Annotated in this window: 40 protein-coding genes (1 of these 40 running past the window's edge); 16 read left to right on the top strand and 24 right to left on the bottom strand. The window is 47.0% G+C overall.

The genetic code is table 11. The features are described from left to right. Nucleotides 1–591: 591 nt before the first annotated feature. Nucleotides 592–1,146, bottom strand: coding sequence for a sugar O-acetyltransferase (locus tag HMPREF0663_RS02830; protein ID WP_004368630.1), 555 nt, complete (start codon nt 1,144–1,146; stop codon nt 592–594). Nucleotides 1,147–1,357: 211 nt separating this feature from the next. Here HMPREF0663_RS02830 and HMPREF0663_RS02835 point away from each other — a divergent pair, with 211 nt between their 5' ends. Continuing rightward, nucleotides 1,358–2,530 (top strand): site-2 protease family protein, encoded by a 1,173-nt coding sequence (locus HMPREF0663_RS02835; RefSeq protein WP_004368631.1) that lies wholly within the window; start codon nt 1,358–1,360, stop codon nt 2,528–2,530. 39 nt (nt 2,531–2,569) lie between these two features. Here the strand turns inward: HMPREF0663_RS02835 and HMPREF0663_RS02840 are convergent, their stop codons facing one another. The 6 genes from HMPREF0663_RS02840 to HMPREF0663_RS02865 all read right to left on the bottom strand — a co-directional run bounded on the left by HMPREF0663_RS02840 (nt 2,570) and on the right by HMPREF0663_RS02865 (nt 10,134). After that, complete coding sequence (locus HMPREF0663_RS02840) at nt 2,570–3,337, bottom strand: TlpA family protein disulfide reductase (protein WP_004368632.1); 768 nt, start codon at nt 3,335–3,337, stop codon at nt 2,570–2,572. A gap of 89 nt (nt 3,338–3,426) precedes the next feature. Beyond that, nucleotides 3,427–4,476 carry a tetratricopeptide repeat protein gene (locus tag HMPREF0663_RS02845; RefSeq protein WP_004368633.1) on the bottom strand — a complete coding sequence of 350 codons (1,050 nt, stop codon included), beginning with the start codon at nt 4,474–4,476 and terminating at the stop codon, nt 3,427–3,429. 18 nt (nt 4,477–4,494) lie between these two features. Further along, nucleotides 4,495–6,078 (bottom strand): M56 family metallopeptidase, encoded by a 1,584-nt coding sequence (locus HMPREF0663_RS02850; protein WP_004368634.1) that lies wholly within the window; start codon nt 6,076–6,078, stop codon nt 4,495–4,497. A gap of 20 nt (nt 6,079–6,098) precedes the next feature. After that, nucleotides 6,099–6,464: a BlaI/MecI/CopY family transcriptional regulator gene (locus HMPREF0663_RS02855; protein WP_016665333.1), complete on the bottom strand. Its 366-nt coding sequence runs from the start codon at nt 6,462–6,464 to the stop codon at nt 6,099–6,101. Between the two features lie 683 nt (nt 6,465–7,147). Further along, the gene (locus HMPREF0663_RS02860) at nt 7,148–9,202 is read right to left on the bottom strand and encodes a TonB-dependent receptor (RefSeq protein WP_231375161.1); all 2,055 of its coding nucleotides are present in this window, start codon (nt 9,200–9,202) and stop codon (nt 7,148–7,150) included. Between the two features lie 197 nt (nt 9,203–9,399). Continuing rightward, nucleotides 9,400–10,134, bottom strand: a complete 735-nt coding sequence (locus HMPREF0663_RS02865; RefSeq protein ID WP_004368638.1) for a helix-turn-helix domain-containing protein — start codon at nt 10,132–10,134, stop codon at nt 9,400–9,402. Between the two features lie 157 nt (nt 10,135–10,291). Here HMPREF0663_RS02865 and HMPREF0663_RS02870 point away from each other — a divergent pair, with 157 nt between their 5' ends. Then, entirely contained in the window at nt 10,292–11,188 is an 897-nt protein-coding gene (locus HMPREF0663_RS02870; protein ID WP_004368640.1) for a serine O-acetyltransferase, read from the top strand. A gap of 175 nt (nt 11,189–11,363) precedes the next feature. Here the strand turns inward: HMPREF0663_RS02870 and HMPREF0663_RS02875 are convergent, their stop codons facing one another. Then, nucleotides 11,364–12,200, bottom strand: a complete 837-nt coding sequence (locus tag HMPREF0663_RS02875; protein WP_016665334.1) for an OmpA family protein — start codon at nt 12,198–12,200, stop codon at nt 11,364–11,366. 423 nt (nt 12,201–12,623) lie between these two features. Between HMPREF0663_RS02875 and HMPREF0663_RS02880 the strand changes: the two genes are divergently transcribed. From HMPREF0663_RS02880 to HMPREF0663_RS02900, 5 genes are all read left to right on the top strand, one after another. After that, nucleotides 12,624–13,712 (top strand): 4Fe-4S binding protein, encoded by a 1,089-nt coding sequence (locus HMPREF0663_RS02880; RefSeq protein ID WP_004368645.1) that lies wholly within the window; start codon nt 12,624–12,626, stop codon nt 13,710–13,712. A 115-nt stretch (nt 13,713–13,827) separates the two neighbouring features. Then, nucleotides 13,828–17,577, top strand: coding sequence for a phosphoribosylformylglycinamidine synthase (gene purL / locus HMPREF0663_RS02885; protein WP_004368647.1), 3,750 nt, complete (start codon nt 13,828–13,830; stop codon nt 17,575–17,577). 32 nt (nt 17,578–17,609) lie between these two features. Further along, nucleotides 17,610–18,158: a chromate transporter gene (locus HMPREF0663_RS02890; RefSeq protein ID WP_004368649.1), complete on the top strand. Its 549-nt coding sequence runs from the start codon at nt 17,610–17,612 to the stop codon at nt 18,156–18,158. Next, nucleotides 18,155–18,730 carry a chromate transporter gene (locus HMPREF0663_RS02895; protein WP_004368652.1) on the top strand — a complete coding sequence of 192 codons (576 nt, stop codon included), beginning with the start codon at nt 18,155–18,157 and terminating at the stop codon, nt 18,728–18,730. Before HMPREF0663_RS02890 ends, HMPREF0663_RS02895 begins: the two co-directional genes overlap by 4 nt. Nucleotides 18,731–18,807: 77 nt before the next feature. Next, on the top strand, nt 18,808–19,683 hold the full coding sequence (locus tag HMPREF0663_RS02900) for a DMT family transporter (protein WP_004368654.1): 876 nt from the start codon (nt 18,808–18,810) through the stop codon (nt 19,681–19,683). Nucleotides 19,684–20,060: 377 nt separating this feature from the next. Here HMPREF0663_RS02900 and HMPREF0663_RS02910 read toward each other — a convergent pair whose 3' ends face one another. The 10 genes from HMPREF0663_RS02910 to HMPREF0663_RS02955 all read right to left on the bottom strand — a co-directional run bounded on the left by HMPREF0663_RS02910 (nt 20,061) and on the right by HMPREF0663_RS02955 (nt 35,555). Further along, nucleotides 20,061–20,444, bottom strand: coding sequence for a hypothetical protein (locus HMPREF0663_RS02910; RefSeq protein WP_004368658.1), 384 nt, complete (start codon nt 20,442–20,444; stop codon nt 20,061–20,063). A 604-nt stretch (nt 20,445–21,048) separates the two neighbouring features. Continuing rightward, nucleotides 21,049–22,350, bottom strand: coding sequence for a zf-HC2 domain-containing protein (locus HMPREF0663_RS02915; RefSeq protein ID WP_004368663.1), 1,302 nt, complete (start codon nt 22,348–22,350; stop codon nt 21,049–21,051). Next, a complete protein-coding gene (locus tag HMPREF0663_RS02920; protein ID WP_004368665.1) occupies nt 22,347–22,886 on the bottom strand; it encodes an RNA polymerase sigma factor in 540 nt (179 codons plus the stop codon). The genes HMPREF0663_RS02915 and HMPREF0663_RS02920 overlap by 4 nt, the downstream gene beginning before the upstream one ends. Before the next feature lie 174 nt (nt 22,887–23,060). After that, nucleotides 23,061–24,986 carry a glycoside hydrolase family 13 protein gene (locus tag HMPREF0663_RS02925; RefSeq protein WP_004368667.1) on the bottom strand — a complete coding sequence of 642 codons (1,926 nt, stop codon included), beginning with the start codon at nt 24,984–24,986 and terminating at the stop codon, nt 23,061–23,063. A 22-nt stretch (nt 24,987–25,008) separates the two neighbouring features. Further along, on the bottom strand, nt 25,009–26,997 hold the full coding sequence (gene pulA / locus HMPREF0663_RS02930; protein WP_004368668.1) for a type I pullulanase: 1,989 nt from the start codon (nt 26,995–26,997) through the stop codon (nt 25,009–25,011). A 53-nt stretch (nt 26,998–27,050) separates the two neighbouring features. After that, on the bottom strand, nt 27,051–29,183 hold the full coding sequence (locus tag HMPREF0663_RS02935; RefSeq protein WP_016665338.1) for a glycoside hydrolase family 97 protein: 2,133 nt from the start codon (nt 29,181–29,183) through the stop codon (nt 27,051–27,053). Nucleotides 29,184–29,249: 66 nt separating this feature from the next. After that, on the bottom strand, nt 29,250–31,952 hold the full coding sequence (locus HMPREF0663_RS02940; protein ID WP_004368670.1) for a 4-alpha-glucanotransferase: 2,703 nt from the start codon (nt 31,950–31,952) through the stop codon (nt 29,250–29,252). Between the two features lie 391 nt (nt 31,953–32,343). Beyond that, nucleotides 32,344–32,907, bottom strand: coding sequence for a phosphatase PAP2 family protein (locus HMPREF0663_RS02945; protein WP_004368671.1), 564 nt, complete (start codon nt 32,905–32,907; stop codon nt 32,344–32,346). A 125-nt stretch (nt 32,908–33,032) separates the two neighbouring features. After that, the gene (locus tag HMPREF0663_RS02950) at nt 33,033–34,346 is read right to left on the bottom strand and encodes an MFS transporter (protein ID WP_004368672.1); all 1,314 of its coding nucleotides are present in this window, start codon (nt 34,344–34,346) and stop codon (nt 33,033–33,035) included. 183 nt (nt 34,347–34,529) lie between these two features. Continuing rightward, entirely contained in the window at nt 34,530–35,555 is a 1,026-nt protein-coding gene (locus HMPREF0663_RS02955; RefSeq protein WP_004368673.1) for a LacI family DNA-binding transcriptional regulator, read from the bottom strand. A gap of 404 nt (nt 35,556–35,959) precedes the next feature. Here HMPREF0663_RS02955 and HMPREF0663_RS02960 point away from each other — a divergent pair, with 404 nt between their 5' ends. The 7 genes from HMPREF0663_RS02960 to HMPREF0663_RS02990 all read left to right on the top strand — a co-directional run bounded on the left by HMPREF0663_RS02960 (nt 35,960) and on the right by HMPREF0663_RS02990 (nt 48,806). Next, the gene (locus tag HMPREF0663_RS02960) at nt 35,960–39,004 is read left to right on the top strand and encodes a SusC/RagA family TonB-linked outer membrane protein (RefSeq protein ID WP_040560358.1); all 3,045 of its coding nucleotides are present in this window, start codon (nt 35,960–35,962) and stop codon (nt 39,002–39,004) included. Nucleotides 39,005–39,020: 16 nt separating this feature from the next. Next, entirely contained in the window at nt 39,021–40,712 is a 1,692-nt protein-coding gene (susD, locus tag HMPREF0663_RS02965) for a starch-binding outer membrane lipoprotein SusD (RefSeq protein ID WP_004368676.1), read from the top strand. A gap of 29 nt (nt 40,713–40,741) precedes the next feature. Continuing rightward, nucleotides 40,742–41,956: a SusF/SusE family carbohydrate-binding protein gene (locus HMPREF0663_RS02970; protein WP_016665340.1), complete on the top strand. Its 1,215-nt coding sequence runs from the start codon at nt 40,742–40,744 to the stop codon at nt 41,954–41,956. A 20-nt stretch (nt 41,957–41,976) separates the two neighbouring features. After that, nucleotides 41,977–43,425, top strand: a complete 1,449-nt coding sequence (locus HMPREF0663_RS02975) for an Outer membrane protein SusF domain-containing protein (RefSeq protein ID WP_004368678.1) — start codon at nt 41,977–41,979, stop codon at nt 43,423–43,425. 104 nt (nt 43,426–43,529) lie between these two features. Beyond that, nucleotides 43,530–44,909, top strand: coding sequence for a glycoside hydrolase family 53 protein (locus HMPREF0663_RS02980; protein ID WP_004368679.1), 1,380 nt, complete (start codon nt 43,530–43,532; stop codon nt 44,907–44,909). A gap of 102 nt (nt 44,910–45,011) precedes the next feature. Beyond that, nucleotides 45,012–47,009: an alpha-amylase family glycosyl hydrolase gene (locus tag HMPREF0663_RS02985; protein ID WP_004368680.1), complete on the top strand. Its 1,998-nt coding sequence runs from the start codon at nt 45,012–45,014 to the stop codon at nt 47,007–47,009. Nucleotides 47,010–47,546: 537 nt separating this feature from the next. After that, nucleotides 47,547–48,806 (top strand): glycosyl hydrolase 53 family protein, encoded by a 1,260-nt coding sequence (locus HMPREF0663_RS02990; protein WP_004368681.1) that lies wholly within the window; start codon nt 47,547–47,549, stop codon nt 48,804–48,806. Nucleotides 48,807–49,055: 249 nt separating this feature from the next. On the opposite strand, the gene HMPREF0663_RS02995 is transcribed toward HMPREF0663_RS02990, so the two are convergent. From HMPREF0663_RS02995 to HMPREF0663_RS03020, 6 genes are all read right to left on the bottom strand, one after another. Next, a complete protein-coding gene (locus tag HMPREF0663_RS02995; RefSeq protein WP_036875591.1) occupies nt 49,056–50,174 on the bottom strand; it encodes an efflux RND transporter periplasmic adaptor subunit in 1,119 nt (372 codons plus the stop codon). 173 nt (nt 50,175–50,347) lie between these two features. Continuing rightward, complete coding sequence (locus HMPREF0663_RS03000; protein WP_004368683.1) at nt 50,348–51,598, bottom strand: ABC transporter permease; 1,251 nt, start codon at nt 51,596–51,598, stop codon at nt 50,348–50,350. A 60-nt stretch (nt 51,599–51,658) separates the two neighbouring features. Continuing rightward, complete coding sequence (locus tag HMPREF0663_RS03005; RefSeq protein WP_004368684.1) at nt 51,659–52,918, bottom strand: ABC transporter permease; 1,260 nt, start codon at nt 52,916–52,918, stop codon at nt 51,659–51,661. A gap of 20 nt (nt 52,919–52,938) precedes the next feature. Further along, nucleotides 52,939–53,658, bottom strand: a complete 720-nt coding sequence (locus tag HMPREF0663_RS03010; RefSeq protein ID WP_004368685.1) for an ABC transporter ATP-binding protein — start codon at nt 53,656–53,658, stop codon at nt 52,939–52,941. A gap of 138 nt (nt 53,659–53,796) precedes the next feature. After that, nucleotides 53,797–55,470 (bottom strand): ABC transporter ATP-binding protein, encoded by a 1,674-nt coding sequence (locus tag HMPREF0663_RS03015; RefSeq protein ID WP_004368686.1) that lies wholly within the window; start codon nt 55,468–55,470, stop codon nt 53,797–53,799. Between the two features lies 1 nt (nt 55,471). Further along, nucleotides 55,472–56,359, bottom strand: a complete 888-nt coding sequence (locus HMPREF0663_RS03020) for an NAD kinase (RefSeq protein WP_004368687.1) — start codon at nt 56,357–56,359, stop codon at nt 55,472–55,474. A gap of 102 nt (nt 56,360–56,461) precedes the next feature. On the opposite strand from HMPREF0663_RS03020, the gene HMPREF0663_RS03025 reads away from it, so the two are divergent. Further along, nucleotides 56,462–57,031 carry a DJ-1 family glyoxalase III gene (locus HMPREF0663_RS03025; protein ID WP_004368688.1) on the top strand — a complete coding sequence of 190 codons (570 nt, stop codon included), beginning with the start codon at nt 56,462–56,464 and terminating at the stop codon, nt 57,029–57,031. Between the two features lie 112 nt (nt 57,032–57,143). After that, a protein-coding gene (locus tag HMPREF0663_RS03030; RefSeq protein WP_004368689.1) for a 2-C-methyl-D-erythritol 4-phosphate cytidylyltransferase crosses the window boundary here: on the top strand, nt 57,144–57,671 show its 5' portion. The gene runs 138 nt beyond the window's last position; 528 of the gene's 666 nt are visible here — the first part of the coding sequence; the start codon lies at nt 57,144–57,146; its stop codon lies off the right edge, out of view.

Raw genomic sequence — 57,671 nt, forward strand, 5'->3', positions numbered from 1 at the left:
CATGATGCCCCGCGACTTGCATGTGTTAAGCCTGTAGCTAGCGTTCATCCTGAGCCAGGATCAAACTCTACATTGTAAAATATTAATTAAGGTATAAATGGATAAACAAAAAAAGGAAAAAGGAACAGCATAAACTGCAAAACCTAAATACCTAAAAGAATATCACCAAATACCTAAAATGTCTGTATTAAAACGCTCATAAGTTAGCTCAAATTGGATCACAAACGATATGCAAATGACAAAATATAACCCGAATCAAGGATATAAATGACAAAGTCGAATGATTTTCCTACCCTATCCATAAAACACATCAAAATAATAAATAAAAAGACATGATAACGGATAGCTTTTTCGTACTACTTCTTCTGTCTCCTATGTAAATTAGTCAAAGAACTCTTTCTAATATGCACAACCCCTAGCAGGGGAAAGCGAACGCAAAAGTAAACAGATTAAACCGAACCGCCAAATAAAACAACAAAAAAGATACAATAAAAAAGATATTTTTAAAGAATATTGATGTAAATCAAAATAAATAAAACTAAATACATTATTATATATAAGCACTATAATTTATATAAGTACTATATTTCGTCAATACAAATGCTTTTTAACCACGGCAGGATTACCGGCTGCCATACAATCATCGGGTATATCGCGCACCACTACGGCACCTGCAGCAATGATACAGCGGGCTCCTATCGTCACTCCCGGGCATACCGTCACCCCTCCACCGATCCATGTATCGTCGCCAATTGTTATGGGTAAGCAAGTTTCCATTGGCTTTCGTCGCTCTTGAAAGTCCATCGGATGCTGCGCAGTGAAGAACCTACAGTCGGGACCTACCTTTACAAAGTTACCGAAAGATACCTTTCCGCCATCGAGAACGGTGCAATTATAATTCAAAAACACATGCTCCCCCATCGTTATTCCCGTGCCATGATCGCAATGGAAAGGCGGATTAACGCTCGAAGAAGTCGGTATACCCGGGATAAGCGCCTCGACTACAGCCCGATAATCGGGCGAATGGAGCGTCATAGTCTGTAACCTACAGCACAATTCATTAGCACGCTTCACACTTGCAAGTACTTCCTCATCGGCAAAGCAATACAGTTCTCCCGAGATCATTTTTTCGTATTCCGTCTTCATTCGCAGTAGCTTTTGATGACAAAATTACGAAATTTTTCGTACATTTGCCCTATCGAACAGCCGAAGATACAAGAAAAGACAACAGCACATGGCGTAAGAAGAACAGCTTACCAATAGCATTTCCGGCGCTACAGTTAAGGTCTATCGCTGATAGATAGACTCTCTATCGCAGATACACCATACGCCTATCGCCAATAAGAGCCCGAAGAAAATGAAACAGATACTACTTCTACTCCTCGTATTGCTCCGCAGTATGCCGGCCGAAGCGCAAACCTACGGCTACAACACGGGCTTCACACTCTCGCCGCATGCCTTTTGCGACACCATTCCCATCGAGATTATCGACGATCGGATATATCTCAATGCCACGATAAACGGCCGTCTGCAACGCTTATGTATAGACACCGGCAGCAGTCAGGGCACGGTTTATGAGGGAGAAAGCACCCGCTCGTATCGCGAATTGGGCAACATCGTGTCGCTCGATGCCAACGAACGTGCCGACACCGTGCGGGTGGTATCGCTGCCGCCCGTTACGTTCGGGCACATCACTCTTACCGATTATGTGGCCTCGGTGATGCCCCGACCGGCAATGAAAACCAAATGTGATGCCGTTATCGGTTTCGATCTCATCAACAAAGGCGTGTGCATGAAGCTCGATCTTCGCCGTAGAATGATGATACTCAGCACGGATAAGGATGCTTTCCGCGGCGAACAGGGCTATGAATTGAAGTATCGACTGAAGTGGTTCGTACCGTATGTTTACGTCAGTCCTTTCATGCGTCATACCGACGAGGTACTTTTCGACCTCGGATACAGGCAACTTTACACCATGAACAAGCAGAACTTCGACAAACATGTCTACAAAAGCAAGCAGGTAAACGCACAGGTCGAGGGCTTCGCCTACGGCAATCTCTCCATCGGGAGCTATGGTCCGGAGCACGAAGACGAGGTGGCTTTCCTCAATCTCGACCGTTTGAAATGGGGCAATTTCGCCTTTACAGACGTGAAAGCCATTACCACTCAAGGCGCTTCACGTATCGGAGCGCAGATATTGAAGTACGGTACGATAACCATCGATCCGTTTCGCAAGCGTATCATCTTCAGTCCCTATAACGGCAACGACACCGTTACGGTGGCCAATAAGCAGGTAAATATCGCCTATGTACCGCAGGACGACATGCCCACAGTGGGCCTTGTACGCAAAGAAAGTGCAGAGTATAAGGCCGGCTTACGGCAAGGCGACAGGATTATACGTATAAACAACGAACCCGTAACATCCTTCGAACAATTCGTAGCCTACCCGTTCGTTTCGGGCAGGCACTATAAATTGCACATCATCACCCGCAACGGAATGCAGCGAGAGGTATATATCAGCATCGATTAACAGTCGGTCTGCACGCGTTCATTCCCTCGTCTGCCACCGCTACACCGCCGGTTCGGCCGCTATTTCCCTTAATTTCGTAAGCAGCATATCGCGTTTTTGCCGGTTCGTGCCGTACATAATCATGCGGATAATGCCCTTTTTATCGATCAGAACCGTGGTGGGAAACGATTTTACCTTGAATATCTCGTTCAGCTGCCTGTCGGCTGCAACCTGCTTGAATTTGAACCCTTGGCGCGTTACAATATCCATTATTTCGTCTTTCTTATTATAGGTAACGGCAAGATACCGTGCGTCCGGCACCGCTGCGAGCCACTTGCTGATCTCCGGCATCTCCCGTATACAAGGCCCGCAGCCCGTGTACCAGAAGTTCAGAACCAACGGTTTGCCCGCCGTGTTGCCCTCTGTATAGCTGTTACCTTCTATATCTTTCACTTCGAAACGGGGCACTTTATCGCCCACTTTGGGACACTTGGGATCGATAGGCACCATAGTTCTCACAGGAAATCCCTCTTTCCCGTCTTGCAACATCTTCCGTATGCCGTCGATATTTTGTACTCGTTCGGGCGGTACGGCATACTTCATATCGTCGGAAGTCAACGGTCTGTCGGCATTAATCACGAAGACTGCCAAGCCTTGTTCGCGGTTCGAATAGAGACGCATCGGCAAATATTCCACGCTGAAAGGGGCGAACTCGAAGTAAAAACCGTTCACCAAATAACGGCATTTTACTAAAGAGTCTGCCTTCTGTGCACGCCCTGTCGCCGACAGAACGCACAACAATAATGTAATGATATATATTCTTTTCATATTCAACCGGTAAAATGTGCAAGCAATCGGTGTTTCCCAAACACGTAATTCAAAATACCTATGCACCTTTTTTAAAATACCTACGTAGGCTATTTCTTCAATGCAGCCTTGGCATTGGTTATCATTCGCTGCAATACAGCTGAAGGCTGTGGCTCTTCTTTGGCCTTTTGTAGGAATTTCTCATAACTTGTGTTCTGCCTGTCCGTATCGCCCAACGCCCCGTAAACCTGTCCCAGATTGTAATAAATGGTCATGTTGTCGGGATTATACTTCACGGCTTCTTCCCATTGTTCGGCTGCCGATTTATAATTTCCGCGCTTGGCGTCTGTCTCGCCCAGTGCCCTATGCACGCCGAAAAGCATGCTCTTTTCCTGCGAAAGCATAGAAAGAGTTTCGTTAAGCGCCCCTGCCCCTTCGTCTGTAAAGCCTATTTCGATGCACAAAAGACCGTATCTGTAAAGCACACCCGCATTCTTACGGGCGCTCAGTTCTACCGCCTTCTTGTAATTTTCATAGGCTTCGGCCTGCTTTTTCAATTGCGACAAGCACATCGCAAGCGAATAATAATCCTCGAAAGTGCCGTCTCCGTTCCCGATCAGTTTCGCATATTCCTCTCTTGCACCCTCCCAATTCCGGCACATGAAGTGAGAGTTGGCAAGCTCTCTCTTTACAAACACGTTCGACGAGTCTCTCATATTGTACTGCAAGGTGAGCATTAAAGCCTTCTCAAAAAGCCCTTTAGCGTTGTAAGCCTTGGCCAGTTCCGCCGCTATTTCTCCGTCATAAGGATAACGTTTCACCAATGCAACGCCGCAAACTATTTGCTCTTCGCCCAAAGCAAGGTGCTTATAGCAATAGAACTTCTCGCGAAAAGCCTTGTGCGAGAGCGTATCTTCCGCCATTGCACCCAGCATTTCGAGGCATCGGCGATAGTCTCCGCGCAGGTAATAGCAGTCGGCTATCTTCATCCGCAGACCGTCGGAATCATGCTCCATACGTGCTCTTTCGTAGCAATTCAGTGCTCCGAGCACGTCGAACTGTTCCATACAACTGTCGCCGAGATACTCCATATCGTGATTGTCTGCACCCGCTCGGGCACAGACAACACACATCATCAATAGGAAAACTGCCTTCCTCATGACCTTAATTAAGAGAGATTATTCCTTTTTCAGCGTAATATAGATGGTGTTATTCTTCTTGTTGACGGTCATAGATTCTATGCGATCCGGAGATAGCTCTTTCAACTGTTCCATCGTAACGGGCTTTCCGTCGACGATATATTTCGCTTTATCGAACCCGAGCGCAGCTTCTACCGTCTTTCCATCGGTCGTCTTGCTGTCCGTAACATTACTTCTATCGGTCGTATTCGGCCCTCCGGCCTTCTCTGTTCCGCCCATTTTAAACGTTATCGGCACTACATATTTCACGTTAACAGGCTTTCCGTTCTGCTTACCCGGTGTCCATTTCGGCATACTTTGTACAACCCGTAGCGCTTCGGCATCGAGAGAAGGCGCCACAGATCGACTTATTTCGGCATTAGACACACTGCCATCCTTCCGTACAACGAAACTTACCGCAACTCTTCCTTGCAAATGAGCCTCATAGGCCTCCTTGGGATATTTGGTATTTGTACCGAGATATTGCATCAGAGCACTCATCCCGCCCACGAATTGAGGCATTTCTTCCACGACTTCATATACCTCCGTTTCACCGTTTCGGACTGCCTTCTGTGCATCATCCGCAGGTGCAACGCCGATATCTCTATCATCAACCGCCGACGTATTGCCCTTTGCAACGCGCGGATGCCCCTTCTTCTTTGCTTTCGTCTTCGGCTTACCGATCACGGTCTCCATCTCTTCGAGGCTGTTACTTACACTCCGTGCCACCGTTTCTATATTACTAACCACAAGAAGAGCTGCTGCCAATGGCGCAAAAAGCAAATATTTAGCCCTTCCGATTTCATGTGTACGATGTTTGTTCATCATTTTTATTCGTCTTTTAATGGGTAAAACATTGAAATTATTCGATATTGTAGCTACGTTCTTTTGATAGGTCAGCCCCAACAGATGGTACTGATACGCCTTCCGGTCGTTGCCCCGAGCAATGACGCTGCTATCGGCAAGAAACTCCAGATTTATTCTTATTTCGCGTTTGAGCAGCCATACAAAGGGATTAAACCAGCACACTACGGCGAACAGTTCGGCAAACAGCACGTCTAAAGAGTGCATCTGTCGGACATGGGTGGTCTCATGAACAATGATTTCTTGCCGTTGAGCGGCGCTCTGTGCATCGGGATTGAGGAATATCCAGCCGAAGAACGAGAACGGACTACCCTTTCCATCGATCACATGCACGCGCACTCCGTCTATCGTCTGCACCCTGCAACGGTGCGCCAGCATGCAAATACTCGCGATCTGCCATATAAACCGGCCGGCAAGAAGCATCGTTATCGCGAGATAGATGGCCTGCATAAGCGCCGTCCATGAGAATGCAGGAGCCTCGGCCCGTACCGTTACCGTAGGCAGAACTACTTCGGCATAAGCATAGGCCATACTTACGGCAGATTCGTTCGACCGGATTAGCGCTTCTATATTGAGCAACGGTATGCACAGGGCCACTGCATAGATGCCGATGAGCATGGCCCTGCGCCAGCCGAAAAATGTGTCTTGCCCGAACAGGGTGCGGTAGAAGCCGTACAATATAATCAGGCAGACGTTGATTTTAAGCAGATAAATGGCCATCGTTCGTAATGTTTAGGTGTTCAATTGCGTATTCCTGTTTCTATTTCATCGATAATGTCCTGCAATTCTTCGGGGGATATTTTGTCCTCATGTGCAAAGAACGATACCATATCTTTGAACGAATTACGGAAGTAATTGCGTACAAATCCTGCCATAAAGTGGCGTTTATAATCGGCCTCTTTCACAGCCGGAGCATACACATAGGTATTGCCTTTGCGCTCTTGAAGCACGTATTTCTTGCGCTTCAGGTTGTTCACAACCGAGGCAAGCGTAGTATACGGCGGTTGCGGATGGGGCATCAAAGCGAGTATTTCTTTTATGGTACAGCTGCCAAGTTGCCAGATATACTGCATCGCTTCTTCTTCTTGTATCGTCAATTTCTCCATTGTTCCGTGTTTTAATAGGGCTCCTAAAGCGGTTAAACATTCTGCATAAAAAGAATATATCATATCCTTTCGATTGCAAATCTACGAAAATTTCGTAGGTACGCAATAGCTTTAAGATTAAAAGTTGTTAACAGCGTAAATATTTTTCTATGAATATAAAATCATTACGAAGTTGTCGTAAGTAAGATAAAAAGATAAACTATCAACAAAAAGAGGTAGCAATCCACTCTCAATCTCCCATTTATAAGGGGAGATGACTGCAGGTATAGCACCAACAGAATGCCTGTTTATCGGCGACAGGCAGTACACCTAACGGCGACAAATGCACCGTTTAAGTCCGACAGACAATAGGTGTATCAGTAGCAGGTATTATTTTTCGCTATCGTTTATTGTGCTCTTCTTTTCACTTATCCAATACTTTCTTTCCCCTATCCCCTTGAACTAATATAAGCGCAACGCACAATAAACCTACTCACTTTCACGATAAGCACCATACGGCAGGTTCGTTTGTCGATAATACGCAACTAAATTAGCAGATGTACCTGTTATCAATCCCCGCTCAATCTGCCCTTTCCAAGGGGAGACGCTTTTATTGACAACACATTAAAAAGATATACATTGATGGCTTTCCAAACAATACTCCTCCGCTTGCAAAGAGGAAGGAAGAAGGGAATGAATGCTCCTTACTTCTTCAACAACCCCGACTCGGTATCGCTGTTCTTCATGGTTCGGTTGATTTCTCTGTACTTCCGACCGTGCGAGAAACGCCATGTGAGCGTAAAAGACACCATATTTCCGATGTCTTGTTGATGTATCGAAGTGGTCTTGTTGACATACCTGTTGAGCAATTCCGTACGCATCGTGAGCGGATTGTGCTGCATGCAGTGCTGCCAATGCAGCGACAAATCGACGTTGCCCCATTTATACGTACCCGACACATAGTAGGCCGGGGCCTGATAGCCTTTGTTTTCGCCCTCCAACCAACGCCATCCGTTATCGATACTTGCCGCAAGTACGAACTTTCCGAGATAGGCATTGAGCCGCAAGACAGTACTGAAACCTGTGTAATGGTGCTTGTAATCGTTGCCGTAGTTTAGGCAACGTATCACGCTGGCCGTCCATGCAGCCGTGAAAACCGACGGGATTATCTCGTATTGACCGTAGCTTTGCAAAAGCAACATATTGATGGCACGCTGGTTACTTCGTGCGAACACAAAGCCTGCAGAGGTGCGTTCAATGCTCTGCATGATGCAGTTGTGATTGTTACGATAAAGCATCGTCAGCTCCGAATAGAGGCGTTTGTCTTGATAAGACAGAGTGAATTGGTGCTCTAAACGGCTAGCGGAACGCAGACGGGGATTGCCTGCATTGATGTCCATTGCATTGATTTTCACGGCTACATCGGTCAGATACTGCGGACGGGGTGCATGGGGCGCGATGCTGAAATCGTACTTCGCCGTGAACACATTGAGGAAAGAATAAGACAAGGTGAACTTCGGACGCAGCAAATAATAGATGTATCGGTCGGCTGCCTGACGGTAATAAATGCGACTCAGCCCCATGCCGAGCATGTAATTCAGGCCATACAGCCGGCCTTTAAGCTGGGTGTAGACGTAACAGTCGGCCGACTGTTCGCCCACGTGCTTGCTTATATCGCCCGTATAAGTATTCTCTACGTACTTCTGACGGTACTGCAAGCCGGCCGAGAAGGTAAACGGACGCAACCTGTTTTCATAGATCGCTTCCGACAGAAGCGAATAACTGTTGCCTTTTCCGCCGTATTCGTACACCCTATCTTCCTTATTATAATAGGTATAGGAGGAGCGGATATAAGTGCCCACCGCATTGGCCGTAAGGCTCTGATGGGCTCCCAACGCTACATGCCAATATAGGTCGAGGGCGGGAGACGACGATTCATCGGTACTGTTCAGTTCGGATATCGCCGACACACCGTTAAGCATACTCTGACGCATCTGCCTGTCTTCGGGCGTGCGGTCGGCATCTACCGTCAGTTTAGCCTGCAGCACGTAGCGATTGGAGTCGGCAATACTGTAGGTAAGTTGCAGATTATTGCCAAACGTTTTGTCTGTAGAAGACAGGTCGCGATGCCATCCGGAGTACACGCTCCCGTCTTCTAACAAGTATCGGAAGGTCTCCTCTGACCGACGGCCGGTAAGGTTTCTGTAACCGAAAAAATAGCTTATGCCGAACTGGTGCTTGCCATAATTCAAGTCGGCATACGCCATATTGTTGCCAAGGCGCGCGGTTAAGGCCTGTGTGAGGTCGGCTCCGAGCACATATCCCCGCACTGCACGCGCCGTAACGATATTGATAACGAAGCTCACATTATCGCCGTAACGTACTCCCGGGCTGCGAATGTAATCTACATACTTAACGGCTTTCAGGTCGAGAGCTAACAGCTGTTCGCGCGAGGCAATAACATCATTGATGCGAACCTGTACTTTTCCCAGACTTCCATCTGCCGAAATGGTGTGCAACACCTCATCTACTTTAATGTTGGGCAGTGCCAATTTACCAAGCAGACCGTAGCCCGAAGTAGACTTTTCCTTCTGTATTTGCGAGGGAAATATCTGCTGTCCGTCTACTTTATTAATAACATGTGCGCCATGCACTACCACTTCACCTAAGGTAACAGTGTCGGCCACGGTTGTCGGCTGCTGTCCGTAAAACGGCAATGCCATACCGATGGCGAGAATGAATAAAAGGTTTTTCTTCATCTTTGCATTCGTTTGTTGTTCCGAAAGCAAAGGTATAAGAATGATTATCGGCACAAGAAAATATTGTCTGACAACTGTCTGACATTTATCCGACATGCGTTTATAACACAATAAAAGGCAATGCAGAGCTTCTGCATTGCCTTTATTCGTATAGTATTACTTCAAAACTGCCGCACTGTCACCTAATCATATATGGCCTATTTCGCTATAGTGAGTTCGTAAGCCTTACCGCGTTCCACCGCTATCCGCACGTTGCTGTTATCCTCGATAACGGGTTTAAGGCGACGGATAAGGGTGTATAACGTTTCTGCAGCATCGTCTTTCTTGGGCCAGAGCGCCTTGCAGATGTCCGATTTGGTCAGTCTATGATCGGCAGAATGCATGAACATCCGCATCAATTGTTCCTGCATGGGCGTAAGTTTCAACGGTCTATGGCCGGTACCGTAGAACTGTTGCTCGCCAAGAGCATACGAAAGACTGCCGAAAGAGAGCATGCTTTCGGTGCGACGGCGTATATATCGCATCGACAGGAACAGCCACAAAAAGCCCAAGAACGACAACACAAGCGGCAAACGCTGGTCGGACATGCCGAATACAGTCATAAAAGAGCAGTTCGCATAGCTACGGAAAAGGATCGTACGATCGTTGTTTTTCCATGCCATTTGCTGGCTGCAAAGAACATTCTCCGTACCGGAAACATCGTAAGAGAGTATGGATTTGTCTTTCAACTGGGCAATGGAAAGGTGATTTCTATAGGCTTGAACGGTGTCGGGCGTAATCCATGAGTCGCGTTTCTCGGCCAAAGTCTGCGACAAGGCCTTGTTCATATCGGCAACGATCGATGCCTCTGCGAGCCGATAACTGCCGAAACTCGCCAAAAAAGACGACAATATAATTGCAAAAAACACCAGCACTGAATGGATAGGTTTCATAAGCTAAAGGTATTAAGTCGGCTACAAATATAGCGAATTATCGGCAAATAACCTACATTCAGTGGGCAAAAAACAAGCAAAAAGCACTGCTACGGTTGCGATATACCAAGGAAAAACGTATCTTTGCAGCAGGGTTTAACGCTCAAACACAACGCATATGAACAACGATATCTTTCTAAAAAACATAGCTATACTATCGAAAGTCTCGGAAGAAGAGGAACGTGCAACGCCGGCAAAAGGCATTCCTCTGCCCTCCGTAGAGGCGCTTCGCGACATCGTGGAGTTAGTTAAAGTGATCGTATTCCCCGGGTTTTTCGACCGTAGACAGACCGATAGCAACATCAGATCATACCATATCGGCGTGAATATGGAACGTCTGTTTGCGCTGTTGCAGCAACAAATTTGCCTTGCTCTGCTCTCCGAAGAGGCGGAAAACGGCGGAACAGGCGAGAGAAATGCCAAAGAAATGGCCCTTCGCATCATAGACCGTCTGCCCGAGATCAAGCGTCTACTCTACACAGATGTAGAGGCTATCTTCAACGATGATCCGTCTGTGAGCAACATCAGCGAGGTTATCTTCTGCTATCCGGTGGTGGAAGCGATGCTACACTATCGTGTCGCCCACGAAATACTGTCGATGGACGTGCCCGTGATACCGCGTATAATTACCGAACAGGCACATGCCAAGACCGGTATAGATATCCATCCCGGGGCACAGATAGGCGAGTTTTTCTCGATAGATCACGGTACAGGCGTGGTAATCGGGGAAACTTGCGTGATTGGAAACCACGTTACGTTGTATCAGGGAGTAACTTTAGGGGCGAAAAACTTCAAGTTAGACTCGATAGGTCGCCCGTTGAACGTTCCCAGACATCCGATTATCGAAGACAACGTAACCGTTTATTCCAACTCCACCCTGCTGGGACGCATCACGATAGGCCACGATACCGTTATCGGCGGCAATATCTGGGTTACGAACAGCGTACCCCCACACTCGAAAATACTGCAAAGCAAGGCGCTCGATGTATCGTTTACGGGCGGATTGGGGATATAAATAAGAAGACGAAAAAGTTAAAGCAGTTAAGGAAAACTGTGCCCGTGTCGGCACAAAGGTCAATACACATCAGTTATATATTCAGGGAACTAACGGTTTCGACCGCCTTAACTACTTTAACAAACCTAAATCCTAAAACAAAGCGACAACCGCTTTAATTTCTTTACCCGCTACGTTATTCTTCGGGAGCCTTATCGATCAAGTCCATAAACTGGTCGAGTTTCGGCGTTATGATAATCTGTGTACGGCGGTTACGTTGCCTGCCTACCTCCGTTCCATTGCTTGCTATAGGGTTGTATTCTCCACGACCTCCTGCCGTCAGACGTTTGGGATCTACGCCATAGTGGTTCTGTAGATACTGCACAACACTTGATGCTCGCAGGCATGAAAGGTCCCAATTGTTGCGGATATTCTCGCGACTGATAGGCACGTTATCGGTATTTCCTTCAATCAGAACATCATAGTCTTTGTAATCCATGATAATCTTAGCAATCTTACTAAGCGTGGTTTGCGCACGATCGTTGATCTCATACGAACCGCTCTTGTAAAGCATATTATCGGCCAACGATATATATACTACGCCTTTAAGGACTTGTACGTCAACTTCCTTTAACTCCTCTTTACTCAAGGAGCGGGTTAAATTGTTGGTAAGTACCATGTTTAAGGAGTCTGATTTGCTCTTTACCTCCACTAAATGGCGTATGTATTGGTTAGATTCGTTGATCTGATCGACGAGTTTGTCTATACTAACGTTGTTCTGATTGGCATTCGTCAAGCTTTTATCGAGCGAATTCTGCAACGCGGCATAGTCTCTTTTCTGTTGAGCCAACTGTTCTTCGAGCGACGAAACGCGCGCCTGTGAAGCGGCCAGCTGCTCTTTAGCAGTCTGATAACTATTGGTCAGCTCCCGATTTTCGTTCTGGCAATTCACCAAATCCTTCTTGCTTGCGCAACTTGAAACAAGCAGTACGCCCGAAAGAAGCATCGCTGAAAACACATATTTTCTCATCATATCGTTATAAGTTTTATGGTTACACATTATTGTTGCAAATATACAGATAAGACGGATAATAGGTTAAGATGTTATTTTGAATTAGAATAATTTAACCACACAGGCATGTATTTATCCGGAATTAACATGTACGACAGGCCTATTTTCCATACATTCGCAAAATACCGACCATATTTACCGGCCTACAAAACTACCTTCGGCAGCAGCATACCATATAGTCATCGGCCATAGACAGTATATTTAAGAAACTTAGACAACACATCTAAACAGCTTAGGGGGCACATCTATTTGATATTCCTAAAAAGAATGTTGTTAAAAAACACAAAACCTAAGTCGGCAAAATATTAAAAATAGCAATAACGAATGCTTAAAATTCTTTTTATATTTAACTTTGCAATCGCAAATAGTTTATAGCAAGAACTTATGAATAGAAAGAAAATACGACAGATACTTATGCTCCTTACCTGCATTGCAGTGATGGCCGGTGTGGCTATCAGGCGCAATGGAAAGCTGTTGGGGCACGACCTGAAAGCGACAACCGAGGCATCCGACACGAAAACAGCGGCCGTTAAAGACACGATGCAGGTGCTTTCAGACGGCACAATTGTTATCAATACGCTGCCTTTAGGCAAGGATATTACGGGCTTTGCGGGGCAAGTACCGTTGAATATCTACCTGAAAAACGGCGTTATAGATAAGGTAGAAGCCCAACCGAACCACGAAACACCCGACTTCTTCGAGCAGGCTTCTGCCCTTCTTACCAAGTGGAACGGTAAGAAAACCGACGAGGCACTTGCCCTAAAAGTCGATGGAGTGAGCGGAGCCACGTTCTCTTCGCGCGCTATAATAGGCAACATGCGGGCCGGTTTGCAATATGCATCGCAAAAAGCTGTTATGCCTACCATCTTCGAGAAGATGGATTTAAGCATCAAAACCATTGCCGGACTCTTGGTAGTGCTGCTGGCTGCCATTCTTCCTTGGTTCTTCAAGAACAAGAATTACCGCACCCTGCAACTCATACTGAACGTTGTTGTGCTTGGTCTTTGGTGCGGCACGTTCCTTAGTTACTCGGTTTTCGTGAATTACATGGCCAACGGAATAGACGTATGGACATCATTTATCCCCATCGTCATGCTAATTACAGCCTTCATTTACCCGCTTTTCGGCAAGAAAAACTATTACTGTACGTACATTTGTCCGTGCGGTTCGATGCAAGACTTGGCAGGAAAAGCAAAGGTAAAGAAATGGAAGATGGGAGCTAAAACCGTGAAACGGCTTACATTCTTCCGCAAAGCACTTTGGACGGTTCTGATGCTTTTGATGCTCGCAGGCGTGGGCTTCGAGTGGATGGACTACGAAATATTTTCGGCATTTATCATTACTTCAGCCTCTACGGTGGTCTTACTGCTCGCCTGCCTGTTCTTCATACTCTCCGTGTTCGTACCGCGTCCGTACTGTAGGTTTATCTGTCCTACCGGCACTTTGTTCAAGGTAGCACAGGATTCCAAATGATATAGAAAGTTCAAATCGCCGGTTTACCATCAAAATTTCTATGCGATTTGAGCTCTATATGCTCAATTTATGCTATCTTTGCACAAGAATTAAACACCCGTAAATATTAATATGTATGATTCTTTTCTTTAAAACTCCCAAAGAAAACGTGATTGCCACCGAGATCGACCACCAGCCCCATCAGGACGAAATAGACAAACTATGCTGGCTGTATGGCGATGCAACGTGCTTACATGCCCAACATTTGGACGGTTACTACGTGGGGCCGCGCCGCGAAATGATTACTCCGTGGAGTACGAATGCCGTTGAGATTACCCAAAACATGAGTCTTAACGGCATTTCTCGTATAGAAGAATACTTTCCGGTAAGCTCTGAAAAGGCGGTATACGATACGATGTTGCAGCGTATGTATAAGGGATTGGATCAGCAGATATTCAAAGTAGACCGCCAACCGGAACCGGTAAAGCATGTTGAGAGCATCGAAGAGTACAACGAGACGGAAGGTTTGGCGCTCTCATCTGAAGAAATAGAATACTTACACACTATAGAAAAGCAGAACGGCCGGCCGCTTACCGACTCGGAGATATTCGGTTTTGCGCAGATAAACTCGGAACATTGCCGGCATAAGATATTCGGCGGCACTTTTATTATAGACGGAGTAGAGAAAGAATCTTCATTGTTCGGCCTCATCAAAAAGACAACCAAGGAAAATCCGGGCAGGATATTGTCGGCTTATAAAGACAATGTAGCATTCGCACAAGGCCCTGTAATCGAACAATTCGCACCTAAAGACCAGTCTACAAGCAACTATTTCCACGTGCAGGATATAGAAAGTGTAATCTCGCTCAAGGCAGAAACGCACAATTTCCCTACTACCGTAGAACCTTTCAACGGCGCTGCAACGGGTACAGGCGGCGAAATTCGCGACCGTATGGGTGGCGGTACGGGATCTTGGCCCATTGCGGGAACGGCGGTATATATGACGGCTTACCCCAGACTTCGCACTGCTTCCGTCGGCTCCCCCGCAGAAGAGGCACCGACAGAACGCGACTGGGAGAACGTTATGCCCGTGCGTAAGTGGCTCTACCAGTCGCCCGAACAGATTTTAATCAAGGCCTCTAACGGCGCTTCAGACTTCGGAAATAAATTCGGGCAACCGCTTATATGCGGCTCGGTGCTTACGTTCGAGCATCAGGAAAGTACGCAGGAAAACGCTCCCAAATATGCTTATGACAAGGTAATTATGCTGGCCGGCGGCGTAGGTTACGGCAAAAAGCGCGACTGTTTGAAGAAAACACCGCAAGCAGGCAATAAAATCGTGATAGTGGGAGGCGACAACTATCGCATCGGTCTGGGCGGCGGAAGCGTGTCGTCTGTAGATACCGGCCGTTATTCAAACGGCATAGAACTGAACGCGATACAGCGTGCAAACCCCGAAATGCAGAAACGTGCCTACAATCTTGTGCGTGCCTTGGTGGAAGAGGACAATAATCCGGTGGTCTCAATCCACGATCACGGCAGCGCCGGACACCTGAACTGTCTCTCCGAACTCGTAGAAGAATGCGGCGGAGAAGTAGATATGACGAAATTACCCATTGGGGATAAGACGCTCAGCGCTAAAGAAATCATCGCCAACGAAAGCCAAGAACGTATGGGACTCCTTATCGATGAGAAGCATCTGGAGCACGTGCAAAGGATTGCCGAACGCGAAAGAGCGCCGATGTATATAGTGGGTGAAACCACCGGAGATGCGCATTTCTCGTTCAAGCAGGGCGACGGAACGAAACCATTCGACCTCGATGTAGCACAAATGTTCGGGCATTCGCCCAAGACTATCATGCGTGACGAGACGGTAGAACGCCATTATGCAGACGTTACATATACGCAGAACGACTTGGACGAGTATCTCGAACGCGTGTTGCAGTTAGAGTCTGTGGCATGCAAAGACTGGCTTACAAACAAAGTAGACCGCTCTGTTTCGGGCAAAATAGCCCGTCAGCAATGCCAAGGAGAAATACAATTACCTCTATCGGATTGCGGTGTAGTGGCGTTAGATTATCGCGGTAAGAGCGGTATCGCCACTGCTCTGGGGCACGCACCGCAAGCAGGATTGGCCTCGCCCGAAGCGGGTAGCGTGCTCAGTGTGGCCGAAGCACTGACGAATATCGTATGGGCACCTTTGACAAACGGCCTTTCAAGCGTGTCACTTTCTGCAAACTGGATGTGGCCATGCCGCTCTCAAAAGGGAGAGGATGCCCGTCTATATGCGGCAGTCGAGGCTCTAAGCGACTTATGTTGCCGTCTTAATATCAACGTTCCTACGGGCAAAGACTCACTTTCGCTCACTCAACAATACCCGAACGGCGAAAAGATTATTTCTCCGGGTACTGTTATCGTGACAAGCGGCGGTGAAGTAAGCGACATAAAGAAGGTGGTTTCGCCCGTTCTCATCAACGATAAGAATGCTTCAATCTATCATATAGACTTCTCATTCGATGAGCTTAGGCTCGGCGGAAGCGCTTTTGCCCAGTCTTTATGCAAGGTGGGAGACGACGTACCCACGGTAAAAGACGCGGAATACTTTGCAGATTGTTTCAACGCCATACAGGAATTGATACGAAAGGGATGGGTAATGGCAGGCCACGATATTAGTGCCGGCGGTCTGATTACTACCCTCTTAGAGATGACTTTTGCCAATACGACGGGCGGACTGCATATCAATTTGCACAATATACCGTGCGATGACATTGTGAAAACGCTGTTTGCAGAGAACCCGGGAGTAGTTATCGAGGTGAGCGATGAGCATAAACACGAGCTGAAAGAGTTTTTCGAAGACCGTGGAATCGGCTTTGCCAAGATTGGCTATCCTACACCGCAGAACCGCAAGATTACGGTTGTGAAAGAGCAATTCAGCCATGACTTCGATATTGATATGCTGCGCGACACATGGTATCGTACCTCTTATCTGCTCGACAGAGACCAAAGTATGAACGGTATGGCGCGCAAACGTTTCCAAAATTACAAGAAACAACCCATTGAATTAAAATTCAACAACGATTTTACAGGCATGCTCCGTCAGTTCCGTCTTTCCCCTGAACGCCGCACACCTACCGGCATTAAGGCTGCCATCATACGCGAAAAAGGCACCAATGGCGAACGTGAAATGGCCTATGCCCTATATCTTTCAGGGTTCGATGTGAAGGATGTAACGATGACAGACCTCGTCAGCGGTCGCGAAACATTGGACGATATTCGCATGACTGTCTTCTGTGGAGGCTTCTCAAACTCTGATGTTCTCGGCTCTGCAAAGGGCTGGGCAGGGGCCTTTCTCTATAACCCGAAGGCGAAAGAGGCGCTGGATAAGTTCTATGCACGCAAGGATACGTTGAGCTTGGGCATATGTAATGGCTGCCAATTGATGGTGGAACTCAACCTTATCAACCCCGAACACGAACACCGTGCGCACCTGACTCACAACACATCGCAGAAGTTCGAGAGCGCTTTCCTCGGTCTTTCAATCCCTCGGAACGATAGTGTGATGTTCGGATCGCTAAGCAACAGCAAACTCGGAATATGGGTTGCGCACGGCGAGGGACGCTTTTATCTGCCCGAACCCGAGGATCATTACAATGTTATAGCTAAGTACAATTACGCCGAATACCCGGGGAATCCGAACGGATCCGACTATAATGTGGCCGGTATATGTTCTAAAGACGGGCGTCATCTGGCCATGATGCCACATTTGGAACGCGCAATTTTCCCGTGGCAGAATGCTTATTATCCCCTCGACCGATGCCATGATGAGGTGACACCATGGATAGAAGCCTTCGTTAATGCAAGGAAATGGATCGAGAACAAATGTTGACCGACAGCCATATTCGTTAGACAATAAGACAAATGAGCATCTATTGGAAATTCTTCAAAATATTTTTTAAGATCGGCGCATTCACCTTGGGAGGCGGTTATGCCATGATTCCGATTATCGAAGCAGAGGTGGTCGACAAGAACAAATGGATAGAGAAAGAAGAGTTTCTCGACCTGATAGCCATTGCACAGAGCTGTCCGGGCGTCTTTGCAGTCAACATCAGTATCTTCATCGGTTACAAGCTAAAGAAGTTGCGCGGAGCACTTTGCACGGCTTTGGGCTGTGCCTTACCCTCATTCCTCATCATTCTTCTGATAGCAATGTTCTTCCATAGCTTCATTGATGTGCCGTGGGTAGCCGCCATGTTCCGCGGCATACGTCCTGCAGTGGTGGCGCTTATCGCCGTTCCTACGTTCAACTTAGCCAAAAGTGCCGGCATCTCATTGGTCAACTGCTGGATACCTATCGCCTGCGCTCTGCTCATCTGGGCTATCGGCGTGAATCCTGTATTCATCATCATTGCAGCGGGTATCGGCGGTTATATATACGGACAATTCATTAAACCCACGGAACAAACATGATCTACCTGTATCTCTTCATCACGTTCTTTGAGATAGGACTGTTCGGATTCGGCGGAGGTTACGGCATGTTATCACTGATACAGACCGAAACTGTGATACATCATCATTGGCTATCCTCGGCAGAATTTACCAATATAGTAGCCGTCAGTCAGATGACACCGGGCCCTATCGGTATCAATTCCGCTACCTATTGCGGCTACGTTGCCACGCACAACGCGGGCTATAACGGTTTCATGGCGGTATTAGGTTCCGCCGTCGCTACCTTTGCCTTGGTGCTTCCGTCGCTTATTTTGATGGTTCTCATCAGCAAAATGTTCATGAAATACATGAATACTTCTGCCGTGCAGAACATTTTTAGCGGTTTAAGACCAGCCGTAGTAGGACTGCTTGCCGCCGCTACACTGCTGCTTTTAAATGAAGAGAACTTCGGCTCGATGCGCCTGAACCCTTGGCAATTCTGGATCAGCGTTGCGCTTTTCGCCGCCACTTTCTTCGGAACAATGTTCCTAAAGATCAATCCTATCAAGATGATATGCTATGCAGCATTCGCCGGACTGCTCCTGTTATACTGATTAAAACCGCCCTATAAGCCAACTGCCCACACTATTTAAAAAAGAAAAACAAAGCTACATTCAAAACAATTCACACCGTGGAATCGAATAAAATCCGAGGTTTTACAGAGGCAATCATATCGGCTGCAGCATTCGGGCTTATCCCGTTGTTCAGCATTCCGGTACTTGCCGACGGCATGCGTCTGCCCTCTTTGGTCGTCTATCGCTTTACTTTCGGTGCACTCATCCTGCTCCTTATACTCATGTACAACCGACAGTCGCTGCGTCTTCGCTTCGGAGAATCGTTGCGCATCATGTTTCTTTCGCTGCTATATGCCATATCCGCCGTGTCGTTAATCAGCGGTTATGCCTATTTGCCCAGCGGAGTTGCCACCACATTGGTTTTCTCTTACCCCGTATGGACGGCCATCCTGATGATCGTATTCTTTCATGAACGCCTCACTCTGCGCACCGCCTTGGCCATATTCCTTGCCGTTGCAGGCGTCTGTCTGCTATCGGGTATCGAGAACGGTATCAGTATCTCGTCTGTTACGGGCGTAGCTTTAGAGCTCTTATCCGGACTGACTTACGCCGTTTACATGGTTACATTTCCAGCCATGAAGGTACGCCATCTTTCCACACTCAAGGTAACTTTCTACGTTTTCTTCTTCACAATCCTGCTTCTCATGCTCTATGCGAGCTTCACGGAGGGCGGCATCCAGCCCATCGTGTCGGGCAAACAATTCGTCAACCTCGCGCTCCTCGGCTTATTACCTACGGCAGTAAGCAACATTACCCTCATCATGGCGCTAAAACGAATAGAGAGTACGATCGTCGCCATCCTCGGGGCTTTCGAGCCCATAACGGCCATGAGCGTGGGCTGCATCGTATTCGATGAGCCGCTAACCATCATGAGTTGCATCGGTTTCGCACTCATTATCGTTGCCGTGGTATTGCTAATTCTAAAGAATTAGTCACAATATCGTACCCCTGTATTTTAAATTTCAAACCCATAGATACATACAAATTTGCTTGAGTTCGGGATATTTTTGAGAGAAACAACTGTACTTAAGGGAGAGAGAAGGTAAATCTACGAAATGATATTTCTACAGTTGTCCGATTATTGTTAAGAGAATGATGGCGACAACAGCTATCAACAAACGATAATTCACCCTCTTTTCTACTTTAAAAACCCATACGAAACGGGAGATATAATATAATGTACTTAATAAATAAAGCAATAATAAGACATAGCTTTTCCCCCCAAATACCGTAGTTGAAATCCCATAAATCCGTTCCTTTCCGATAGAAAGCAATAGGAGTATTATGATTAACAATTGATCGTATTTATTCATTTTTCATGACTGTGTTGGTAACGAAATAAAGAAGAGTCAAGACATTCATCAAGTTCATATGTAGCAAGTTCAATCCCTGCCGCTGCTAAAAAGGGGCCACCTGTACAAGAAAGTGCACACCTTGCAAGATATTCTGCAGCGCATACTTTACGTGAAGACATATATTTAGATAAACATGGATCAGCTCTTGTTGATAGTAAATCATATTTTTCTTCTACCTCTTTTACAGTCTTTCCCATTATTAAAGCAGGTTTTTCATTAAAAGCCAATTCAGAATACCCAATGATATCATCGTAAGACACCTTACAATAATCATTGTTATCAATATCTTTGTATAGACTTAAAAAATATATGGAATAATTCTCTTTAATAAACATCATTATTGAATCTTTATTGCTTATAAGTATTTGAGCAAATCTAAAGATAAATTATGATATACCCCACAATTTGTATGTTCCTTGGACAATATCGATTGATAATTATCTACAATTCTTTTATACATCATCTCTGTTTGTACACTGTTAGTAAACACAATAAAGCAATGGAAACACACTTCATTCTCTATATGAGAATAATGTCACGAATATCTGTGTAGTTTTCAGAACTAAGTTTATTTGTTTTCATGACGTATGGGTTAAAGAAATTGATTTTATTTTCTATGCAAATATACAAAAAATTATAGAACACAAGATATCACCCCGACAAATTAGCAAAGGTTTATAATTGTATCTTTAAATTAACAAAAGATAGTTCAGTCTATTTGAGGATATCTCTTTCCCATTTACAAATATACGAATAAGCCGGCGGAACGCCCAACGAATTTTGATAAATAGCATTGCTGATTTAACTACATCTAAGATGTGTATCAGACAAGTGGTATATCTAACAAAGGCAGATAGGTATTCTAATGCTGTTAGAATACCTATCGAAGATGCTTAGATGCACCACACGTCTGAAACATCTGCACCCTCCGTGGAGAACGCGTTACAAACCTCCGTCGGCAATCCATATGTGCTGCGGGTTATCGCACCGCAGTGCAATGTGTTCAACCGTTGTTTTTCCCTTTCTATCAGTAAACTTGTAAAACACATATACGCCCGCATAATCGCCGTCGCGCTTAGGCTCGCTGAACGCTTCGGCATGGGTATTGCGGTAATATTCCTTCAGGCGATCCAACTGAGACTGATAATAATACAATGCTTCATGGGCAATATTCGTATCTCCTTTTATCAATGCGCCGATGATACGTTGCGCGGCTTGCGTGGCAGTTTCGACCTGTAAGGCTTTTACACGCGGCGAATAAACCTGCGGAATACTATCTACACGCTGCCACCTCGCGGCATCCGTGTTCGGCAGGGCTATCAGTTGTGCCTTGGAAAGCATAAGGTTATACTCTATTTTACCCGATTTCGCCACCAATATACGTCTACCATTCTGCATAATCCACACCCGGACACGCCGTAAAAGTCTATCGTTTTTCGTAAACAAGTTTTCTATTATCACATGCACCTTCTCCGCTTTTCCGGTACGAAACAGCGATATAAGGTCGCCATCCGGCACATCTATCTCAGTCGTCATCGTGATTACGGTATCGTTTTCGCTCGTTTTATGCTTGCTATCCGGATATTTCCCGAGCATCGCTTTCTGCGTATTCAACAGCTGGTCGGGATATAAAAGTATCTTGAAATACTCTAAAAAGTCGGTATCATGCCCGCCTTTCATCATTTGTCCGCCCCGATACCACATATATTGCTCCTTTCCGTCGAATACGACCGTGCGACCTCCTTGCCTTTCTACTCGCCAATAAAGAGAATCGCCCACACGAAGTGTTTTCATAGACACGGCAATGAAGTCGGCCGCAGGATCGATAGAAGCAAAATTTTCTATAGCAGAAGCGCGTACAAACATCTCGACCGAACAGCTTCCTACATTGCGAACGCTGTTCAAGGCATCGTTTATAGAAAAATTATCGGTAACGGTTGCCGTAGCTTCCGCGGTAAACAGATGGCTCCATCCCAATAACATACCCAACGCAAACGCCGCGGCTATTCCGGCTATACGTATCGTTTTTTGCTTTGCGAATGCATGCCTTTTCTTTTTACCAATACAGCATTCGCCATACAGTTTCGGCATTAATACCCCTATGGTGTCAGCAAAATTGTTATAATACTCTCTGCATTCCGGACATATATCCATATGTTCATACAAAAGTTCTGCCGCATCCGGTTCCACATTCTTATCGAACAGGTCGGCTATCCTATTCTTAAATTCTTCACAAGTCATCATTTTTTTGCTTTTAAAGGTTCAACATGGGACGGCTGCATCCCTTTCCTGATTTTATCGATGCCATAACGAAAGCGCGATTTTACCGTAGGTAAAGGCAGCAAGAGGATGCCGGCAATCTCGGCAAAACTCTTGTTACCGTAGATACGCAGGCGTATTACCTCGGCTTGTTCGTCGGGTATCGACGCTAAGAGCAACGTTATCTTACAGTATTCCTGTCCGAATGTGCTCGGCTGTTCGGCAGATAAGTTCCTTAAAACGTCGGTCGAGAGGTGTTCTATGTACGGAGTACGGCGCAAACGAGTGGCACAGAGGTTCGATAACATGCGAAATAAATAGCCGCGCAGGTCGGCAATATCATCGCAACCGACACCATACTCTCGGTTACAAAGCATAAAGAAAGCATCCTGCACCGCGTCTTCGGCATCTTCACGACTGCCAAGTCTATAGCGTGCATAGCGCAACATGTTCGGCCGTTCGGACTGCATGGCTTCGACAAACCGCGATGTTGACCGTCGTTCATTATTTTTCTTCTTCATTAGTTTTACAAAATTATGGTGAAGATTGCAATCTACAAATAAAGACGCACGAACGAAGAAAAAGATTTAAACGATATGGATATAATTGAAAAAGAACGTATTTTTCTTGCTGTAAAAGACTGTATAAAAGAACAAAAACAAGGCGGTTCCCGTAACAGAGGAACCGCCTCGGTGCTAAAACTCTATGATCAACGTCTGTCGCGGACTCAGTTTCCGGTTACGAGAAAGGTCTATCGCTGTGCCTGTCATTACGTCGCGTGCCGATTTCGTGTTGCCGATAACCTCGGCATAGCGGGCTACATCCAGCTCTCCTTCGGCATTCCGGCCGTTCAATATCGTGAGAGAAGTTTTGCCACGATACTGCCTCGCCACTACATAAATGCCCTTGTAGGGAATAAACTGCACCTGCTTCCCCTTGGTAATGAGTTCGTTTCCGAGTCTCCAATGCAGCAATCTGCTAAGCCAGTCGAACATGGCATTCTCCTCGACCGTACGCCCTTCCGCCGTAAAAGCGTTGTGGCTGTCGCCCGAGAAGCCACCCGGAAAGTCCTTGCGCACATTACCGTCGGTTACTTCCTTGGTGCCGTTCATCAGCACTTCCGTGCCATAATACAACTGAGGTATGCGGTTTATCGTAAGGAGGAGTGCCAAAGCCTGTTTCAACAGCAACGTATCTCTGCCGTTACCAAGGAAACGATCCGTGTCGTGGTTCTCTATGAAAGCCATCACACTCGACGGGTTTTCGTAGAGATAATCATACACCAAGCTGTTGTAAATGCGGTTGTATCCTTTCCACCAATCGTCTGTATCTTCGTTCTTCGCCATATTTAACTTGTCGAAGAAGCTGAAATCCATCACCGTTTTCAGATAACTATTGATGGCAGACAGCTTGGAATCCTTCTGCCATGCGGCGGTATAGGCCGGTTCTGTTACCCATGTTTCGCCCACAGTATTGAAGTTTGGGTATTCTGCGTCGAGCGTCTTCATCCAATGCGACATGGCCCTACGGTCGGCATAGGGATAAGTGTCCATTCGAATACCGTCTATCCCTACCGTCTCTATCCACCATATACTGTTCTGTACAAGGTATTTCATCACATGCGGATTGCGCTGATTTAGGTCGGGATAAGTGGGTACGAACCAGCCATCGACCGTTTCTTTCAAATCTATTTTCGAGGCATATGGATCGAGAACGGGCGTCAGTTTATACGAAGTTTGCAGATATTTCGACCGATCCCGACCGTAAGAAGCCTCTTGTCCGGCCGCATGCGTGCCGTCGGTCTGTCCTTTCGGCGCTCCCATCCATTCGGATGTATTGAACCAATCGGCCGAGGGAATGTCTCGTACCCACGGATGTTCGAAGCCGCAATGGTTGAATATCATATCCATAACTACTTTCAAACCATGACGGTGGGCCTCCGAAACGAGTTGTTTGTACTCTTCATTCGTTCCGAAACGGGGATCTACCTTGTAATAATCCGTCGTTCCGTAGCCGTGATAGGTGCTATAACCGTTGTTATCGGGCGAATTATTTTCTAATACGGGGGTAAGCCACAGCGCTGTAACACCCAATTTATTGAAATAATCGAGATGCTGCCGAAGACCTTCAAGGTCGCCACCGTGGCGCAAACTCGGCTGTGTACGATCGTTTTTATAGGTATTCATGCCTTTAAGCTGGTCGTTCTTAGGATTTCCGTTGGCAAAGCGGTCGGGCATCAGCATATAAAGCACGTCGGCATTAGTAAAGCCTTTACGCGCCTCGCCGGACATTTCTCTATCCCTCAAGCGGTATTTTACCTTTGCTTTCGAGCCTTTGCTGGTAAACGTAAGTGTCATTTCACCGGCCTTAGCCCCGCCCACATTGAGATATACCAACAAATAATTAGGCGATTGAAGGCGCACTACACTGTCGACACGAACACCGAGATAATCCGTTGCAACATCGGCCGTCCGAATGTTCTTGCCATAGACCATCAACTGTAGCGAGGCATCTTTCATGCCTACATACCAGTCGGAAGGCTCGATCCTGTCGATCTTAACGCCGGCATTCATATCGATTGCGCCGAGAATAAGGCTGAATAGCAGGAGTATTTTCTTCATATTTCGATTGTTTTTAAGTAATTTAATCATGCAAAATCAAGGCCGACTGCGGATTGACCACTACCTTTCCGCCCGCCGTTTCGCCCAAACCGTTCTCGTCGATCACACCATCGCAGCACACAACCGTGTATTTTCCTTGCGGTATGTCTACAACCTTGGCCTCGCGGTTCGAATTAAGAATTACGATAATCGTATTCCACACATCTCCGACGGCATGGCCATTCAACGAAAAGCCGAGCAAACAAGGCTGTGAACAAATAAACTTAAGATGATTGCTCACGTCTTCCGTGTCGGCCATGCGGAATGCTTTGTGGCCTTTTCGCAAAGAGATAAGTCCCTTGTAATATTCAAATACCTTCGGATATTTCTTCAGATTGTTCCAGTCCAAACGGTTGATACTATCGGGAGAATTATAACTATTGTGCACTCCTTTTTTGTTACGGAGCATTTCTTCGCCGCACAGAATGAAAGGAACTCCCTGCGACGTGAATACTGCGGTCTGCGCCAAAAGGTCTAAACGGATAAGTTCGTCGGTCGTAATATCGGGAATACTGGCCTTCAGGCGGTCTACTAAACACATATCATCGTGGCAGCTAACGTAACTGATCATCTGTGTAGGCTGCATCGCCCACGCCTTTTTGCTATAATTCACCTTACCGTAATCTACTTGGGAATGGGCTGTCATGCCGACAATACCGGCCTTCAGACTCTCTTCACTCCCCGATATTCCGGCAAGAAATGCCCCCTTCCTATCATCGTTGAACGGCCCGCGAAGGGCATCTCTGATATCATCGGAGAAAGCAGCTATGCCAGACATTTGCGGCAGATTGACTTTCAGTGCGAGTTTATCTGCGGGATAAGCGCAACTACCGGCACTCCACCCCTCGCCATAGATGAAGATTGACGGATCTATCTTGTCTACCTCGGCACGAATATCGTTCATCGTTTCTATATCGTGAACGCCCATCAAGTCGAACCGGAAGCCATCTATATGGTATTCATCAATCCAGTATTTCACCGATTCTATCATAAATCGGCGCATCATAGCCCGCTCCGAAGCCGTTTCATTGCCGCATCCCGAGCCGTTGGAATACTTCCCGTTAGGCAGTTTTCGGTAAAAATAATCGGGATAAGTGCGCTGAAAGGCGCTTCCCTCTATATTGAAAGTATGATTATACACCACATCCAAGACCACTCGGATGCCAGCCTGATGCAATGCCTGCACCATCTGCTTGAACTCTTTGATACGCGTAACAGGGTTATACGGATCGGTGGAGTACGATCCCTCGGGCACATTGTAGTTCAATGGATCGTATCCCCAGTTGTACTGAGGAATGTTTAAGCGCGTTTCATCCACCGAAGCATAGTCGAAAGAAGGCAAAATATGAATGGCGTTCACGCCGAGTTCTTTCAGATAATCAATGGCCTTGGGTTCTGTAAGAGCCAAGAATTTGCCCTTATTGACCAAGCCCGACGAGGCATCGATGGAGAAATCGCGGTGATGAAGCTCATAGATAACAAGATCGGAGGGCGACTCCAACGCCGGTCGGCGATCGTTCTTCCAGCCTTGCGGATCGGTTTCGTTCATGTCTATCACCGCGCCTCGCTTACCATTAACGCCCACTGCCTTGGCAAATACACCCGGTGTTTCGCCATAAGAGAAATACTTATTGGAGGGTGAAAAGAGACAACCGCGTGAATAACGCCTATGTTGAAAAACAGAAAAAGTATAGTATTTTCCTTTCAAATCCCCTTTCACGGTCAGTTCCCACAGGTCTTTACCAGCCAATTTCATTTTCTTTGTCTTGCCTACATCCATGGGATTGGTGTAATCGTCCCTATATATCTTCAAGCAAACCTTTTTGGCTGTCGACGGTGCAAACAGCCTGAAAGTCGTTTCTTTGGGCGTATAATCAACCTCATTAAAACGGCATTCCTGTGCAAAAGCATCGGTAGATATCAAAGAAAATACTATAGAAGTGATTGTAGAGAGTAATTTTTTAGTTATCATAACGGATAATTTAACTATACAAGAGATATACCTTTCCACACATCTCCTATATTCTATCGCTTTACAATCAGCGAAACTGCAAAGCCGCCTCCACGGGCTTGCATCAGTTTCAACACATCCCCTTTCTTTACTGTGCGGTGTGTAATCACGTAAGCCTTATGATTCTTTTCATAATCAGCATCAGGGGCATCGGCATAGATGGTACAATCGTAGGTACGGCCCTTATCGAGGAAATCGAGTTTTACTACGCTCTTGTGCCCGTTCTCATCACATTTCCCGCCGATAAACCAGTTATTCGTTCCCTTCGCCTTGCGTGCCACGGTAATGTAATCACCCGGTTCGGCTTCGAGATATTTACTGTCGTCCCAATCTACAGCTACGTCGCGAATGAACTGAAAGGCATCGTCGAACTTGGCATAGTTCTCTGGTAAGTCGGCCACCATCTGCAGCGGACTGTACATTGTTACATACAAAGCTAGCTGACCTACCAATGTGGTGTGGATTATGTTCTTGTTCTCGCTCCACGTGCTGAGCTGCGTTTCAAGGATACCCGGTGTATAATCCATCGGTCCACCCTGCAATCGAGTGAACGGGAGTATCACTGTGTGGTCGGGTTTACTCCCTCCGAAAGCCTCATACTCCGTGCCTCGAGCCGATTCATTGCCCAACAAATTGGGATAGGTTCGGCAAAGACCGGTGGGACGCACCGCTTCGTGGGCGTCAACCATTACATGATGTTTGGCTGCCTGCTGTATGGCGTAGAGATAATGGTTATTCATAGACTGGCTATAGTGATGGTCTCCGCGTGGAATAATATCTCCCACGTATCCGCTCTTTACCGCATCGTAGCCGTATTTGTTCATTAATTGATAGGCATTCTCCATGTGTCGTTCGTAATTAATGACCGAAGAAGACGTCTCGTGGTGCATCATCAGCTTCACGCCCTTATTGTGTGCATACTCGTTAAGCGCCTTCAAATCGAAATCGGGATAAGGCGTAACGAAGTCGAACACGTCTTGTTTCCAGCGGTTAGCCCAATCTTCCCAGCCAATGTTCCATCCCTCTACCAGCACTTCGTTTATTCCGTTGGCGGCGGCAAAGTCGATATATCGCCTTACATTGTCGTTATTAGCCCCATGTCGGCCGTTCGGCTTCGCTTTTGTGTAATCTGTAACGCCCAAATGCACCGAAGGAAACTCGTCTGTATAGCTCCATGTGCTCTTTCCGACAATCATCTCCCACCACACTCCGCAGAATTTTACGGGGCGAATCCAGCTGGTATCTTCTATTTTGCACGGCTCGTTAAGGTTCAATATCAGGTTGGAAGACAGCATATCTCGTGCATCATCGCTCACTATCACTGTGCGCCAAGGTGTGTTGAAGGGCGTCTGTATGCAGCCTTTCAGCCCTGTAGCGTCGGGAGTTAGCCAAGATTCGAACACCATGTTTTTATCATCGAGGTCCAAGTGCATGGTGGCGTAGTTGATACAAGCCGCCTCATGAATATTAATATAAAGCCCGTCGGCCGATTTCATCTGCAAAGAAGTCTGCACGCCCGTATCTGAGAACGGCGTTTGAGAGGAATTTTCCGTAACAGACTGCTTCATCAATCCACGTATCTGCGAAAGTTTTGAGGTAACAGTTTCATACTCTTGCGTGTCGTAATCGCCCGGAAGCCACCACGCCATGTGGTCTCCGGCCATGGTAAACTGCGTGTGCTCCTCTTTTATAATGAAGTAATTAAGCGATTTTTGCTGCGGAAATTCGTAACGAAAGCCCATTCCGTCGTTGTAAACACGAAAGCGTATCACGATATTGCGATCGGAAGACGCCTGATGGAGCGTTACTGCCAGCTCGTTATAATGATTGCGTATCGTTGCCGTTTCGCCCCAAACGGGTTTCCATGTCTCATCAAAAGCCGACGTTTTCGTATCGGCAATGGCAAATCCATCCATCAAACTCGTCTCTTCCAAACCTTTCGAAGCGTGCTTATCCTTGGCGAGTTCCAGTCCTAAACGGCTCGGCTTAATCACACTTTTGCGCTTATACGTCATTTCATAGGTGGGAACGCCGTTGCCGGTGAGCGAGAACGTCACGCATACATTGCCGTCGGGCGATTTTACCTCCTGTGCCAAGACTGCCATCGGAAGCATCAGAAACGCCAAAAGAAGTTTGATTTTATGCATATTCATCTTATATTTAAAAGGATTAGACAACGCCGGCATCATACCGACTTCTTCCCGCAAATTTAATTATTTCCTATCTGATTCGGCGATAAGTTGCTTGATATTCTCCCTAAAATCATCATTCTGCATCAGCTCTTCGATATTCACATGCATACGATAGCGCCAATAATAGCATGGATTTGCCGGAACATTGATACGTTCTGCATCCTTATCGGCCAGACGGAGCTGCTCGTCAACGGCCATCCAATCCTGTATAGAAAGCACACAAAGCATCGACGGCGACGCAAGATGGCGCGAAATGATATCGCGTGCAAGCCATCCGGGCAGCGGATGCGGTGCAGCTCCTTGCCGTTGAAGCATCGTATTGTAGTATTCCTGCGTACGTTCACGGTCTTCATCCCACCATTGGCGAAGAGTAGGCATATCATGCGATGAGATTGTATCCACACTTCGATAAGGATTTTGCGCCAGATGTGCAAACCTTACTTCGGGGCTTTTCGGCATAGACTGTACTTCGAGGCTCAATATGCGCAGCTCGTCCATCACCCATGCCACACAGTCGGGCACCATACCGAGGTCTTCCGCACACACCAGCATGCGAGTAGACTGCACCAACTTGGGCAGTTTTTTCATGGCTTCCCTATACCAGAACTGATTATTACGGCGGTAATAATAGTCGTTATAAATACGGTTGAACGTGTCTTTATCACTGTCGTAGAGCGCTTCATACATCAAATTGAACTGTGCGGTGATACGCGGATGGAATTTATTTGTATCTTTCCTGTCGCGTACAAATAGCACATTGCTCGCCAAGGCGTACAAACCATCGCGCAACATAGTGTCCTTATCGGTGGTCTTGCCTATGAACGCCGCCTCTATCTTGCGTTGCGTATCGTATTCAGGCTTCAGGTTATAAATATCGTCATGTGCTTTTTCGAGATACTTCTCGCGCACCTCGTCGGCATATTCGCAGAACATACGGTCGACAACCCAATCGGCAATGAACGGACGAGTGAAAAGTTCCTCTTGAAAATGCAGCCCGTAGGCCTCGATCTCCTCGCGAGTCATGCCCAAAGAGGGTGAGAACTGCCCCATCAGACCGTTTACACAATCGATCGGGATATCCCATATACGGAAGAAGCCCAACACATGATCTATGCGATAAGCATCGAAGTATTTCGACATGTAGCGAAACCTGCGCACCCACCAATGGCAGTCATCCTGCAACATGGCATCCCAATTATAGGTAGGGAAGCCCCAGTTTTGCCCGTTGACCGAGAAATTATCGGGCGGTGCACCGGCCTGACTGTCGAGACAGAAGTACTTCGGTTCCATCCACACGTCGCATCCGCGACGGTTCACCCCGATGGGTATGTCTCCTTTCAATATCACGTGCTTGCTTTTAGCGTAGGCATGAACAGCCTCTAACTGCTCATTCAGCACATATTGCACGTAGTAGTAGAACTCTAATTCCTTATAAGCCTTGTTTTTAGGCGACGACAACATTTTGCGTTCGGCCTCGTTCCACGTTTCATGTCCTTTCCATTCAGAGAAATCGACCGTGCCGTGCAAATCGCGCAGATAACAATATTGCGCATACGGAACCAGCCACTGTTCGGCTTCCTTAAAGAACTTTTTATATCCGGATGAAGCAACAATCGTCTTTCCCGACTGCTCATAAATCTTTTTAAGATAGGCCGTTTTGGCATTGTTCACACGCTCATAGTCGACCTTAGGCAAGCCGTTGAGTTCTTTTTGCAAGGCCATATACCTCTTACGCTCGGCCTCATCCTCCAACAGAGGGAGCTGTCGCAGGTCTACATATTGCGGATGCAAGGCAAAGATGCTGATGCAACTGTAAGGATACGAGTCGGTCCACGTGTGTGTAGTGGTGGTATCGTTAAGCGGGAGCACCTGCAGAACGCGCTGTCCGGTCATCGCCACGAAGTCTATCATCAGCTTCAAATCGCCGAAGTCGCCCACTCCGAAACTGCTCTTCGAGCGCAACGAGAACACCGGAACGAGTGTTCCCGCTACCTTCCGGTTATAGATTGGCAGGAAAGCCTGCGAAAGTTCGTACACAACCACGTCGCCCTCGCGCATCTCGGGCAGCGTGACGGTACGGTTAAGTCCTGTTTCCCACGTAGGATCGGCACTGCCATAACGAGCGTCTACAGCCACAAATTTAAACTCAACCTTATTATCTTCGAAATCATCTGCATTCAAGTCCACCACCCACTCGTGGTAGTTATGTTCGGTCATCCGCACGGCTTCCTGTGCATTCCATGCACCCAATGCCTTGCAACTGCCCGAAACAGCCATGCAACAATCGCCCAGCAACTGCGGTGCACGGACTTTCAATCTCACCGTTTTGCCATATCCGCACTTCTCCACAGGCTTTACGCTACGCCCCGAAAGGCAGTCTGTGAATGCAGAACTATAGAGATACGCGTCTTCGGGGATATCTATCCAGCGGTCGTACACCCGATATTGAAGGCCTTTCAGCACATTTATTTCCAACCGATGGGCTTCTGCCGACCATTCATGGCGCTGCTCATGCCCCGAACAGTCCACACTGTAGAAATAATCCATCACTTCGGGCAGCTGCGATTGAGCCTTGTTCATTTGATAAGTCCAATGAGAACCGTCGAGCGTAGACATTCTGAACTGCGACGCTTTAACGGTACCTTTCCGATCGGTGCCTAATATATTCAACACGAGCTCTTCTCCAAAGACCGTTTTATAGTCTATATTAAATATTATTTTCATGACAATTTGGTTAGTATATCGGTTTCAAAATTAGCAAATATCGCATAAGTACATTTCCAATCGTTACATAAATCGGTGAAAAGTAAGCGCAAACGTTTGCATTGCAAATAAAAAATAATGCCATCGCTCATTATAAATAAGAAAATCATACAACTATACAAAAGACGAAACGAGAAAGATTAAAGAGGTCCAAGCCACAGAATATCCAACGATAGAGCACCCGTCTATCGCCGACAGATATATCACATATCAGCGTTAGACAGCATGTTTATCGGCTTTAAAAAGCACATCTAACAGCCGAAAATATTGCTTTAAATTACCTTAATCGCAGAAAGACAGAAATAAAAACGTGCTTTTCGCCGTTAACGAACCATACGTAAAGCAATCGTTTTCATAAATTGATGGTGAGCTGAATACCGTCTGTACCCGCGCTAACTGCATAACGGCTCTTCTCTCCGGTCAGCATGTCGCCGAGCCAATAGCCCAACACAGTACCGCCAACACCGATGGCTGCCCCCGCCGCAACGTCGCCCCACGCATGGCGGTTACGCCTTACGCGGTCTACAGCCGTAAGTGTTGCCACGCTATAACCCGCCACACTGATCCACGGCGAGAGCTTTCCATACTCTTTATGCAGAATGGTTGCCCCCGCAAAAGCCGCCGTGGCATGCCCCGAGGGGAAACTTCTGTTATCGGTACCGTCGGGGCGTCGCTCGTGTATGGTGTGCTTCAAACTGTAGGCAACGCCCGATGAAACGACATAAGATGCCGCCGTATTTACCGCAAGACGTTTCCAAGAACTGGCGCTCTCCACACCGCAGGCCTTCATTACAAACACCGATGTTATGGGTACAAAACGCAGATAATCGTCGATACCGTCACCATGATACGTCTTATCTTGAGCGTTCACTGCCAACGACAGGGTACAGAATATTGAAAAAAGAAATGTTTTCATCGTTACAAAGATAATACATTTTTAAAATATCGATGCCGTAAACCCTAAAGAAAATACGCAAACAACATAACAAAAAGGGGATAGTTCCCTATCCCCATATACCTTATTACAATCTTTTTTAATATCTATTCGGCAACTTCGTGTTCCTTGATGAACGGCACGCACAACGCTCCGATAACGAGACATGCACCGGCCACATACATCATGTGGCTTTGCATGGAGCCCACAAGCCACAAGATAGTGCCGCCGAGCAGAGCTGCTACGATCTGCGGCACGCATATCGTACCGTTGAAAAGCCCGAGGTAAGCTCCCATGTGTCCATAGCCTTGCAGCGCATTTGTAATAAAAGTAAACGGCATGGCGAGCATGGCAGCCCATGCGCAACCTATCAACACGTAAGGCACAAAGAGCATATACTGGTTGGAGATGAACGGTATCATGGCGAAACCCACGCCGCCAAGCACCAGACTTATGGCATATCCCGCCTTTTTACTGGGGAAGAAAGGCAGCGCCAATGCCCAAACAACGCTGCCAACGGCCTGCACTGCATAAAGTATACCCACCCAGTTGCCTGCTTCTTGATAACCCGCAGAGGCGGTATCCGTGGTGTTCCACACCGTTTCGGCAATGGCACCCGGGGTATAGTTCCACATATTGAGGAATGCAGCCCAGCAGAAAAACTGCACAAGACCGACCTCCCAAAACGCTTTCGGTGCATGCCTGAGCAAGGTTATCCAGTCGGCTTTCTCTTCCTTTTGGACTTCTTTCACCCCGTTGTACTCGGCATATTGCTGCGGATTCCACTCCTTTACTTTGACTGTGGTATAGATTACGCAGAGAATAAGAATGGCCGCACCTACATAAAACGCCCAGATAACCGAGTCGGGCACTACCCCTTTCGGCGCTACATTCTGTATGCCGAGCCACGTAAAGAAGAAAGGAAACACGAAACCTGCCACTGATCCCGCATTACAGAGGAAGCTCTGTATGGAATAGGCCAAGGCTTTCTGCTTCTCGTTCACCATATCGCCCACAAGCATCTTAAACGGTTGCATCGCCATATTAATACTTGTATCGAGGAACATCAGCGATATAAGGCCAAAAGTCATTGCGGTCGACACCGCCATACCGAACGAACCGGCATTGGGCAGCAGGCACATAACGAGCACGGCCACCGTTGCACCTACGAACAAATAAGGTATGCGACGGCCAAAACGGCACCAAGTTTTATCGGAAAGCGTACCCACAATGGGCTGCACAATGATGCCCATGAGCGGCGGGAGTACCCAGAAATAACTGAGATCATGAGGATCTGCACCAAGCGTGGCAAAGATGCGTGAAATGTTTGCACTCTGCAAAGCGTATGCAATTTGTACGCCGAAGAATCCGAAACTCAAATTCCAAAGTTTCCAGAAGCTAAGATCGGGTTTATTTTTCATAATTTATAGGCCTCCTTCATCCCCACCAAAGGAGGGGAGCATTGATTAGATGCTGAAGGAATATTGTTTTATTTGTTAAACTTACTTATATCTATAGAATCGTTTCTCTACCAAGAAACCACAGCTTTAGTAAAATTCTTCCCTCCTTTGGAGGGGATGGGGGAGGCTGTGATTATGACGGCTCTACCTCGTTGTTCCCCTCACAATGAGTCGTGTCCTGACAATACGCCGCTCCACTTTATCAGTGGGAATTGAGCCTTCCACCTGACCTATGAGGATATTTGCAGCTTCTTCGCCCACTTGCACACCGCGCTGCTCTACGGTAGTGAGCATGGGATCGCAGGCTATGGCACGGTACCCATTGGTAAATCCGCAAATGCTAATATCGTCGGGCACGCGAAATCCATGTCTTTTAGCCGAGTACAAAATGCCGATGGCCGTATCGTCGTTCACGGCAAAAAAGGCATCCGGATGATCGGGCATACTCAACAAGTCGGGCGTGATGGCCTCTGCATCGGCCCGATTATCGCAATATTTCACAAACCGATTATCGGGTTGCAAACCGTATTTTACCAAAGCATCGCGGTAACCGTTATAGCGGTTCTTCGATATCTCCAACGTCATGGAAGTTCCATAGAATGCTATATTACGGCAACCGGAATCGATCAGATAGGTTACGGCCGTATAAGCACCCATATAATCGTCTACTACAACACGGCTACAATTCAATCCAGTACAAATACGATCGTAGAATACGATCGGTACTCCGCGGTCGATAAGTTTTTGGAAGTGATCGTATTTATTGGTATCTTTAGCCTGCGACACAATGATACCACACACCTTATTTTCATAAAACGATTGACAAATCTCCACTTCGCGTCCGTATTTCTCATTACTTTGAGCCACCATTACCTGATATCCGCGCGCCGAAGCCTCTTCCTCTATACCGCTCAGCACCGAAGAAAAATAAAAATGAGTAAACTGTGGTATGATAACACCAATGATCTTGATAGGTTTCACACGACTGTTACGTAGACTTTCCGCAATTACATTGGGTATAAAATTATGTTCGCGTGCAAAGGTTTTGATCTTCTCTCGCCTGTCTGCACTAATATGGGGACTATCTTTCAGCGCACGAGACACCGTTGCAATAGAGACGTCAAACTCTCTTGCAATATCTTTCATTGTCATAGGTGAAGATTCTTTCATTTAGGTATGGCTTTTATCAATATTCTTTTGCGACCATGCTCTATTACTGGTTCGCCTGTTATAATAGATTCTTCTATGCAAAAGTATGCAAATATACCGAACAAGACATAAAAGGTATATAAATTACCTGCCTTTCCTAACGCAAACGTTTGCATGTTATAAATAACGGATTTAACTGAAAAAAATTACAAACATACGTAAACAAAACTAACTTTGCATAAAAAGTTGAAACGGAAAGACACCGGTAAAATAGCTTTTGGCGTACTATAGCGGTTCCTTATCCCACGAAAAAGAAACCTACCTAATGACCAAACATGAAACAAAACATATAATATAATAAGGTATAAAACCTAAACATTGAACTAACAATTACTTTAAATAACGTTAACTTAAAAACAAAAATGATGAAGCAGGTAAAAATTTCATTACCTCTAAGAATGCTCGCTATCATATGTGGGCTTATTCTTTCAGCAAGTGCCTTTGCACAGCAAATTACTGTGAAAGGCCATGTTAAGGATGATACCGGCGAACCCGTCATTGGCGCCACGGTCCGTGTAGCCGGACAAGATGGCGGCGTAATGACAGATATCAACGGTAATTTCACCATTCAGGCTAAGTCTGGCGCTACGATTTCTATAACCTATATCGGCTATCAGACGGCAACAGTGCCGGCGGCACCGAATGTTGCAGTATCGCTTGTCAGCGAACAGACTACACTCAAAGATGTTGTCGTCATCGGTTATGGGCGTGCTAGAAAGGAAGACCTGACAGGTTCCGTAACGGCCATTAAGCCGGATGAGCTATCTAAAGGTATCACAAACAACGCTACGGATATGATGGTAGGCAAGATAGCCGGTGTTGATGTGATCACTGCAGGTGGCACTCCGGGGGCAGGGGCACAGATACGTGTACGTGGAGGTTCCTCGCTTAATGCATCCAATGATCCTCTCTATGTAATCGATGGACTTACTATAGACGGCAACACCGCTAAAGGTATGAGCAATATTCTCGCCATGATCAACCCGAATGATATCGAAACATTTACTGTATTGAAAGATGCTTCGGCAACGGCTATATACGGAAGTCGTGCATCAAATGGCGTAATTATCATCACAACAAAGAAGGGACGTGACGGGCAGAAACCGCAGTTTACCTATAATGGAGATGTAACTGTATCTACCATACAGAAAAAGTACGAAACTCTGAATGGTGATGAATATCGGGCATTGGCAGCAAGAGTCGGCCTTGATGTTAGCAAACTCGGTACGGAGAATACCGATTGGCAAGACCAAATCTTCCGTACTTCTGTATCTACAAACCATAATATCTCCATGAGTGGCGGCCTGAAGAACATGCCGTATCGCATAAGTGCCGGTTATAACATTTCTGACGGTATCGTGAAGACATCATGGATGCGTCGTGCAAATTTATCTTTAAATCTTGCACCTTCACTGCTCGACAAGCATCTGAACTTCAATATTACGGGAAAATACATGTACGAAAAAGACCGTTATGCTGATGCCAACGGCGCAATTGGTGCTGCTCTGAGTATTGATCCCACCCGTCCTGTATACTCTAACGATGAAACTTCACAATTCTTCGGTGGATATTATCAACCTTCGCAGAATGCTTCTTTCAAAGATCCTAACTGGAAATACACCAACAATCCAAATGCACCGCAAAACCCATTGGCACTACTTAACTTAAAAGAAACCATTGCGCATGCAAACGACTTCACAGGAAACTTCGAAGTAGACTATAAGATTCACGGTTTCGAAGATTTACATATCCACGGGAACATCGGTGCCCAATACACCAGCAGTTCGCAAGACGAGACAATTTCAAAATATTCCTATTCTAATAACTACTATGGCTGGGATGGTGTAACTAAATACTGGAAATACTCTCTCACAGGCAATATTTATGCACAGTATCAGCATGAATTCGGCATACATAATATAGATGTAATGGGTGGTGCTGAAGAGAGCCATTATCATCGTAGCGGTTACAACGAAGGACAAGGCACTGATCCTTACACAGGAGAAATATATAACCCTTCTATTCGTTCCGAACAGGAATGGGCAACGCGTAACACGTTGGTTTCTTACTTCGGACGTATGAATTATACACTACTAAAGCGTTATATGCTTACAGCCACATTCCGTGCCGATGGTTCATCACGTTTCGGCAAAGGACATCGGTGGGGCTATTTCCCTTCGGCAGCTTTTGCATGGAAGATCAATAATGAGAAGTTCATAAATAAAGCTTCTTGGATAGATGAATTGAAACTCCGTTTGGGCTGGGGTGTAACCGGACAACAGGAATTGATAGATCCTTCCGGTGACAACAAGCTCAGCGACGACTTCGGTTATATGCCTCTTTACACGTTGGGCAATTCTTATGCTATGTATCCGTTCGGCGACACCTATTACTATACACAACGTCCATCGGCTTATAACGAAGATCGTAAATGGGAAACTACAACTACCTATAACGCCGGTATCGACTTTTCTGTTCTCAACGGACGTATTTCTACCAACATAGATGGATATTACCGTAAGACTCGCAACCTTTTGAATACAGTGGTAATCCCTGTAGGTACAAACTTCGGCTCTACCTTGTTAAAGAACATAGGTTCACTCGAGAACTACGGTATTGAATTTGCAATCAACGCTAAACCCGTTGTAACAAAAGACTTCACTTGGGATGTAACTTACAATATATCGTGGAATCATAATGAGATTACCGAACTCACAGGGAACGCAACTGGTAATAAAGATTATTACGTACCGACAGGTACTAAGATTTCACGCGGCAATAATACACAGATAATGGCAAATAGAGTCGGATATGCGGCAAACTCTTTCTTTGTTTATCAGCAAGTCTACGATAAAGATGGCAAACCTATAGAAGGAATGTATGTTGACCGTAACGGCGACGGACAGATTAATGCAAGCGATCGTTATTTCTATAAAAAGCCATCGGCAGACGTGATTATGGGCTTTACGAGCAAGTTCCTTTACAAGAATTGGGACCTTAGTGCAGCATTCCATGCATCGTTAGGGAACTATATATATTATGATAACCTCTCAAGCAAGGCCGCTATCAGTTCCCCGGGACTATATTCTAACAGTGCATTCACCAATACAACTCCGGAAGCAGTTGCATTAGGTTTCACCGGTATAGGTACCGATTATTGGCTTTCCGATTACTTTGTTCGCAATGCTTCTTACCTGAAGTGTTCTAACATCACATTGGGTTATAGTTTTGATCCTTTATTGAAATGTGCGAAAAAGGATTATTTCTCCGGTCGTATATTCTTCACTGTTCAGAATCCATTTATCATTACAAAATACAAGGGTATCGATCCTGAAGTTTCATCAGGTGTAGACAACAACCCTTATCCACGCCCCATGAGTTTCCAACTCGGTGTGAACTTGAACTTCTAACATAAAAAATATCATTATGAGACATATATTTGTTAAAACGGCTGTCGCAGGTCTTCTCGCTTTAGGAATGGCCTCTTGTGCCGATGACCTAAATATTTCGTCAATCGATCCGCAAACTTCACCTTCGTTTGAAGACATGTCTTTGCTGGCTAAGGTTTACGGAACACTCGGCGTAACCGGACAAAAAGGCGCGACGGGAGCAGGGGATATCAGCTCCGATGAAGGCGAATCCGGTTTCTATCGTACCACTTTTAATCTCCAGACTCTACCTACCGATGAATGTAACTGGGCGTGGCAGACCGATCAAGATATACCGCAAATCACAGGTATATCATGGAACTCCACCTCTGTACGTACCCAATGGGCATACCAACGTTTAGGATATGATATAACTCTCTGCAACTTCTATTTGCAGGAAACTGCCGGAAAAGCAGAAGATGCTAACTATAAATACTATCGTGCAGAGGTTCGTTTCCTGCGCGCTTTGCACTATTGGTATTTCCTCGACCTGTGGCATAAAGCTCCTTTCAAGGACGAAAAATCTTCAATGACAGAAAAACCGGTAGAAAAAGCCGGTAAAGATCTTTACGATTGGATCGACAACGAACTCACCGAAATAGAGAGTCAACTCTCGGCAATCGGTTCGTTCAACGACAGTAAAAACTACGGTCGTGTAGACCAAGGTGCCGCATATATGCTCCACGCACGTTTGGCTCTCAATGCTCCTGTTTATACAAACGGTGTAACAAAAGCTTATGATAAGGCCATTGAATACTGCGATAAAATCATCAATAGCGGTGCTTATAAGTTGAGCAACGTGCCTAAAACCAATCCTACCAATGGGCTCACCTACAGTGGTTATGCACAGCTGTTCATGGCAGACAATGACGAGAACACCGATGCCATGAAAGAAATCATTCTTCCGATACGTCAAGATGGGGAGAAAACACGCAGCTTTTCGGGAGCAACTTATTTGATCAGCTCTACCCGCATTACCGGTATGCCTTATGCAGGTACCACCAATTGCTGGAGCTGTAACTACGCTCGCCCGAATTTGATAGAGAAATTCTTCCCGAACGATGATATACCTATGTCAACCGTAAAGGCTCCAGATAACCTGACCGAAGCAGAGATTATAGCTTTGGATGCACAAGACGGTTCCGATACAAAGAGCATCATTGCAGCAGCAGGCGACGACCGAGCTTTGTTTTATGCCGGTCGTGGCGGCGGTATACGCAAGTTGCGTACCGACAAGCTGAATAACTTTCTCGATGGTATTTCCGTTGTAAAGTTCCAGAATATACGTACCGATGGGAAAACAGTTCATGATAAAGAATTCCCTGATATGGATATTCCATTGATACGTTATGCAGAAGCATTCATGACTCGCGCAGAAGCTAAATGGCGTAAAGGCGACATGACAGCCATTAACGATGTTAATGTACTCCGTGCACGTGCCAATGCCACTCCGCTGACACAGCTCACAGAGCAAGACCTCATCGATGAATGGAGCCGTGAGTTCTATATGGAAGGCCGACGTCGCAGCGATTTGATACGCTTCGATATGTTTACCGGAAAGAAATATAACTGGGCTTGGAAAGGCGGTGTCCCTAACGGACAAGCTGTAGATTCTCACTTTAAATATTATCCCATCCCGTTGGATGATATCAACAACAATGAGAACATGCACCAAAATGCCGATTATTAATTAAGTATCAAGGATAAAACATGAAAGTTATGAACAAGAAAATATTTAATATAGGACGCCTGTTCTCCCTGCTCGCATTGACATCTTTCGTACTGACATCATGTGAGAAAGACGATAACAGCAACCCGACATTCATTCCCAACGCATCAAGTTTCGTTCTTAATACGCCGGCGAATGCCGAAAATAACACTTACGACCTCGCAAGTGCAAACGGATTAAATCTGACATGCACCCAACCCGATTACGGTGGTGTACCTTACGTTGTAAAATACTTCGTACAAGTATCGCTCGACCAGACTTTCGGCAGCAACAGTAATGCTAACTTCCGTCAGTTGGATACTCCTTATACTACTGCCAGTATGAATGTCGATCCTTTAGAGATCAACAATGCCATGCTTGCCATGTATAAGGATGCTAACGGCGATGTAGCCTATCCTGCAACTGCCCGTCAGCTATACGTACGCCTGCTTGCAACTCCCGTCAACTTGGCCGGCACTCCGATGGACTCCGTTTATTCCAACGTTATCACTCTGCCGAAAGTTCTTGCTACCTACGTGGCACCCAAGCTCACATATCCTCAGAGTTTGTATCTTGTAGGCTCGTCTATTGGTAACGATAGCGATAAGAAGTACTGGTCTTACTGGAAGAAGATGGCTCCTGTCTATGGAAACGATCCGCAGAAGGGTGGCGATTTCTACTCCATCATCTACGCTAAAGCCGGAGATTCGTTCAAATGGGGTGAATCTGAAGGCGATTGGCGCGGTTATAAAAACGTGGCAGAATTTGATGATCAGGCCAGTGCAGGTATCAGTGAGCAAACGGGAGACGGCAATATAGTCATCGCCAATGCCGGATGGTATACTATTTATGTAACCACTAAACTTGGCGCAAGCGAAGTTGCATACACTTTCCACATCTACCCTGCAGCAGCTTATACTATCGGTAAAGCAACCGGTTCGTGGGCAGATGCCAATTCAGACCTTGCATTGCAGCAACCCACAACACAGTTCGACAACTGGATTTCTCCCGCTTTCACGGCGGCAGGCGAACTCCGCGCCTACATCAAAGTGCCCGGATTAGATTGGTGGAGAACGGAATTTACACTCTTCAACGGCTCTATTTACTGGCGTGATCTCAATATTATAGACTCTTGGACGGAAAAAGGTGCCGATTACTCCGTAGCATGTTCTCCCGGACAGAAACTCTATGTAGACTTTAACCTTAACACCGGTGAAGTAAAATAATAACAAAACGATAATCAATTATGAAAAAGCAAATATTATATGGCTTTGCGGTTTTGGCGGGATTTATACTCGCCAGCTGCAACGGCGATTACGATGATTGGGCTTCTCCGCAGTCTCATCAGCAGGAGAAATCGGCTGCTGCCTATGGCGTTACTGTTTCACAAGGGGCCAATGCAGTCAGTGTAATGCCGGTAGACAACGATTCGCTGCAGCTCATCACCTTTAGTTCCTCCGACAAAAATATTACCGGTTACACTTTGCGTAAGCTCTATATTGTCACAGGTAACGACACTTTGACCATCGAAGGTTCCATCGTAGGCAACAACATCGTTGTTTCAGCTTCGGCACTCGATGATGCTCTTTGGAAAAATGCAGGTACCCGTAAAACAACTAAGTACGATTTCAAGGTCGTAACCGAGTTCGGTGCCAACCTTGCCAATGGCGATGCTGTAGCTCTGACTGGCGAATCTACAGGCTCGCTTACCACCGATCCCACACCTGCAGAAGACGCTAACGGCTATTTCATGTTGGGTGATTTTGTAGAGAATACTGTATCCGGAGAGACTTGGAAACTGACCAAGCCCATCAATATGAATAGTAAAGGTAATGGAATTTATGAGGCTGTTGTCGAAACAACTAAGGAAGGCGATAACTGGTTCAAGTTCTATGGTAGGTCACATTATAGCGCTACCGATTGGGATGAGGTAAACTCGGCCCAAATGGGATGTCAAGAAAATGGCGACAAAACCACGCCTAACTTCATTATCTGGAGCGGAGACAAGTACACAGTGCAGACTCCCGTCATCTCCGGAAAGGGCAAATGGAAAGTTACACTCGATGCTGTAAACATGATATACAAGGTCGAGAAGTACTCTACAGAACTTTATCTAACAGGCAGCAACTACAATTGGGGTGCTGCAACTACCGATTGGAAAAAGCTTACCATCGTGCACAGTACCGAAAATGTATTCTGGACAATCATCTATCTTCATGCAAACGAAGAAATTAAGTTTGCTCCGCAAGCCGGATGGGGCGATGATTTCGGTACGGAAGCAACTATTGTCGATAATGCAGGAGCTGGTGCCGGAGGTACCGGAAATATCAAGATAGCCAATGCCGGTTGGTATTTGTTAAAGGTAACTGCAGGCAGCAATAAAACTGTAGAGTTCCTCAAGCCCGACGTATATCTGATGGGAGACGCGGCAGGCGAATGGGCTATTGCCGATAGCCATAAGTTCAGTGTTCCCACAACAGAGAACGGAGAGTTCGTTTCACCGCAGTTTGCTCAAAATGCAGAGGTACGTATGTGCGTCAGCATAGGCTACGACTGGTGGAAGACCGAGTTCATCGTAACTGCAGACGGTAAAATCGACTACCGCGGCAATGGCGATGATCAGGCACGCGTCAACGTAATAGCCGGCCAAAAGGCTTACCTCAACTTCAAAACAGGCACAGGGAGATATCAATAAGACTACGTAACTTAAAAATAACCTAAAGAATGCCGAGGGAGAATTTCTACGGAAGTTCTCCCTCATTTTCTCTATTCTGAATTTTAAACATAAGCAACCAATTCATGAATAACCTTATTCAAAGACTATTATCAATGCTTGTCGGCATCGTTTTCTCCATCTCTTTGCAGGCACAGCGCTACCTCGGCGGCGACATCTCGCTACTGCCTTCTTATCAAAAACAGGGCACCCACTACCTCAATGAACTGGGAAAACCTACCGAAGCCCTGCAGCTTTTCAAGGATGAAGGGTGGAACATCATGCGTGTACGTCTGTTCGTAGAACCGCAAAATGCATCCGACGAGCACAAGAGTGAGGGCGTGTGTCAAGATATCCCTTACGTCATCGCTTTGTCAAAACAGATAAAAGAAGCCGGTTTTCACCTGATGCTCGACTTCCATTACAGCGACACGTGGGCCGATCCTAACAAACAGATTACACCTAAACGGTGGGAACGATTAACCCCCGCACAACTTCAAGACTCAGTATATGCCTATACCCGTCACGCTCTGCAGGCACTCTGCAATGCCGGTATCGAGCCCGATTTCATTCAGGTAGGTAACGAAATCACTTTCGGCATGCTGTGGCCCACGGGCAGAGTGAAGCCCGACAGCGACACGAACTGGGCGGTATTCTCATCGCTCCTTAACGCCGGCAGTCGTGCTTGCCGTGAAATCTGTCCGCAGGCCAAGCTCATCAGCCATACGGAGCATGCACAGAGCTGGGCCGACACCAAAGCCTTCTATGACCGCATGGCCCGTTTCGGTGTGGATTATGATATCATCGGACTGAGTTACTATCCCATGTGGCACGGCACGATACCGCATCTCGGAACAGTACTCGACTCTCTGCAGGCCGCTTTTCCTAAACCTGTCATGATCGTAGAGACCGCTTTCTACTACTCACACGACAATGACGTATGGGAAAAGGATGCCAATCACTACGCCGACCTCTACCCTATCAGCGCCGAAGGGCAACGCCTGTTTGCCCGAGAACTCGTAACCGAGCTCAACAAACACCCCAACGTAACGGGACTTTTATGGTGGTTTCCCGAAGAAAACGGCAGCAACAACAGCGTTATAAAGAGTTGGATCAACCGCGGACTGTTCGATAACCGCACGGGAAAGGTTCTTCCGGCCATGAAAGAGCTGGAGAAATTCGGCACCGATTCCGTCTGCTGTAACAGACACAACTTACAGATGCCGAAAGTACAAGAATACAGTGCCGAAACACTCATCATCTATTACAACGACAAGAAAGATAAAAAATCGTTGCTGAAAGCCATCCGCAAGAGCGGTGCCAAACTCATTTACGACTACAATATCATCAACGGCGTGGCCATACGCAAGCCCAAAAACATGACCATAGATGCCGCCATCAGGTATTACGGTAAGCTGAAAGGCGTGCTGCAGGTAAGCCGAGACCGCATCATGCAGTTGAATTAATGCAATCGTTTACTGCAAAAGTTACGGTTATCGGCCCGCAGCAGGCAAAACATTGCGCAAAATAATATTAACTTCGTGGCACAATCAAAACCTACAAACAAAATGAAACGTATCAATACACTACTTCTCTGTCTGGCTTTTCCGCTGCTCATAGCGGCGCAAGGATGGCCAACCAATTACGGAGGCGTGATGCTCCAAGGGTTCTACTGGGACTCTTTCGTAGACACACAATGGTCTCGTCTTGAAGGTCAGGCCGATGAACTCTCAAAATATTTCTCGCTGATATGGGTGCCGCAGAGCGGAAACTGCAACACCACAAGCAACGTCATGGGCTACATGCCGGTATATTATTTCGACCAAAACAGCTCGTTCGGCACCGAAACACAGCTACGCTCGATGATCCAAACCTTTAAGGCGAAGAACACCGGTATCATTGCCGATGTGGTCATCAACCACCGCAACAACCTCGGCACGGGTGGTTCATGGGTAGACTTCCCCAAAGAAACCTACAACGGAACGACCTATCAGATGACTTCCACAGACATTACATCGAACGATGATGGCGGGCAAACAAAGAATTGGGCCGATGCTAACGGCTACACTCTCGGTAATCCGGAGAGCTATGAAGATTGGTCCGGCTGCCGCGACCTCGACCATTCGAGCAGCAATGTGCAGACCATAGTGAAGGCATATCTGAAGTATCTGCTCGACGACCTTGGCTACAAAGGCTTCCGTTACGATATGGTAAAGGGCTACGCTCCGCAATATACGGGAATTTACAACGCCGCTTCGGGCACCGAGTTCTCCGTCGGAGAGTACTGGGACGGCAACCCTTCCGTCGTCGAGAACTGGATCGACGGCACCAAAACAGGCAACACGATACAGAGCGGCGCATTCGATTTCGCTTTCAGATATACAGTGCGCGACGCTATCAACGGCAATGATTGGCGAAAACTCGACAACCCCAGCGTAATGAGTAACGCTACTTATCGCCGTTATGCCATTACTTTCGTTGAAAACCACGACACGGAATACCGCTCTTCTTCAGCACAGCAAGACCCGATACTCAAAGATACGTTGGCGGCAAACGCCTTTCTTATCGCCATGCCGGGCACGCCCTGTGTGTTCTTGAAGCACTGGCAGACCTACAAACAGGAAATAAAATCGATGATCGAAGCACGCAAATTGGCAGGTATTACCAACACAAGTTCGTTTATAAACTTCAGGAGTACCGCCGGCTACAACTCCAAACGTGTTGTGGGAACCAACGGCGAACTGCTGGTATACGTAGGCAACACCGCAGCTTTCACACCGAACTCGTCGGTCTACACGCAAATCCTGTCGGGCTATCATTATAAGTATTTTCTTGCCAACAGCACGGAAACGGCATGGGCAGACATGGCGTCGGGCGAATACGAAAGTGCCTTCAACGTGAAGCTCACTGCCGTTTCTACCGCAACAAACGCACAACTCGTCTACACGCTCAATGGCAATGATCCCACGCCGAACGATACGAAAACAGCCTCCGGAGCAACCATCAACATCAACGAAGACTGCACGCTGAAAGTCGGACTTCTGGTCAACGGCGTCGTCAAAGGCATCGTCAGCCGCAGCTACACCATCAAGCCGTTCACGCCGCACACGGCAACCGTCTACCTTAAAGATCCGAACTGGACGAGTATCTACTTCTATGCATGGGCGAACGACGGCCATAACACGCAGCTGTTAGGTGCATGGCCCGGCACTGCAACCGACATTCAAACCAAGCAGATCGACGGAACGACATGGTACTGCCACACGTTCGACATCCCTGCAAAGAACTATTCGTTCAATATCATCTTCAATAAAGGCAACGGACAAATGCAGACCGTCGACATCGGTCCGATAGCCGAAGATACTTATTACGAGATTTCAGGCACCGTAAACGGCAAGTACATCGTCAGCAACGTTACGTCCACCATCACCGGCATCAGCAATATACAAGCCGAAAAGGGCAAGACGAACGACAACAACTGGTACACCGTGGGCGGCACACGCATCACCCAACCGACACAAAAGGGCATCTATATTCACAACGGCAAGAAGATCGTCGTGAAATAGATCATAACTTTCCACTGCACAAACAAAGCCGCGGAAAGCAACAGAAGCCGCAGTTCTACACCGATAGAGCTGCGGCTTTTCCATTCAAAAAATAAAGGTAAAAGAAGTAAAGAGACAAGAAAACACCTCACGGATAGAAAGATGAAAACCTTACACCACCTATCTAAGCACCTTAAACAAGCAGTCTATCCCACTCAGACATATCATCTAAGAAAGTCGCTTGCAGCATGTTCACATCCGTCTTACCATAAGCAAAGAGCGGAGAGCACGCTCCTGCACATAACAACATAGGGAGAGTCCTCCTCTGACTCCCCCTTGTAGGGGGAGAAAATGCTGTAAAGAAAACTGCAAAACAGTACGCTTCCCCTTAGCAAAGATAGGATGGAAGAGAATTGCATACCGCACGGAAACTCGCCCTATCCCCTACCTGCCTGCGCTTTATAAGAGAAGAAAGAATGCCGCCGAAAGCCTTTTTCATTGCATATTCCACGTTTTTATGGTATCTTTGCACAGTATTTATTTTAAAAAGATAGCTTTATGAACATCAGAACTTCCTGCTTGTCGTGCCTACTTCTCTTAAGCGTAACGGGCACGGATGCACAGAAATACGTGGGCGGCGATATCTCCTTGCTGACCAAATACGAGGAAAACGGCTCGAAATACCTCGATCGTAACGGCAACACCATCGGTTCTTTGCTGCAATACTGCAAGCAAGAAGGAATGAATGCCATGCGGGTTAGGCTCTTCGTCGATCCTGCCAATGCCTCGTCTGCAGACAAGGGGCAGGGCGTATGTCAAGACCTTTCCTACGTGAAAACGCTCGGCAAGCGCATCAAAGAGGCGGGGCTGAAGCTGATGCTCGACTTGCATTACAGCGATACGTGGGCCGATCCGGCCAAACAATGGACGCCTAAAGCGTGGCTGACTCTTAGCGATGAGGCCCTATACACCCGCATTTACGACTACACCAAGGAGGTTCTGCAACAGATGAAAGCCGCAGATGCCGAGCCCGACTTCATACAAACGGGCAACGAAATAAGCTACGGAATGCTGTGGGGTGCCGAAGGTTCTACCGCCAACCGGTGCTATATGGGCAGCAACAGCAATTGGGCACGCTTCACAACATTGCTTGCAAATGCCGCCAAAGCATGCCGCGAAGTGTGTCCGCAGGCCAAGATTATCCTGCATACCGAACGGATTGCGCAGACTGACGTGCTGAAAAACTTCTACGACAATATGCAGGCAGCAGGTGCAGACTACGATATCATCGGATTGAGCTATTATCCCTATTTCCACGGCAGTCTTGCCGCACTCGAGACAGCCGTCGCAGCAATAGAGAGCGGCTTTACAGGAAAACAGATAATGATTGTAGAAACAGGCTACCCGCTCAAATGGTCTGTGCCCGGCACTACCTACGACTATATCTCCGTCTACCCCTATACCGACGCAGGACAGAGGCAGTTTACCCGCGACATGATAACGATGCTCAACAAACACAAGGCTGTAACAGGCCTTTTCTGGTGGTGGTTCGAGGCCAACGAATACGCTCATACGGGCGCTGCACAGGTAACAACGAACTGGTATAATGCTCCTCTGTTCGACAATGAGACGGGGCGTGCCACCTCTGCCTTCTATGAAATGAAACGGTTTTTGGATGCTTCAACGGGTATTGCCACCATAAAGAACAAAGAAAAGACAACCGACGACTGTTGGTACACCATCGGCGGAGTAAAGACGGCAACACCCACACAGAGGGGTATCTACATACATCGCGGCAAAAAGATCGTAACAAAATGACGAAAAGCTGCCGCCTGTTCCTGTAAAATCTGCCGTGAAAAGAAACGCTGCAAACAGTTTCCGTCGGGCAGAAACAGCATGTCTGCCCGTAACGAAACGGCACAAAAACAGCGTAATAAAATAAACTTCCGACTGCGAAACGGCCAATCCGCCTGCATCAAGTCTGTTTCATTACGCTGTTTTAAACGATATTATTCCTCCCCGCCTCCTCTTTTAAACGGGAGAAATGAGAATATGTAACACGGAAATTTAGTTATTCTCCGAGGTATCTTCCTTGATTACTTTCGGCCCGCGCACCTTGTCTTTCGTCGTCAGACCGCTCTTTATCTCTATATTGATGCCGTCGCTAAGCCCCGTAACCACCTTGCGGCGTTCGTATGTTTTGTTCTCTCCGGAGCCTTTCACAATATAAACGTAGGTATCGTTTCCGCTGAATTCGATAGCACTTTCGGGCACCGTGAGCACATGAGTGGCGCTGGCAAGCACGATTTCTGCGTTTGCACTGTAGCCACTTCGTATCTTTGTTCCTTTTACACCATGTATGGCAGCCTTTATTTCGAACTGGTTGGCGCCGTTGCTCTCTACTGCTTTTGGCGAAACATATTCAAGACGGGCCTCCAATCGGGTATCTTGCATGGCGCCGATGATTATTTTCATGGGCATTCCGGCAACGAGTTTTCCCACTTCGGTCTCGTCTATATTCCCGCGAAATATCAAATCACCCATGTTAGCCACGGTAGCTATGGTAGTTCCGTCGTTGAAAGTGTTGCTCAAGATAACGGTGTTTCCTACTTTCACCGGCACATCGAGGATCAGTCCGCTGATGGTCGAACGGATCAGCGTGCTGCTGGTATTGGCATTACTGCTCGACACTCCGTCGCGCACTACCTCCAAGTTATCTTTGGCAGCCGTTACTTCTTCGCGCGCCTGTCGGTATGTCTGGCGGATTTTGTCGTACTCATCGGCAGCCACAAGTCCCTTGTCGAAGAGCGTTTTCTCGCGCTCGTAGTCGACCTTGGCCTGCTTCATGTTAATGTCGGCAAGGCGCACACGGGCCTGCGCATTGCTCAACTGGTTCATGTCGGGCACCACTTTAACCTTGGCAATGATTTCGCCTGCCTGCACCATCTCGCCTGCCTCTTTCATGATTTGAGTAATGATACCCGAAATCTGCGGCTTTACGTTCACCTCGTTGCGGGGCTCTATCTTTCCTGTTACTACCGTTGTCTTCTTGATATCCGTCACTTTAGGCGTAAATTCATCATAGACTACCGGCTGCGGTTGCGACTTGGTCCAAAGGAAAATGAACGTTCCGATGAAAATAAACAGGATGATGCCTGCAACAATAAACTTGATGTATTTTTTCATAATGACCTCCCCAACTCCCTCGTAAAGAGGGAAGTGCCCCGCGGGGTTCACGCTTTTTTAACGGCACATTCTTCGTTTGTTATTAATATTCTTTCATTCACATTCTGTTTCATGCCCATTCTTCACAATCTGTTCTCCCTCTACAAAAGGGAAACAGAAAGGAGTCGTCCGGTCTATTCGTCCCTCATTGCGTCTACGGGCTTTATACTCATGGCCCGCAAGGCGGGTGCCAATCCGGCGAGAACGCCGAGGATGCTCAACATAACTACGGCGCCCACCGCCGCCCAAAACGACACTTGGAAGTGGGCAGAGAGTATGCCGTCGGTGGTATTGGCTACCTCCAAGAACTGCAAGATTATCACCGAAAAGAGTATTCCGCTCATTCCGGCGACGCCGGTCAGTATGATACTCTCGGTTATAATCTGGCTCAAGATGTTACGGGGCGTGGCTCCGATAGCACGACGGATACCGATTTCGGTCGTTCGTTCGCGCACAGTAACCATCATAATGTTGGATACACCGATGGCACCTGCAAGCAATGTGCCTATTCCAACAAGCCAAATCAGGAAGTTCACGCCCGAGAAAAGACTATCCACCATACCAAACATCACCTCTGAATTGAACACCGTAATAGATTTCTCATCGGTAGGATCGACAGTATGCGCACGGGCTATCACCTCTCGCATGCGCTGTGCAATGCTGCTCATGGTTACTCCGGGCTTGCCGGTTACGCAGATCAAGAACACTCGGTCGCCCATATTGTAGGCCTGCTGCATGAGGGTAATCGGCATGACCACGCTTTCTTCCGCCCTTCCATTAACATTCATATTGCCGCTGTTATAATCTACACCAACAATATTATAATATATCGAGTCTATTCTAATGAGCTTTCCGCACGGATCTCCGCCGCCGGGGAAGAGCGTCTTGTATATCTTTTTGCCGATTACACAGACTTTTCGGCGCTGCTGCACGTCGGTTTCGTTAAGGTATCTGCCGTAGAAAAGCTTGGGAGTTTCTACCTTTACGTAATCCGGAAGCAGGCCCTTGACCGAACAGGAAGCCTTCTTGTCGCCGAAAACGGCACTGCCGTTCCAAATAGAGAGTACGGGCGACACCACGTCAAGTTCGGGAACCTGTGCTTTCAAGCGCTCTACATCTTTATAAACCATGTTCCATTGGCGCCCCTTACGATACCCCTGATAGGCTTTGGTGGTGGGTTCTACGTAGATGATTGCCGAGTTCGTGGCAAATCCTTCGAAGTTCTTAGACAGCAACTCCTTCATTCCGTTGCCGCCACCCATCAGAGCTACGAGCATAAACACGCCCCAGAAAACGCCGAACCCCGTAAGAAACGACCGGCTCTTATTGCGGGTTAGCGTGTCGAGTATCTCCTTATATGTATCTAAATCTATTCTGAAACGCATCTTATCTTGCAGAAATATCGTATCTCGAATTTTGGGTTATGAATTACAAATCATGATTTTTCACTCCGCACGCAGGGCTTCTATCGGTCGGATATGGGCGGCCTTTCGCGCCGGAATGAAGCCGGCAATAGTTCCGGCAAGCACCATTACGACCGTTGCCTCTATACACACATTCAGTCCGACGGTAGGATTAACGAACATAGCCGCCTTGAACGGGCCGACATCTACCTGCATGTTTCCGCTCGTAACATCCATATATTGGTTTACAGCAACGCCGAGAACCATGCCTATATAGCCGAAGAACGTGGTGATGATGATACTCTCGATGATGATCAACCGCAGAATTGAACGCGGTTTTGCGCCGATTGCCTTGCGAATACCGAACTCCCGTGTGCGCTCCTTCACGGTAATAAGCATGATATTCGACACGCCTACAATACCGCTAAGCAATGTAAAGATACCGATAATCCACAAGGCAGTGCGGATGATGCCCATACCCGTATTCATCTGCATGGCCTGCGTAAAGCGATTCCATATCCAGATAGCGTTCTCGTCATCGGGGGCTGCGCTGTGATTAGCATTGATATGGGCGCGATACTTCTTCTCGAAAGCCTCGTTATCTTGCTCTGTTTTCAGCCCTTTAAAGGAAAATATGATGTTATCAGCCTTATCCCCGCGCCCATAGATGGTGCGCACAGTGGTAAAAGGCGAATAAAAATCCATGTTCATTCCGCTTTGATCGTTCTTGTAAATGCCGATGATTTGGAAAGAAAGATCACCCAATTTCACGTGTTTACCTATCAAAGAAGCGATATTGCGGGGCTGTAGTTCCTTGGCATGGTCATCGCTTATAACCAATACCTTACGCGATTTTTCGTTATCGAAAGAATTGATGAAGCGGCCATAGAGCATCTCCATCTTGTTTATTTCGGCCTCATTGGGGTATACTCCGTTTAATGTACCGCTAACATAATTCTCTCCATTGGAAACAGTTACGTTTCCTTGACTTATTTCTGCGCCCATCTCGATAATGTTTTCCGAAAACCTGCTATCGGTGGTATGCAGGTCTTTGTCGTTCAAGTCTATGGGACGTCCCTCCTTCAGTCCTTGATAAGCCTTGGAAGTCTGTCCCCCTCCTATCATCATGGAGTTATCCAAGAAGCGACCGGAGTTCTGTTCTACGGCGTTGATAAGTCCGTTTCCCGCGCCAAGCAGGAATATCAACATGAATATTCCCCATGCTACAGCAAAACCGGTCAGTGCGGTTCGCAGCTTATTACGCTTGGTAGTAGACCATATTTCGGTGATGATATCGCGCATATTCGTTAGATGATTAACTGCTATTTCATGTATCCGTTGACACCGAAAGGCGAAGAATTGTGCTCCGTATTCTTATCTATCTTGCCTATCAGTCCGTCCTTGATGTGGATAATCTTATTGGTTTCGTTGGCAACCCCGCTCTCATGCGTCACTAAAACGATCGTCATGCGCTCGTCTTCGTTGAGTTTTTTGAGCAACTCCATCACTTCTACGCTCGTTTTAGAGTCTAAAGCGCCGGTCGGTTCATCGGCTAAAATAATCTGAGGACGCGTAATCAATGCCCGTGCAATGGCCACGCGCTGCTTTTGTCCGCCCGACATTTCGTTGGGATAATGCTCTGCCCATTGCGCTAAACCGAGCTTGTCGAGGTAATCCATCGCCAGCTGATGGCGCTTGCGACGCCCAACTCCCTGATAAAAAAGGGGCAACTCCACATTCTCCACCGCCGTTTTGAAGCCGATAAGATTAAAACTTTGGAAGATAAAACCTATCATGCGATTGCGATATTCGGCGGCCCGCGTCTCGCTCAAATCCTTGATAAGCGTGCCACCCAACGTATATTCCCCACTATCATAGTTGTCGAGAATGCCTAATATATTTAATAAGGTGGACTTACCTGAACCGGATGCTCCCATGATAGATACGAATTCACCCTCATCTATATCGAGGTTAATGCCTTTAAGCACATGCAGCGGCTGCGCTCCGAAGTAGGTTTTGTTGATATCTTTTAAGTGTATCATTCGCAAAGTTTTGAATGTTAGACGAGGAATACCGCAGGAAAGTTGCAGATAAACCGATAAAATAATAAGAAAAAACCATACATCTATCTCCGTTATTCACTATTCCTTAGTTCTCTATTCCTATATTGTACGTGGCGCTTATGTTGTTCTTTCTATCCTTAAAGTACGGTCGCAATAGTCTACCACGGCCGGTCTGTGGGTAATAAACAAGATGGTTTTGTCGTGATTTTCCAAGATATTTCGGAGTAACTGCCGCTCCGTATCGGGATCGAGAGCACTGGTCGCCTCGTCGAAGAGCATGATACTACGGTCGCGAAGCAATGCTCTTGCGATGCTAATTCGCTGTGCTTGGCCCTCACTTAGTCCACCTCCCGACTCCGAACATACGGTATCGAGCCCGTCGGGCAGGCTGTAAACAAAATCGGCACATGCCTTTTCAAGCGCCATTTCTATTTCTTCGGGCGTTGCATTGAGCTTGCCGAGCCGTAAGTTGTCGCGTATGGTGCCGCTCATCAGCGTATTTCCCTGCGGTACATATACGAAGTTGCATCGCAAGAGCGACGATAACTCCCTGCTTTCGTGGTCGTTATATATCTCGACCTGCCCCTCTTGCGGCCGCAGAAGGGCAAGGATCAGGCGCACCAGCGTAGTTTTACCCGAACCGGTTTCACCAAGTATCGCCGTACAAGAGCCGGGCGTGAAGTCGAAACTCAAGTGATCGATCACATTACCATCCGTTTCGTCGTAGGTATACGATACATCTTTCAACCTTATACCGCACGGCGGAGCCAGTTCAATGGGCTCTCCCTGCTCTTCAAGCGGGTTTTCTTCGAGTTCCATAAGGCGTTCTGCCGCCGTAAAAACACCTACAAAAGCGGGCACGAGCTTAACTAAATTGCGTGCAGGTGACTGTATTCGGCCTACTAACTGTAGGAAAGCGGTCATACCACCGAACGAAAGAGTATGCGAAGACATGCGCAATGCCGCCCACAGAAAGGCGATGAGATAGCCCAACACGAAACCGAAATTAAGGATAAGATTAGAAAATACGCTGAACACAGTGCGTTTTACTACGTTTTGACGCAACTCGTTCTGCGTGTTTTCCAAGCGTCCGACCATAATGTCATCGCTTTCGAGCGTCTTTATAAGCATGCGGTTCTGTATGGTTTCCTGCAATACACTCTGCACTTTCGAGTCGGAATCGCGCACTTTACGCGTCAACCGTCGCATTTGTCCCACATATATTTTGCTGACAGACACAAATACGGGGATGATAGCCACGGTAACGAACGCCAACACCTTGTCCATAGAGAACAGATAGAAGAACGCTCCGAAGAACAAAGCCAGCACGCTGAGCGTGTTTGGAACGGTTTCTGTCAGGAAATTTACCACCGTGTTCACGTCGAACTCCAAGCGATTAAGCACATCACCCGAATGGTGTAGCTCCCGTCCGTGCCACTCCGAGCGCAGCAAACGGTCGAGCATACGCTGCTGCATGCGGTTCTGGGCGCGGATACCAAGAATGTTTCGTATCCACACAGATGATATGCTGAGCGCGAAATCGCACAGATAAAACATGCCGATTACGCCAACCGACCAATATATAGAGCCCTCGACGGTACCCGAGGCAATATCGATAGCACGCTTCACCGCCCACACCTGTCCCAACGAAACCACCACCTGCAGCACGCCTACAGTGGCATTGAGCACGGCTTGCAGGCGATTTCCGCGCCACGAAACCCACAACCATTTCAGAATTACCTTGACCTTATACTTCGATGGCGGTATTTTCAGCAGATTTCTCAAGTGCATTCTATTCTCTCGTATCGGCTCCCCACATCATCTTTTCGCGCAATGTGGAGAAGTATCTTTGGTTAAGTCGCTTAATTATATTGACCTCGTAAGGGGCACGGCGGATGGTTACTTTCGTGCCTTCGAGCAACTTCTCCGACCGTCCGTCGATGGCTGCGAGGAAGTTATGCGAACGGGCTTCCACCGTCAGAGTAATCACCGACTTGTCGTTGATGACGATCGGACGGATGTTAAGACTATGGGGCGCCACCGGCGTAAGGCACAGAATGTCCGACTGGGGCACCATGATAGGCCCGCCGTTCGACAATCCGTAAGCGGTACTTCCCGTGGGTGTAGACACAATAAGGCCGTCTGCCTGATAAGTAACCAGATATTCGCCGTCGATACACACGCGGATGGAAATCATCGAAGCGTTATCCCGTTTGAGCACGGCAATATCGTTGAGCGCGTAAGGACACCCTTCTATGGGCTCTCCCTCGGCCTCTATCCGGATAACGCTATGCTTCTCTATTTGGAATTGCCCTTTGAAAATACCGTCGATGGCACCCTCTATTTCGCTGGGAAGTACATCGGCAAGGAAGCCCAGACGCCCCATATTGATGCCGAGAATGGGCGTTTCTTTGGCCCCGACACGGCTTGCTGCCCGCAGAAAAGTGCCGTCTCCGCCCAACGAAACCACATAATCCACATCGAAGTTATAGCCTTCGAACACGCCGGAAGCCTTCACTTCCATGCCTTGCACATTGGAAAGATAGTCGTAAAACGGACGGTCGATGTAGATTTCTCCTCCCTCTTCGGCCAACAGAGAGAATATCTTCTGCACCGAAACCGATTTCTTAGACTGATATTCGTTGCCGAAAATGGCGAACTTTAGCTTTCGTGATACCATAATACCATATATTATATAGTTGCAAAGATACTATTTAATTGCGAAAATAGCAGTATATTGAAAAGATTAATTATCTTTGCAAATAGACAAAACAATTATACTATGGCTAAAGTTTATGAATTTCTTGCCAACGGCTTCGAGGAAATAGAAGGATTGGCACCGGTGGATATCCTCCGCAGAGGGGGCATAGAGATAAAGACGGTGAGCGTTACAGGCTCCGAATTTGTAGAAACTTCACACCACGTAACGGTAAAAGCCGACCTGAAGTTCGAAGACATAAGCAGCTTCGACGATGCAGACATGCTGCTTCTACCGGGCGGAATGCCCGGCGCTACCAACCTTCTGGCGCACGAAGGCGTGTGCCGTGCGCTCCGCGAACAGAACAACAAAGGCAAACGCATAGGCGCTATATGTGCCGCACCTATGGTTCTGGGGAGCTTAGGACTATTGCACGGGCGCAAAGCAACATGCTATCCGGGCTTCGAAAAGTACATGAAAGGGGCGGAATATACGCACGATCTCTTCACTACAGACGGCAATATCATCACCGGAGAAGGCCCTGCAGCCACGTTACCTTATGCATATAAGGTTCTTTCATTCTTTGTTGATGAGGACAAGGTGCGCCAATTGCAACGCGATATGATGTACCTACATCTGACAGGCGAAGAATGAGTCGCAGGCAGATGTATTATCTAAAAGCCTTAGACAGGTATTCTAAGGCGCTTAGATTGCCTATCTGTCTGGGGCAGTTGACATCTGTTTCATATTCAACCATTTACAATTCATGGATTACGTCATCATCGTGGCCGGCGGAAAAGGGCTGCGCATGGGCGGCGAAACGCCCAAACAATTCCTCTGCATCGGCGGAAAACCGATACTGATGCGCACTATCGAGCGTTTCAGAGCCTACAGCGACGAGCTGAACATCATCTTGGTATTGCCGCCATCGCAGCAAGATTATTGGCGCAGACTGTGCCGAGAATACGGTTTTACCATCGAACACGCGATTGCAGACGGCGGAGACACGCGCTTCGAATCGTCGAAAAACGGGCTTTCTCTCATCCCCGACGACGAGGAAGGCGTGGCGGGCATTCACGACGGAGTGAGGCCCTTTGTGAGCCAAAGCGTCATCTGCAACTGTTACGAGACGGCAAGAGACGAGTATGCTGCCATTCCTGTGCTGCCCGTAACCGACACCTTGCGTTACATAGACGCACACGGAGGGGGCAAAAACGTGTTGCGCAACGATTATAGGATTGTACAGACGCCCCAGACTTTCGACATACAACTGCTCAAACGTGCCTATCTACAG

The organism is Hoylesella oralis ATCC 33269 (assembly GCF_000185145.2).
In the GTDB taxonomy this organism is placed as follows: Bacteria; Bacteroidota; Bacteroidia; order Bacteroidales; family Bacteroidaceae; genus Prevotella; species Prevotella phocaeensis.

Bases quoted from the DNA above. Each gene is read 5' to 3' on its own strand.
- HMPREF0663_RS02830 (WP_004368630.1), bottom strand. From the start codon at position 1,146: ATGAAGACGGAATACGAAAAAATGATCTCGGGAGAACTGTATTGCTTT.
- HMPREF0663_RS02835 (WP_004368631.1), top strand. From the start codon at position 1,358: ATGAAACAGATACTACTTCTACTCCTCGTATTGCTCCGCAGTATGCCG.
- HMPREF0663_RS02840 (WP_004368632.1), bottom strand. From the start codon at position 3,337: ATGAAAAGAATATATATCATTACATTATTGTTGTGCGTTCTGTCGGCG.
- HMPREF0663_RS02845 (WP_004368633.1), bottom strand. From the start codon at position 4,476: ATGAGGAAGGCAGTTTTCCTATTGATGATGTGTGTTGTCTGTGCCCGA.
- HMPREF0663_RS02850 (WP_004368634.1), bottom strand. From the start codon at position 6,078: ATGGCCATTTATCTGCTTAAAATCAACGTCTGCCTGATTATATTGTAC.
- HMPREF0663_RS02855 (WP_016665333.1), bottom strand. From the start codon at position 6,464: ATGGAGAAATTGACGATACAAGAAGAAGAAGCGATGCAGTATATCTGG.
- HMPREF0663_RS02860 (WP_231375161.1), bottom strand. From the start codon at position 9,202: ATGAAGAAAAACCTTTTATTCATTCTCGCCATCGGTATGGCATTGCCG.
- HMPREF0663_RS02865 (WP_004368638.1), bottom strand. From the start codon at position 10,134: ATGAAACCTATCCATTCAGTGCTGGTGTTTTTTGCAATTATATTGTCG.
- HMPREF0663_RS02870 (WP_004368640.1), top strand. From the start codon at position 10,292: ATGAACAACGATATCTTTCTAAAAAACATAGCTATACTATCGAAAGTC.
- HMPREF0663_RS02875 (WP_016665334.1), bottom strand. From the start codon at position 12,200: ATGATGAGAAAATATGTGTTTTCAGCGATGCTTCTTTCGGGCGTACTG.
- HMPREF0663_RS02880 (WP_004368645.1), top strand. From the start codon at position 12,624: ATGAATAGAAAGAAAATACGACAGATACTTATGCTCCTTACCTGCATT.
- purL (WP_004368647.1), top strand. From the start codon at position 13,828: ATGATTCTTTTCTTTAAAACTCCCAAAGAAAACGTGATTGCCACCGAG.
- HMPREF0663_RS02890 (WP_004368649.1), top strand. From the start codon at position 17,610: ATGAGCATCTATTGGAAATTCTTCAAAATATTTTTTAAGATCGGCGCA.
- HMPREF0663_RS02895 (WP_004368652.1), top strand. From the start codon at position 18,155: ATGATCTACCTGTATCTCTTCATCACGTTCTTTGAGATAGGACTGTTC.
- HMPREF0663_RS02910 (WP_004368658.1), bottom strand. From the start codon at position 20,444: ATGATGTTTATTAAAGAGAATTATTCCATATATTTTTTAAGTCTATAC.
- HMPREF0663_RS02915 (WP_004368663.1), bottom strand. From the start codon at position 22,350: ATGATGACTTGTGAAGAATTTAAGAATAGGATAGCCGACCTGTTCGAT.
- HMPREF0663_RS02920 (WP_004368665.1), bottom strand. From the start codon at position 22,886: ATGAAGAAGAAAAATAATGAACGACGGTCAACATCGCGGTTTGTCGAA.
- HMPREF0663_RS02925 (WP_004368667.1), bottom strand. From the start codon at position 24,986: ATGAAGAAAATACTCCTGCTATTCAGCCTTATTCTCGGCGCAATCGAT.
- pulA (WP_004368668.1), bottom strand. From the start codon at position 26,997: ATGATAACTAAAAAATTACTCTCTACAATCACTTCTATAGTATTTTCT.
- HMPREF0663_RS02935 (WP_016665338.1), bottom strand. From the start codon at position 29,183: ATGCATAAAATCAAACTTCTTTTGGCGTTTCTGATGCTTCCGATGGCA.
- HMPREF0663_RS02940 (WP_004368670.1), bottom strand. From the start codon at position 31,952: ATGAAAATAATATTTAATATAGACTATAAAACGGTCTTTGGAGAAGAG.
- HMPREF0663_RS02945 (WP_004368671.1), bottom strand. From the start codon at position 32,907: ATGAAAACATTTCTTTTTTCAATATTCTGTACCCTGTCGTTGGCAGTG.
- HMPREF0663_RS02950 (WP_004368672.1), bottom strand. From the start codon at position 34,346: ATGAAAAATAAACCCGATCTTAGCTTCTGGAAACTTTGGAATTTGAGT.
- HMPREF0663_RS02955 (WP_004368673.1), bottom strand. From the start codon at position 35,555: ATGAAAGAATCTTCACCTATGACAATGAAAGATATTGCAAGAGAGTTT.
- HMPREF0663_RS02960 (WP_040560358.1), top strand. From the start codon at position 35,960: ATGAAGCAGGTAAAAATTTCATTACCTCTAAGAATGCTCGCTATCATA.
- susD (WP_004368676.1), top strand. From the start codon at position 39,021: ATGAGACATATATTTGTTAAAACGGCTGTCGCAGGTCTTCTCGCTTTA.
- HMPREF0663_RS02970 (WP_016665340.1), top strand. From the start codon at position 40,742: ATGAACAAGAAAATATTTAATATAGGACGCCTGTTCTCCCTGCTCGCA.
- HMPREF0663_RS02975 (WP_004368678.1), top strand. From the start codon at position 41,977: ATGAAAAAGCAAATATTATATGGCTTTGCGGTTTTGGCGGGATTTATA.
- HMPREF0663_RS02980 (WP_004368679.1), top strand. From the start codon at position 43,530: ATGAATAACCTTATTCAAAGACTATTATCAATGCTTGTCGGCATCGTT.
- HMPREF0663_RS02985 (WP_004368680.1), top strand. From the start codon at position 45,012: ATGAAACGTATCAATACACTACTTCTCTGTCTGGCTTTTCCGCTGCTC.
- HMPREF0663_RS02990 (WP_004368681.1), top strand. From the start codon at position 47,547: ATGAACATCAGAACTTCCTGCTTGTCGTGCCTACTTCTCTTAAGCGTA.
- HMPREF0663_RS02995 (WP_036875591.1), bottom strand. From the start codon at position 50,174: ATGAAAAAATACATCAAGTTTATTGTTGCAGGCATCATCCTGTTTATT.
- HMPREF0663_RS03000 (WP_004368683.1), bottom strand. From the start codon at position 51,598: ATGCGTTTCAGAATAGATTTAGATACATATAAGGAGATACTCGACACG.
- HMPREF0663_RS03005 (WP_004368684.1), bottom strand. From the start codon at position 52,918: ATGCGCGATATCATCACCGAAATATGGTCTACTACCAAGCGTAATAAG.
- HMPREF0663_RS03010 (WP_004368685.1), bottom strand. From the start codon at position 53,658: ATGATACACTTAAAAGATATCAACAAAACCTACTTCGGAGCGCAGCCG.
- HMPREF0663_RS03015 (WP_004368686.1), bottom strand. From the start codon at position 55,470: ATGCACTTGAGAAATCTGCTGAAAATACCGCCATCGAAGTATAAGGTC.
- HMPREF0663_RS03020 (WP_004368687.1), bottom strand. From the start codon at position 56,359: ATGGTATCACGAAAGCTAAAGTTCGCCATTTTCGGCAACGAATATCAG.
- HMPREF0663_RS03025 (WP_004368688.1), top strand. From the start codon at position 56,462: ATGGCTAAAGTTTATGAATTTCTTGCCAACGGCTTCGAGGAAATAGAA.